The 57,671-nt window shown below is 70.2% G+C and carries 48 protein-coding genes and 1 pseudogene (1 of these 49 running past the window's edge); 25 read left to right on the forward strand and 24 right to left on the reverse strand.

Features of this window, described 5'->3' with window-relative positions:
• Positions 1 to 310 precede the first annotated feature (310 nt).
• Both ABZ477_RS08890 and ABZ477_RS08895 read right to left on the reverse strand, forming a co-directional pair.
• Positions 311 to 802 (reverse strand): GNAT family N-acetyltransferase, encoded by a 492-nt coding sequence (locus ABZ477_RS08890; RefSeq protein ID WP_360131104.1) that lies wholly within the window; start codon positions 800 to 802, stop codon positions 311 to 313.
• 44 nt (positions 803 to 846) lie between these two features.
• Positions 847 to 1,488: a GntR family transcriptional regulator gene (locus ABZ477_RS08895; RefSeq protein WP_360131107.1), complete on the reverse strand. Its 642-nt coding sequence runs from the start codon at positions 1,486 to 1,488 to the stop codon at positions 847 to 849.
• A 290-nt stretch (positions 1,489 to 1,778) separates the two neighbouring features.
• Here ABZ477_RS08895 and ABZ477_RS08900 point away from each other — a divergent pair, with 290 nt between their 5' ends.
• The gene (locus ABZ477_RS08900) at positions 1,779 to 1,985 is read left to right on the forward strand and encodes a cold-shock protein (protein WP_360131110.1); all 207 of its coding nucleotides are present in this window, start codon (positions 1,779 to 1,781) and stop codon (positions 1,983 to 1,985) included.
• An 89-nt stretch (positions 1,986 to 2,074) separates the two neighbouring features.
• On the opposite strand, the gene ABZ477_RS08905 is transcribed toward ABZ477_RS08900, so the two are convergent.
• The 6 genes from ABZ477_RS08905 to ABZ477_RS08930 all read right to left on the reverse strand — a co-directional run bounded on the left by ABZ477_RS08905 (position 2,075) and on the right by ABZ477_RS08930 (position 8,569).
• Positions 2,075 to 4,111 carry a DUF2156 domain-containing protein gene (locus ABZ477_RS08905; RefSeq protein ID WP_360131113.1) on the reverse strand — a complete coding sequence of 679 codons (2,037 nt, stop codon included), beginning with the start codon at positions 4,109 to 4,111 and terminating at the stop codon, positions 2,075 to 2,077.
• Positions 4,111 to 5,373, reverse strand: a complete 1,263-nt coding sequence (locus ABZ477_RS08910) for a hypothetical protein (protein ID WP_360131116.1) — start codon at positions 5,371 to 5,373, stop codon at positions 4,111 to 4,113. The genes ABZ477_RS08905 and ABZ477_RS08910 overlap by 1 nt, the downstream gene beginning before the upstream one ends.
• Positions 5,366 to 6,049 carry an HAD hydrolase-like protein gene (locus ABZ477_RS08915; protein ID WP_360131119.1) on the reverse strand — a complete coding sequence of 228 codons (684 nt, stop codon included), beginning with the start codon at positions 6,047 to 6,049 and terminating at the stop codon, positions 5,366 to 5,368. Before ABZ477_RS08915 ends, ABZ477_RS08910 begins: the two co-directional genes overlap by 8 nt.
• Before the next feature lie 51 nt (positions 6,050 to 6,100).
• A complete protein-coding gene (locus ABZ477_RS08920) occupies positions 6,101 to 6,376 on the reverse strand; it encodes a hypothetical protein (RefSeq protein WP_360131122.1) in 276 nt (91 codons plus the stop codon).
• A gap of 52 nt (positions 6,377 to 6,428) precedes the next feature.
• Entirely contained in the window at positions 6,429 to 7,145 is a 717-nt protein-coding gene (nucS, locus tag ABZ477_RS08925) for an endonuclease NucS (RefSeq protein ID WP_360131125.1), read from the reverse strand.
• Positions 7,146 to 7,339: 194 nt separating this feature from the next.
• Positions 7,340 to 8,569, reverse strand: coding sequence for an MFS transporter (locus ABZ477_RS08930; RefSeq protein WP_360131128.1), 1,230 nt, complete (start codon positions 8,567 to 8,569; stop codon positions 7,340 to 7,342).
• 61 nt (positions 8,570 to 8,630) lie between these two features.
• On the opposite strand from ABZ477_RS08930, the gene ABZ477_RS08935 reads away from it, so the two are divergent.
• From ABZ477_RS08935 to ABZ477_RS08970, 8 genes are all read left to right on the forward strand, one after another.
• Positions 8,631 to 9,677 (forward strand): LacI family DNA-binding transcriptional regulator, encoded by a 1,047-nt coding sequence (locus tag ABZ477_RS08935; RefSeq protein ID WP_360131131.1) that lies wholly within the window; start codon positions 8,631 to 8,633, stop codon positions 9,675 to 9,677.
• 104 nt (positions 9,678 to 9,781) lie between these two features.
• Complete coding sequence (locus ABZ477_RS08940) at positions 9,782 to 12,775, forward strand: Na+/H+ antiporter subunit A (RefSeq protein ID WP_360131134.1); 2,994 nt, start codon at positions 9,782 to 9,784, stop codon at positions 12,773 to 12,775.
• Positions 12,772 to 13,299 (forward strand): Na(+)/H(+) antiporter subunit C, encoded by a 528-nt coding sequence (locus ABZ477_RS08945; protein WP_360131137.1) that lies wholly within the window; start codon positions 12,772 to 12,774, stop codon positions 13,297 to 13,299. Before ABZ477_RS08940 ends, ABZ477_RS08945 begins: the two co-directional genes overlap by 4 nt.
• The gene (locus tag ABZ477_RS08950) at positions 13,296 to 14,852 is read left to right on the forward strand and encodes a Na+/H+ antiporter subunit D (RefSeq protein WP_360131139.1); all 1,557 of its coding nucleotides are present in this window, start codon (positions 13,296 to 13,298) and stop codon (positions 14,850 to 14,852) included. The genes ABZ477_RS08945 and ABZ477_RS08950 overlap by 4 nt, the downstream gene beginning before the upstream one ends.
• Positions 14,849 to 15,427 carry a Na+/H+ antiporter subunit E gene (locus ABZ477_RS08955; RefSeq protein WP_360131142.1) on the forward strand — a complete coding sequence of 193 codons (579 nt, stop codon included), beginning with the start codon at positions 14,849 to 14,851 and terminating at the stop codon, positions 15,425 to 15,427. Before ABZ477_RS08950 ends, ABZ477_RS08955 begins: the two co-directional genes overlap by 4 nt.
• Entirely contained in the window at positions 15,424 to 15,696 is a 273-nt protein-coding gene (locus ABZ477_RS08960; RefSeq protein ID WP_360131145.1) for a monovalent cation/H+ antiporter complex subunit F, read from the forward strand. The genes ABZ477_RS08955 and ABZ477_RS08960 overlap by 4 nt, the downstream gene beginning before the upstream one ends.
• A complete protein-coding gene (mnhG, locus tag ABZ477_RS08965) occupies positions 15,693 to 16,049 on the forward strand; it encodes a monovalent cation/H(+) antiporter subunit G (RefSeq protein WP_360131148.1) in 357 nt (118 codons plus the stop codon). The genes ABZ477_RS08960 and mnhG overlap by 4 nt, the downstream gene beginning before the upstream one ends.
• Positions 16,050 to 16,261: 212 nt before the next feature.
• A complete protein-coding gene (locus ABZ477_RS08970; RefSeq protein ID WP_360131151.1) occupies positions 16,262 to 17,203 on the forward strand; it encodes a hypothetical protein in 942 nt (313 codons plus the stop codon).
• Between the two features lie 109 nt (positions 17,204 to 17,312).
• Here the strand turns inward: ABZ477_RS08970 and ABZ477_RS08975 are convergent, their stop codons facing one another.
• Positions 17,313 to 19,925: a penicillin acylase family protein gene (locus tag ABZ477_RS08975; RefSeq protein ID WP_360131153.1), complete on the reverse strand. Its 2,613-nt coding sequence runs from the start codon at positions 19,923 to 19,925 to the stop codon at positions 17,313 to 17,315.
• A gap of 341 nt (positions 19,926 to 20,266) precedes the next feature.
• Here ABZ477_RS08975 and ABZ477_RS08980 point away from each other — a divergent pair, with 341 nt between their 5' ends.
• Positions 20,267 to 20,509, forward strand: coding sequence for a hypothetical protein (locus ABZ477_RS08980; protein WP_360131155.1), 243 nt, complete (start codon positions 20,267 to 20,269; stop codon positions 20,507 to 20,509).
• A gap of 79 nt (positions 20,510 to 20,588) precedes the next feature.
• Here ABZ477_RS08980 and argG read toward each other — a convergent pair whose 3' ends face one another.
• Positions 20,589 to 22,031 (reverse strand): argininosuccinate synthase, encoded by a 1,443-nt coding sequence (argG, locus tag ABZ477_RS08985; RefSeq protein WP_360131157.1) that lies wholly within the window; start codon positions 22,029 to 22,031, stop codon positions 20,589 to 20,591.
• Positions 22,032 to 22,210: 179 nt separating this feature from the next.
• Between argG and ABZ477_RS08990 the strand changes: the two genes are divergently transcribed.
• Positions 22,211 to 31,363 (forward strand): DUF5979 domain-containing protein, encoded by a 9,153-nt coding sequence (locus tag ABZ477_RS08990; protein WP_360131159.1) that lies wholly within the window; start codon positions 22,211 to 22,213, stop codon positions 31,361 to 31,363.
• Positions 31,364 to 31,521: 158 nt separating this feature from the next.
• Here the strand turns inward: ABZ477_RS08990 and ABZ477_RS08995 are convergent, their stop codons facing one another.
• The 4 genes and pseudogenes from ABZ477_RS08995 to ABZ477_RS09010 form a co-directional block, all read right to left on the reverse strand.
• Complete coding sequence (locus ABZ477_RS08995) at positions 31,522 to 32,256, reverse strand: Pr6Pr family membrane protein (protein WP_360131162.1); 735 nt, start codon at positions 32,254 to 32,256, stop codon at positions 31,522 to 31,524.
• A 217-nt stretch (positions 32,257 to 32,473) separates the two neighbouring features.
• Entirely contained in the window at positions 32,474 to 33,232 is a 759-nt protein-coding gene (locus ABZ477_RS09000; RefSeq protein WP_360131165.1) for a Pr6Pr family membrane protein, read from the reverse strand.
• A gap of 28 nt (positions 33,233 to 33,260) precedes the next feature.
• Positions 33,261 to 34,005 (reverse strand): annotated as a pseudogene (locus tag ABZ477_RS09005) (ABC transporter ATP-binding protein).
• Positions 34,002 to 34,793 (reverse strand): ABC transporter ATP-binding protein, encoded by a 792-nt coding sequence (locus tag ABZ477_RS09010; protein WP_360131970.1) that lies wholly within the window; start codon positions 34,791 to 34,793, stop codon positions 34,002 to 34,004. The pseudogene ABZ477_RS09005 and the gene ABZ477_RS09010 overlap by 4 nt, the downstream one beginning before the upstream one ends.
• A 144-nt stretch (positions 34,794 to 34,937) precedes the next feature.
• Between ABZ477_RS09010 and ABZ477_RS09015 the strand changes: the two genes are divergently transcribed.
• From ABZ477_RS09015 to ABZ477_RS09040, 6 genes are all read left to right on the forward strand, one after another.
• On the forward strand, positions 34,938 to 36,224 hold the full coding sequence (locus ABZ477_RS09015; RefSeq protein WP_360131168.1) for an adenylosuccinate synthase: 1,287 nt from the start codon (positions 34,938 to 34,940) through the stop codon (positions 36,222 to 36,224).
• A gap of 1 nt (position 36,225) precedes the next feature.
• Complete coding sequence (locus ABZ477_RS09020) at positions 36,226 to 37,395, forward strand: beta-propeller fold lactonase family protein (RefSeq protein WP_360131171.1); 1,170 nt, start codon at positions 36,226 to 36,228, stop codon at positions 37,393 to 37,395.
• 148 nt (positions 37,396 to 37,543) lie between these two features.
• Entirely contained in the window at positions 37,544 to 37,975 is a 432-nt protein-coding gene (locus ABZ477_RS09025; RefSeq protein ID WP_360131174.1) for a DUF6325 family protein, read from the forward strand.
• 2 nt (positions 37,976 to 37,977) lie between these two features.
• On the forward strand, positions 37,978 to 38,352 hold the full coding sequence (locus ABZ477_RS09030; protein WP_360131177.1) for an SHOCT domain-containing protein: 375 nt from the start codon (positions 37,978 to 37,980) through the stop codon (positions 38,350 to 38,352).
• A 119-nt stretch (positions 38,353 to 38,471) separates the two neighbouring features.
• Positions 38,472 to 38,864 carry an SHOCT domain-containing protein gene (locus ABZ477_RS09035; RefSeq protein ID WP_360131180.1) on the forward strand — a complete coding sequence of 131 codons (393 nt, stop codon included), beginning with the start codon at positions 38,472 to 38,474 and terminating at the stop codon, positions 38,862 to 38,864.
• Positions 38,865 to 39,073: 209 nt separating this feature from the next.
• Positions 39,074 to 41,620, forward strand: a complete 2,547-nt coding sequence (locus ABZ477_RS09040; protein ID WP_360131183.1) for a LuxR C-terminal-related transcriptional regulator — start codon at positions 39,074 to 39,076, stop codon at positions 41,618 to 41,620.
• A 9-nt stretch (positions 41,621 to 41,629) separates the two neighbouring features.
• Here ABZ477_RS09040 and ABZ477_RS09045 read toward each other — a convergent pair whose 3' ends face one another.
• Positions 41,630 to 42,802, reverse strand: a complete 1,173-nt coding sequence (locus tag ABZ477_RS09045) for an AI-2E family transporter (protein WP_360131186.1) — start codon at positions 42,800 to 42,802, stop codon at positions 41,630 to 41,632.
• Between the two features lie 64 nt (positions 42,803 to 42,866).
• On the opposite strand from ABZ477_RS09045, the gene ABZ477_RS09050 reads away from it, so the two are divergent.
• Positions 42,867 to 43,163 (forward strand): chorismate mutase, encoded by a 297-nt coding sequence (locus ABZ477_RS09050; RefSeq protein WP_360131189.1) that lies wholly within the window; start codon positions 42,867 to 42,869, stop codon positions 43,161 to 43,163.
• Between the two features lie 59 nt (positions 43,164 to 43,222).
• Here the strand turns inward: ABZ477_RS09050 and ABZ477_RS09055 are convergent, their stop codons facing one another.
• Genes ABZ477_RS09055 through ABZ477_RS09065 form a run of 3 tightly spaced genes read right to left on the reverse strand, consistent with a single transcriptional unit; the run spans position 43,223 to position 45,203 of the window.
• Positions 43,223 to 43,909, reverse strand: coding sequence for a hypothetical protein (locus ABZ477_RS09055; RefSeq protein ID WP_360131191.1), 687 nt, complete (start codon positions 43,907 to 43,909; stop codon positions 43,223 to 43,225).
• Complete coding sequence (locus ABZ477_RS09060; protein ID WP_360131194.1) at positions 43,906 to 44,823, reverse strand: ABC transporter ATP-binding protein; 918 nt, start codon at positions 44,821 to 44,823, stop codon at positions 43,906 to 43,908. The genes ABZ477_RS09055 and ABZ477_RS09060 overlap by 4 nt, the downstream gene beginning before the upstream one ends.
• On the reverse strand, positions 44,820 to 45,203 hold the full coding sequence (locus tag ABZ477_RS09065; protein WP_360131197.1) for a GntR family transcriptional regulator: 384 nt from the start codon (positions 45,201 to 45,203) through the stop codon (positions 44,820 to 44,822). The genes ABZ477_RS09060 and ABZ477_RS09065 overlap by 4 nt, the downstream gene beginning before the upstream one ends.
• Positions 45,204 to 45,331: 128 nt before the next feature.
• Between ABZ477_RS09065 and ABZ477_RS09070 the strand changes: the two genes are divergently transcribed.
• Both ABZ477_RS09070 and ABZ477_RS09075 read left to right on the forward strand, forming a co-directional pair.
• Complete coding sequence (locus ABZ477_RS09070) at positions 45,332 to 46,207, forward strand: patatin-like phospholipase family protein (protein ID WP_360131200.1); 876 nt, start codon at positions 45,332 to 45,334, stop codon at positions 46,205 to 46,207.
• On the forward strand, positions 46,204 to 47,286 hold the full coding sequence (locus tag ABZ477_RS09075) for a 1-acyl-sn-glycerol-3-phosphate acyltransferase (protein WP_360131203.1): 1,083 nt from the start codon (positions 46,204 to 46,206) through the stop codon (positions 47,284 to 47,286). The genes ABZ477_RS09070 and ABZ477_RS09075 overlap by 4 nt, the downstream gene beginning before the upstream one ends.
• On the opposite strand, the gene ABZ477_RS09080 is transcribed toward ABZ477_RS09075, so the two are convergent.
• The 4 genes from ABZ477_RS09080 to purL all read right to left on the reverse strand — a co-directional run bounded on the left by ABZ477_RS09080 (position 47,283) and on the right by purL (position 51,825).
• The gene (locus ABZ477_RS09080; RefSeq protein ID WP_360131206.1) at positions 47,283 to 48,209 is read right to left on the reverse strand and encodes a hypothetical protein; all 927 of its coding nucleotides are present in this window, start codon (positions 48,207 to 48,209) and stop codon (positions 47,283 to 47,285) included. The genes ABZ477_RS09075 and ABZ477_RS09080 overlap by 4 nt on opposite strands.
• 52 nt (positions 48,210 to 48,261) lie before the next feature.
• Positions 48,262 to 49,239, reverse strand: coding sequence for a TolC family protein (locus ABZ477_RS09085; RefSeq protein ID WP_360131208.1), 978 nt, complete (start codon positions 49,237 to 49,239; stop codon positions 48,262 to 48,264).
• A gap of 78 nt (positions 49,240 to 49,317) precedes the next feature.
• Positions 49,318 to 49,452, reverse strand: a complete 135-nt coding sequence (locus ABZ477_RS09090) for a hypothetical protein (protein WP_360131211.1) — start codon at positions 49,450 to 49,452, stop codon at positions 49,318 to 49,320.
• An 18-nt stretch (positions 49,453 to 49,470) separates the two neighbouring features.
• Entirely contained in the window at positions 49,471 to 51,825 is a 2,355-nt protein-coding gene (gene purL / locus ABZ477_RS09095) for a phosphoribosylformylglycinamidine synthase subunit PurL (RefSeq protein ID WP_360131214.1), read from the reverse strand.
• A 100-nt stretch (positions 51,826 to 51,925) separates the two neighbouring features.
• Between purL and ABZ477_RS09100 the strand changes: the two genes are divergently transcribed.
• The 5 genes from ABZ477_RS09100 to ABZ477_RS09120 all read left to right on the forward strand — a co-directional run bounded on the left by ABZ477_RS09100 (position 51,926) and on the right by ABZ477_RS09120 (position 55,970).
• Positions 51,926 to 52,303, forward strand: coding sequence for a metalloregulator ArsR/SmtB family transcription factor (locus ABZ477_RS09100; protein WP_360131217.1), 378 nt, complete (start codon positions 51,926 to 51,928; stop codon positions 52,301 to 52,303).
• 1 nt (position 52,304) lies between these two features.
• A complete protein-coding gene (locus ABZ477_RS09105) occupies positions 52,305 to 53,288 on the forward strand; it encodes an SRPBCC family protein (RefSeq protein ID WP_360131220.1) in 984 nt (327 codons plus the stop codon).
• Positions 53,289 to 53,346: 58 nt separating this feature from the next.
• Positions 53,347 to 53,901: a hypothetical protein gene (locus ABZ477_RS09110; RefSeq protein WP_360131223.1), complete on the forward strand. Its 555-nt coding sequence runs from the start codon at positions 53,347 to 53,349 to the stop codon at positions 53,899 to 53,901.
• A gap of 74 nt (positions 53,902 to 53,975) precedes the next feature.
• Positions 53,976 to 54,875, forward strand: coding sequence for a TerC family protein (locus ABZ477_RS09115; protein WP_360131226.1), 900 nt, complete (start codon positions 53,976 to 53,978; stop codon positions 54,873 to 54,875).
• An 18-nt stretch (positions 54,876 to 54,893) separates the two neighbouring features.
• Positions 54,894 to 55,970: a VanZ family protein gene (locus ABZ477_RS09120; RefSeq protein ID WP_360131228.1), complete on the forward strand. Its 1,077-nt coding sequence runs from the start codon at positions 54,894 to 54,896 to the stop codon at positions 55,968 to 55,970.
• A gap of 141 nt (positions 55,971 to 56,111) precedes the next feature.
• Here ABZ477_RS09120 and ABZ477_RS09125 read toward each other — a convergent pair whose 3' ends face one another.
• Complete coding sequence (locus tag ABZ477_RS09125; protein WP_360131231.1) at positions 56,112 to 56,792, reverse strand: response regulator; 681 nt, start codon at positions 56,790 to 56,792, stop codon at positions 56,112 to 56,114.
• Positions 56,789 to 57,671: the 3' end of an ATP-binding protein gene (locus tag ABZ477_RS09130; protein WP_360131234.1), read on the reverse strand. The gene runs 1,634 nt beyond the window's last position; only the last 883 of its 2,517 coding nucleotides appear in the window; its start codon lies beyond the right edge, outside the window — the gene reads right to left on this strand; the stop codon is at positions 56,789 to 56,791. The genes ABZ477_RS09125 and ABZ477_RS09130 overlap by 4 nt, the downstream gene beginning before the upstream one ends.

Consider the following 57,671-nt stretch of genomic DNA (forward strand, 5'->3'; position numbering starts at 1 on the left):
TCGCCGATGTCGCGACTCATCCGTCAACGATCACGCGCAAGATCCGCGCGATCAGCTGTCAACGATGTCGTGACGCCAGACACCCCCTCGCGCACGAAACGACGAACGGGCTCCCGGTTACGGGGGCCCGTTCGTCGTTTCACGCACGAGGGGCTGCTGCGAACCAAACCGGGGCGGGCCCCTGCCGCCGGAGGCTCCGCGCGCCGCGAAGCGGTGCGTGGAGTGGCGGCAGGGACAACGACCCCCTCGCGCACGCGCCCCGGAGGGGCGCCCCGTAAGCCGATCTCCGAAACTCGTCCGTCGTCAGGGGCTACGCGCCGTCGAGCGCGGGGAGGAGCGTCAGCAGCACTTCCTCGACCTCCCGCCGGACTCCCGGCGCGAACGACGTCGTGCGCGAGACCTCGGTGAAGCCGCACTTCTCGAGCACGGCGAGGGCGCGGGTGTTGCCGGCGGCGGTACGGGCGAAGAGCGGCCGGATCGGCTCGCGCGCGATGAGCAGGCGCAGGGCCGACGTCGCGACGCCGCGGGCCCACGCGTGGCGGGCGATCCAGAAGGTGACCTCGCGATCGCCGTCGACGGTGAACACGGCGGCGGTGCCCGCGAAGCCGCCGCGCTCTGTCACGACGAAGAGGGTGACAGCATCCGACCCCCGCTCGCGGGCGATCCACGCGTCGAAGGCGGCACGGTCGTCGGGATCGGATGCTGTGAACGCCGCCATCTCGACCGATTGCGGATCGCGCATCATCTCGAAGACGGCATCGAGGTCGTCGTCGTCCAGGTCGCGAAGCTCGATGTGGGCCACGCGCCCACCGTAGCGAGCGGTCGGAGCCGCCGGAACCCTCGCGGTCAGGCCAGGCTGTGCACGGCCCGCAGCGCGCCCTCGGCGGCGTCGCGGTCCCGCGCGGCGACGGCGTCACGGAACGCGAGGTATGCCTCGGTCCGCGCGATGGGGCATTCCATCAGCGGATGCCAGCCGCGAAGATTGCGGAGGATCGCGATCTCGGCTTCGTTCATGAGCCGGAGGAATGCGCGGTTGCGCGTCGCCTTGGTCATGGTCTCGAACAGATCGGCGCTGGACCGCACGATCCCCGCGTGGTCGTCGGCGCGGGACGCCTCGATGACGGCGTCGATGTGACCGAGCGCTTCGGCGAGTTCGTCGTCCGTGCAGCGTCCGAGAGCCGCGCGCACGACGTTGCCCATGGCGTACACCGCGAACTCGTGGGTCTCGGCGATGAGCTTCGCGTCGGGGATCGACACCCGCGTGTACCGGTTGGGCGCAACTTCCACGAGGCCCGTCCGCTCGAGTCGCTGAAGGGCCTCGCGCACGGGTGTCCGTGAGACACCGAGCCACTTCGCGAGCTCGTGGTCGCGAAGGTGTGCTCCGGGCTCGAGGTGTCCGTGCAGGATCGCGGCGCCGATGGCGCGGTACACCTCATCGCCGAGCACGGTGCCGTGCGGATCCACGGGCATGAGCGGGACGGTGGTCATGAGTGAGCACAAGTGTACGTCGATGTCCTTTCACCTCCTGTCGGGACCGATATATCGGTAAAGTGTCCGGTGTCACGCTTCGGCGTGGCCTATCCGGGGGGATCCGTCGGCGCCCGGGCCTTTGAGCTCAGCTCGGCCCGGGCGTTCGATGGCGCATGCCCCAGCCGTCCGGAATTCGTGCAACATTTGCGTCACCTTCCGAAATTGGGGTGGGGCGCGTCGCCCGCCTTCGATAGCGTTGGGCGGGTCGGCATGCTTCTGTGTCGGCGAAGAGCGAAGAACGGCAATTCATGGCAACGCAGGGCACCGTCAAGTGGTTCAACTCGGAGAAGGGGTTCGGCTTCATCGCGCCGGATGAGGGTGGCGCGGATGTCTTCGCGCACTACACCGCCATCCAGGCCGGCGGCTACCGCTCGCTGGAGGAGAACCAGCGCGTGGAGTTCGAGATCGCCCAGGGCCCCAAGGGCCTGCAGGCCGAGAACATCCGCCCCATCTGAGTCACGCACTCGAGCCGCCGTGCCGCATCCGCGGGACGGCGGCTTTTGCGGTGCCCGGGCGGCCGCGGATGCCGACGTGACGAGGGAGCTCAGTCGCGCTCGCCGCGGGCTAGCTCGAGCCCGGCGCTGGCGAACTGACGCAGCGTCGCGTCGGGCAGGAACGCACGGGTCAGCGCTGCGGCGATGCGCGTGAGGTCGGCCTCGTCGCGGAAGAGCAGGTACATCGTCTCGTACCGCGGGTGGAACTTCTCCTTGAAGCGGTGCAGCGACCGGAACCCGTAGACGGGCTCGAGGATCTCGGCGAGCCTGTCGGTCAGGTCGGCGATGGGACCGGCATCCTCCGGGTACTCGTGCGTGAGCGGCGCGCCCGACAGCGACAGGATCTCGGCGCCGTCCTCGGCGAAGTGCTTCGCGGACGAGCCGATGAGGAACTCCATGACGGGGCCGAATCCCCCGTCGCGACGTCGCATCAGGTCGAGCGTCCAGCCGCGCACGTGCCCGCCGCCGGCGTAGACGGGCAGCCACGACAGGAACCCGTCGACGTCGCCCTTCGGTGAGACCGCCAGGGCGAGGCGGACTTCCGGGTCCTGTGCCTCGTCGAGCGTCCCGAGCGTGAATCCCATCTCCGGCAGGCCCTTGTCTCCGACCCACATCTCGGAGATCGCGCGCAGCTGCTGCTGCACGCCCCACGGCTCGTCGCCGAGGCGCGTCATCCGGAAGGTGATCCCCTCCCGCTCCGCGCGGTTGAGCGCCGTGCGCACGGAGTTCCATCGCTTGCCCGTGAACTGCAGTCCGGGCAGGTCCACGATCGTGTCGCCTGCCACGACGATGCTGCGCCATCCGCTGGGCAGTGCGGCCTTGGTCGCCTCCCCCGCGCTGAAGAAGCACGGGATCAGACCCGCGCGCTCGGCGGCTCCGATGAACTCGCGGACGGAGGACGGCCGGGATGCTGTCGGCCCGAGCGGATCCGCGAGGGCGAGAGCGACACCCGAGCGCCGCTGGTACGCGATCAGGCCGTCGGCCGTGCGCGCATAGCTGTTGCCGTCCCACGTCGTCATCCACGACAGCGTGCCGCCGCCGCTCCGGCGGAGCTCCGCCTTGACGTCCTCGACCGACGGCGAGGGAGGGATGCCGAGCGCGGCCTTGCGCCGCGCGCGGAAGGCGCGGCGCACGAGGACGAGATAGACGAGGAAGAGCAGCCAGAGCGCCGACGTCGCCAGGGCGACGCTGACGTCGCCGATCGACTCCTGCAGCGATGCTCCGAGCGGACCCAGGAGCACGACGAGGTAGAGCACGGCGACACCGACGGAGAGCAGGGCGTACGCGAGGGTCCAGCCCCAGGCCCAACGCCGGCCGCGGCGCAGCCCGTTGGCGAAGAACAGGGCGACCGCCGCGTCGAGGGCCGCGTTGATCCACGGTCCGCCGGTCGCGGCCGTATGGCCGAAGAAGCCGTCGGTCGGCACGAGGATCGTGAGGAGCTCGATCGCGCCCAGGCACAGGGCGACGACGAAGGCGATGAGCCGCTGCTCGCGGAGCGTCGTGCGCTGGACGCGGAGCGAGCGGTCGACGACCAGGACGAGGAGAACCGCGAGCGCGTGCTCGAGATCGGCGAGCGTGCCCCAGAAGAGCAGGGCCACCGACACGAATCCCAGCAGCACGAGCCAGCCGCGCACCCGCCACGGCTGGACGAGCAGTCCGACGGCGGCGGCGATGCACGCCATCGTGCCGCCGGACGGACCGACATCCAGAGCCAGCGCCTGCGCGTCCGCCCACGCCCACGGCAGCTGAGACAGGACGAGGAGCAGGAGCGCCGAGCCGAAGACGGCGAAGAGCTGGCCGATCGTGAAGTAGGCGAGGGCGACCCGCGTGCCCCGGCGGAACTCGAGGTACGCCATGCCCGTGAAGCTCGCGATCGTGAAGACGTAGACCCAGGGCTGATCGACGAAGAACGTGCCCGTGACGGGCGTCCACCAGCGGCCTTCGCTCAGGGCGGGCAGCCCGTAGGCGACGACGCCGAATGCGGGGGTGTCCTCGAACGGACTCCACAGCCCCCGCCACACGACCCCGGCCACGAGCAGCGCCGCGACGAGCGCGAGCGTCCCGGGGATCCGCGTGACGACTCGCATCAGGGTGCCCCGCTCCGGCTGTAGTCGGCCAGAGCCTTGGCGTCCTCGGCTTCGCGCATTGCGCGGCGCGCGGCGTCCAGCGCCGCGACGGGATCCGGAGCCTGGCGCGCCTCGGCGAGCTCGCGCTGGGCGGAGAGCAGCCGGAGCCGCGCGGACGGGGCGGGAGCGTGGACGATGGCCGCCTCGGCCTGTGCGATCGCGCCGCGCGCCGCTGCAAGGGTGCCGGGCAAAGCCGTGCGGGCGCCGCGCAGCCGCTGCTGAGCCGTGCGGGCATCGCCGAGCGCGAGGTCGAGCCGGTCGCGCAGGCGCGCGATGCGGTCGACCGTGTGCGTGGGACGGCGCGCCGCGTCGGCCTGGAGGGCGTCCAGCTGAGCCGTGACCCCCTGGATCTCCGAGCTCAGCCGGGCGGCATCGGCCGGCTGGAGATGCTCGAGCGTCGCGATCGCCTGACGCAGCGCCGCGCGAGCGGATTCGAACTCGCCGGCGAGAGCCTGTGCCGCCTGTGTGACGAGGCGGTGCGTCTCCTCGAGCGTGCGCGCATCGGCCTCCGCGAGGCGCAGGCGCCGCTCCACCATCCCCAGGTCCGCCAGTGCGCTGCGGCTGGGGTCGGCGACCTCGCCGGCGGCGCGGGCCAGCAGGACCTCGGCCTCGTCCGCCTCGGACAGAGCGGACTGCGCTGCGCGCGCAGCATCCCTGAATTCCTCCGGGGCGTAGCGGGACTCCAGGTCCGCCACCAGACGGCGCGGGTCGCCCATCGACGCCCGCAGCTCCGCGAGCCGCCGCCGGGCCGCTTCGACCTGCTCGGCGGCGGAGACGTTGGCCTGCATCCACGCCGCGTGCTCGCCGCGAGCCCGCTGGATCGCCATGAGCGCCTCGCCGGCCTTGCGCTCGATGCGCGCCGAGGTCTTGCGGATGACGTCGGGGAGGACGCCGGGCTCACCTGCCGCGCGATACTCCTCGAAGGAGGCGTCGCGCACGTGCCCGGCCGTCAGGCGGGCGCGCCGGAGGGACGCGGGAGCACTCCCGCCGTAGAGGGCGCCCGACAGCTCGACCTCGAGCTCCAGCTCACCGACGGCATCGTCGAGCCGCACGAGCGCGGCGCCCGCCCGCTCGCGGTCGGCAAGGGCGGCGGCCCGCGCGCGGGGCGAACGGCGCACGCGGCGGACGATCCACGTCGTCACGACGACGATGAGTGCTGCGGAGCCGAACACCACGAGGGCCGGGACGACCCATCCCAGCACGTCGGTGATGATCTCAGGCATCGGCGCCGTCGAGGAGCAGGAGGGCCCTCAGCTGTCCGACGTCGTCGACCGCGGCCTGCGCGCCGTCCGCCTCGTGCGGCCAGCTGAATCCCCACCGCACGAAGATGACGGGGACGCCGTGCTCGGCGCCGCCCTCGACGTCGTGGTGGCGGTCGCCGACGAGGACGGGGCGGCTCGTGTCGACCCCTGCCGCGGCGAGGCGGCGCAGCGCCTCCGCGACGATGTCGGCTTTGGCGCTCAGGGTGCGCTCATCGAGCGTCGCGCCGACGATCGTGGTGAGGTGCGGCGCGAGGCCGAAGTGGTCCATGAGGGCGTCGACCTGGATCTCGGGCTTCGAGCTCGCCGTCGCCTGGGGAACGCCCTGCTCGGCGAGCTCGGCGATGAGCTCGCCGACGCCGGGGAAGAGCTTCGCGCCGGTCGTATAGCCGTCGGCCTTGCCCAGCGTCCGGTAGAAGGCGACGGCCTCCGCCGACTCCGCCGGCGTCATGCCGACGTTGACCTGGAACGAGTCGTACATGGGCGGCCCGATCCAGTGGACCAGCTCGGCGCGCGTGGGAGCCTTCTTGCCGAAGTGCTCGAGGGCGATCGTCAGCCGCCGCAGGATGCCTTCCGACGCATCCACGACGGTTCCGTCCACATCCCACAGGACGCAGGTCCACGGCGATCGCATCGGCATGCTTTCAGCCTAGGGGTGCCGTGCGGGGCGTCAGGGAGGGCCCGGATCCTGTCACTCCCCGCGGCGCAGGCGCTCGGCGATCCCGGCCAGCGACCCGCCCGGCGCGGTGTCGCCCCGCAGCGACGGCCGGGTCGCGGCCGGCTCGAGCAGGTCGAGGGCGTCGGCCACGGCAGCGCGCGTGCGGCGATCCGCATCCGCGGCCGCGTCGGCCTTCGCACGGCTGGTCATCGAGATGCGCAGCGCGGCGAAGGCGATGAACGCGCCCGCCACGGCGGCCAGCGCGCCGAACCCCGCGAAGATCGTGTTGAGGACGTCCAGGACCGTCATCCCGGCATCGTAGCCGCGACCGCGGGCGACGGGGGTGACAGCATCCGCCTCGTCAGAAGAGGGTCGGGATGCCGCTCTCGACGCCCTTCATGGCGTCGTAGTCGAGCACGACGGTGTCGATGCCGCGGTCGCCCGCGAGCGTCTTGGCCTGCGGGGCGATGCTCTGCGCGGCGAGCACGCCGCGGACGGGCGCGAGGTGAGGATCGCGGTTGAGCAGCTCGAGGTAGCGCGTGAGCTGCTCGACGGCGTCGATGCCCGCGCGGCGCTTGACCTCGACGGCGACGTGGCGCACGGCGCCGGACGCGAGCTCGACCTCGACTCTGCGCAGCATGAGGTCGACGGGCCCGATCGCGGTCGGGAACTCCCGCCGGACGAGCGCGAGGTCGTCGCCGATGACGTCGACCTGCTCGGCGAGGAGGCGCTGCAGGTCCGCCTCGACACCGTCCTTCACGAGACCGGGATCGATCCCGAGCTCGTGCGATGAATCGTGGATCACCTCGTGGATGCGCACGAGCAGCGCGTCACCGGTCTTGGCGTGCGTGACCCGCCACAGCTCGACGATCCCGGCGCCGGTCGCCTCGGCATCCGGCTCCTCCACCGTCAGGGTGCAGGGCGGGCTCATCCAGTTCAGAGGCTTGTACGACCCGCCGTCGGAGTGCACGAGGAGGCTCCCGTCGCCCTTGTGGACGAGGAGGCGCGTCGCGAGCGGGAGATGAGCCGTGAGGCGTCCCGTGTAGTCGACGGAGCAGCGGGCGATGACCAGGCGCACCCGAAGAGCCTAGCCCGGTCCGCCGGGCGCGGCGTGCTCGCCGAACCCACCCGATTTCCCCGAACCCACCCGCTTCCGTCGACATGTACGGGTGGGTTCGGCGCAAACGCGTGGGTTCGGCGGGCTGGGGTGGTGGGGTGGGTTCGGCGGGCTGGGTGGGTTCGGCGGGCCGGGTGGCGGAGGGCGCGTGTGCGTCAGTGCGCCGACTGGTGCCCCGCGCCGACCTTCGAGCCCGCGATGGGCTTGGCCGCGCCCGAGGCGAGGCCCGAGAGCGCGATGAGGCCGACGAGGATCCACAGGGTCGGGAGCAGCCCGATCTCGTGGCTGATCCAGCCCAGGATCGGCGGGCCGCACAGGAACGCGATGTAGCCGATCGTCGCGGCGGCGCTGACGGATGCCGCGGCCTTGGCGGCATCGTCGGCGGCGGCCGACATGCCCAGCGGGAAGCCGAGGGAGGCGCCCATGCCCCACAGTGCGACGCCGACGAGGGCGAAGGGGACCGACGGGGCGAGGATGAACAGGACGAGCCCAGTGACGGCGGTGACGGCGAGGATGCGCAGCGTCCAGACGCGGCCGAAGCGGTCGACGAGCGGGCCGCCGAGAGCGCGGACCACGGTCATGGCGACGGAGAACACCGTGAGCGCGATCGCGCCCTGCGCCTCGGTGCCGCCGTGGCCGTCGACGACCGCGAGCGGCAGCCAGTCGTTGGCACCGCCCTCCGCGAACGCCATGCCGAGCATGATGGCGCCGATCGCGTAGGTGCGGGGGTCGCGCCAGACCGCCACGGCGGCCGCGAAGCGCTCGCGGCGGCTCGGGACGTCGGCCACGTCGTCGTTCGCCTCGCGGACCGGGACGAACACGACCGCGACGGCACCGCCGGCCACGACGACGGCGCCCACGATCCAGAGGTGGGGGGCCACACCCACGCCCCACGCCGTCATCGCGACGCCGACGGCCGCGCCAGCGACGGTGCCGAGGGAGAAGAACGCGTGGAAGAGGGGCATGATCGTCTTGCCCGTCGCCTGCTCGACGGCGGCGCCCTCGACGTTCATCATGACGTCGGTCGAGCCCATGCCGAGGCCCATGAAGGCGAGTCCGACCGCGGTCAGGGCGAACGACGTCGCCGTCTGGGCGCCGAGTCCGACGAGGACGATTCCGGCCGCGAAGATCCCGAGGCCGACGAGCAGGCCGCGCCGCGCGCCCCAGCGGGCGAGGATGACGTTCGCGAGCGAGAGGCCGATGATCGAGGCGGCACCCGAGGCGAAGAGGAGCAGGCCCACCTCGAAGTCGTTGATGCCGAGGTTCGACTTGACCGAGGGCACGCGCGACGCCCACGTCGCGAAGCCGAGGCCCGTCGCGAAGAAGATCGCGAAGACGGCCGAGCGCCAGGCGACGATCTGACGACGAGAGAGCGCGGTGTCCATCGGGACAGGGTATCGAATCGATTCGACGCAAAGCAAACCGGCGGGGTACGATCGAGGCGGAATGAGCATTCGCCGCGCCACCATCGCTGACGTCGCCCGTGAGGCGGGCGTCTCGCCGTCGACCGCCTCGGTCGTCTTCAGCGGCAAGACACCCGTATCGGATGCGACGCGCCGCCGAGTCCTCGATGCCGCGGAGGCGCTGGGCTACACGGGCCCCGACCCGCTCGCGGCCTCCCTGCGCCGAGGCCGATCCGGGATCGTCGGCGTCGTGTTCGAGGAGCACCTCGGCCGCGCGTTCCAGGATCCCGTGAAGATCCTCATGATGGACGGCCTCACCGAGAGCGTCGCAGGCATGGGCGCGGGGCTGCTCCTCCTGCGCGACCAGGGCGACGAGCCCGGCGCTCCGTCCCTCACGACGGCACCCGTCGACGCCGCCGTCCTCGTCGGCTGCAGCGGCATCCTGCGTGAGTCGCTGGATGTCGTGCGGGCACGCGGCATCCCCGTCGTCGTCATCGAGGGCGACGCGGGCGACGGGATCCCACGCGTCGGGCTCGACAACCGCGATGCACAGCGCCAGGCCGCGAACCACGTCCGGTCGCTCGGCCACGAGCGGGTCGCGCTCGTCACGCTTCCCGTCCGCAGCGGCTGGCCCGGCGGCTGGATCGACTCGGACGCCCGGATCACCGTCGACGTCACGCGCGATCGCCTCCAGGGCGCTCGGGACGTGTATCCGGATGCTCCGGCCTACGCCGCGGCAGGCAGCTTCATCGACGAGGGGCTCGCCGCGGGCCGTGTGATCTTCGCCGATCCCGCTTCGCGCCCCACGGCCGTCCTCGCCCAGAGCGACCTGCTCGCGGCGGGAGTCGTCCGGGCGGCGGAGGAGGCCGGACTCCGCGTCCCCGAGGACGTCAGCGTCACGGGCTTCGACGGGATCGTCGTGGACGGCCTGGCGCCCTACGAGCTCACGACGATCGTGCAGCCGACCGTCGACAAGGGGCGCGCGGCGGGGCAGGCGGTCGTCGCGATGCTGCGGGGCGAGGCCGCGGCATCCATCAGCTTCACGTGCGAATTCCGTGCCGGGAATACGACGGCGCCGCCTCGTGGGTGACGCCCCGCGGCCGCCCGCCTGAGGACCAGGTGACGGGCGCCGATAGACTGGACCGGACCCCGAACGACGCCCCGTAGGCTGCGACCCCCTGAGGAGGCCGCGCAATGCTCATCCTCCTCGGCGCGTTCGCGGTGATGCCGATCCTGGTGCCGTGGCTCGTCGGACGGATCGGCGCACGCGCCTTCTTCGTCACGGCACTCCTGCCCCTCGCGGCGTTCGCACAGGCTGCGATCCAGACACCCGCCGTCATGGCCGGTGAGATCCCGTACGAGACGTATGCCTGGATCCCCGCTCTCGGCATCGACCTGTCGATGCGGATGGACACGCTGGGGTGGGTCATGGCGCTCATCGTCACGGGCGTGGGCGCGCTCGTCATGCTCTACTGCCGCTGGTACTTCCGCCCCTCGGCAGGCTCGGGGACCGGAAAGACAGGCTCGGGGACCGGAAAGACAGGCTCGGGGACGCCCGACGGCGTCTGCCAGTTCGCCGCCGTGCTGCTGGCGTTCGCGGGCGCGATGTACGGGCTCGTGCTGACGGACGACATCGTCGTGCTCGTCATGTTCTGGGAGGTCACGAGCGTCCTGTCGTACCTCCTGATCGGGTATTACCACCGCCGCGGCGCGAGCCGCCGGGCCGCGCTGCAGGCTCTCCTGGTCACGACGCTCGGCGGCCTCGTCATGCTCATCGGCGTCGTGCTCATGGTCGTGGAGGCGGGCACGTCGAGCCTGTCCGCAATCCTCGCCGAGGCGCCGACCGGGCCTGTCGTCGACGCGGCGCTCATCCTCATCCTCGTCGGAGCGCTGAGCAAGTCGGCGATCTTCCCGTTCCACTTCTGGCTTCCCGGCGCGATGGCCGCACCGACGCCCGTCAGCGCGTACCTGCACGCGGCGGCGATGGTCAAGGCCGGCATCTACCTCATCGCGCGCCTCGCGCCCGTGTTCGCGGTGGCACCGACCTGGCGGCCGATCGTCGTGTCCCTCGGCGTCTTCACGATGCTCCTCGGCGGATGGCAGGCCCTGCGCGAGACCGACCTCAAGCGCATCCTCGCGTTCGGGACAGTGAGCCAGCTCGGGCTCCTCGCCGTCGTCCTCGGGTTCGGGACTCAAGACGCCGCGCTCGCAGGCCTTGCATTGCTCATCGGGCATGCGCTCTTCAAGTCGAGCCTGTTCCTCGTCGTCGGCGTCATCGACCGGCAGCTGTCGACGCGCGACATCCGGGAGCTGAGCGGCGTGGCCCGCCAGGCGCCCGTGCTCACCGTGTTCTCGGGCATCGCCGTCGCGTCGATGATCGGCATCATCCCGACGATCGGGTTCGTCGCCAAGGAGGGCGCCCTGACGGCCCTCCTCTACGAGGCGACGCACGGATCGGTGTGGGGCATCGTGGCATTCTCGGGGGTCGTGCTGGGCTCGGTGCTCACCGCTGCATACGGCCTGCGGTTCCTGTGGGGCGCATTCGCGACGAAACGGGATGCTGTCGGCTCGCGCCTGCCCGACACGGAATGGCCCGATCCGCCCATCGGGTTCCTCAGCGCACCCGTCGTCCTGTCGGGGCTCACGGTCGTCGCGGGTATCGCAGCCTCGTGGCTCGACGAGGCGCTCGCACCCTATGCCGAGACGGCTCCCGCCTCGACGCCCGGCGTGCCCGCCCCCGAGCACGCCGCGCACCTCGCGCTGTGGCATGGGTTCGAGCCCGCGCTGTGGATCTCGCTCCTCACGATCGCGGCGGGCGTCGGGGTCTTCGCCTACACCCGTCGCGCGGCGATCGACCGCATCCTCCCCTTCGGCGCGGGCGAGATCTACAACGCGACGCTCCGCGGCGTCGCCCGGCTGTCGGTCTTCACGACGAGCCTCACGCAGCGCGGATCGCTGCCCGTCTACGTCGGCACGATCTTCCTCGTGTTCGTCGCGGCCGAGGGGACGGTCCTGATCGCGGGAGACGAATGGCGAGCCGAGTTCGAGGCCTATCAGACGCCCGCGCAGCTCCTCGTCGCGCCGCTCATGATCGTCGCGGGCGTCATCGCGACTCGTGCCCGGAAGCGCTACACGGGCGTGGTCCTCGTCTCGGTCACGGGCCTCGGCATGGTGGTGCTCTTCGCGACGAGCGGCGCCCCGGACCTCGCGCTGACGCAGATCCTCGTCGAGACCGTCACGCTCGTCGCCTTCGCCCTCGTGCTGCGCAGGATTCCGTCGCGGCTCGGAGAGCACAACGCATCGGTCGCTCCCATCGCGCGAGCCGTCCTGGGCATCGCCGTGGGCCTCACGATGGCCGTCGTCGCCCTCGTCGCGACAGGAGCCCGCACCGACCCCTCGATCGCGACTCAGTGGACCGAGCTCGCGTACGAGCTCGGGCACGGGAAGAACGTCGTCAACGTCGCCCTCGTGGACCTGCGCGGCTGGGACACGATGGGTGAGCTGTCCGTGCTGATCGTCGCGGCGACGGGTGTGGCATCCCTCGTCTTCGTGACGCATCGCGCCGACACCCTCTCGTCGCTCACAGCTCCGCTGCCGCGCGTCGCGTCGCGGACCCGCCGCCCACTCGTCGAGACGGAGGACGGTGTGCGGCCGCAGACGGCCGACCTCAGCCACCGCCCGCGGGCATGGCTGGTCGGCGGGCAGCGCGTGCGACCCGAGAACCGTTCGATCATGCTCGAGGTGATCGTCCGCATCCTCTTCCACACGATCATCGTCGTGTCGCTCTTCGTGCTCTTCGCAGGCCACAACCTGCCAGGCGGCGGATTCGCGGGCGGGCTCGTCGCCGGAATGGCGCTCGTCATGAGGTACGTCGCCGGCGGCCGGTACGAGCTCGGCGCCGCGGCTCCGACGGATGCCGGACGGCTGCTGGGCGTCGGCATGACGATCGCCGTCTCGTGCGCGATCGTCCCGCTCCTGTTCGGCGCCCCGCCGCTGAAGAGCGCCTTCGTCGAGGTCGAACTCGAGGCCATCGGGCACATCGAGTTCGTCACGTCGACGATCTTCGACATCGGCGTCTACCTCGTCGTGATCGGGCTCGTCCTGGACGTCCTGCGCAGCCTCGGCGCCGAGGTGGACCGCCAGACCCAGGAGCTGCGCTCGGCGCGCGCGGGAGCGGGTGCCGCGTGAACGTCTCGCTGATCCTCATCGTCATCATGGCCGTGCTCTTCGCGTGCGGCGTGTACGCGATGCTCGAGCGCAGCCTCACGCGCGTGCTCATCGGATTCCTCCTCCTCGGCAATGCCGCGAACCTCCTGCTGCTCGTCGTCATGGGGCAGCCGGGAGTCGCACCCTTCTACGGCGCCGAGGGGACAGCATCCGATCCTCTTCCCCAGGCGCTCACGCTCACCGCGATCGTCATCACGTTCGCGGTGTCGGCGTTCCTCCTCGCGCTCATCTACCGCTCGTGGCAGCTGGGCCAGGCCGACACCTTCACCGACGACGAGGCCGACCTCGCGGTGCGGGAGCGGCGCATCGAGGTCGAGGAGACGATGGACGACGAGGCGGAGTACATCCCGGACGAGGCGACGACTGACTTCGTGGGGGTCGACACGGCGCCCATCACGGTGCTCGGCAGCCGCGACGTCCCGGGGATCGTCGATGACGCACCGACCGATCGCCCCCCGCGGCGCGACGGGGGTGACGGCCCGTGAGCGCGCTCGTCCCGCTCCTGGCGACGCTCCCCCTGCTCGGTGCGGCGCTCGCGCTCATCGCCGGCCGCCATCGGCGCATCCAGGTCGGCGTGTCGATCACGACGCTGAGCCTCGTCCTGGTCATCGCGGCCGTCCTGCTGTACGTCGTCGACACGGGCGGACAGCCCCTCGCCGTCTCGGTGGGCGGATGGCCCGTCCCGTTCGGGATCGTGCTCTACGTCGACCGGCTGTCGGCACTGCTCGTCGTCGTCTCGAGCATCGTGCTGCTCGCGGTCCTGCTCTTCTCGGTCGGACAGGGCGCGGCCGACGGCGACGACGAGACGCCAGTCTCCATATTCCATCCGTCGTATCTGATCCTCGCGGCGGGCATCTTCACGGCGTTCATCGCGGGCGACCTGTTCAACCTGTACGTCGGGTTCGAGATCCTGCTCGTCGCGTCGTACGTCCTCATCACGCTCGGATCGACGGAGTCCCGCATCCGCACGGGCGTCGTCTACATCGTCGTCTCGCTCGTGTCGTCGATCCTCTTCCTCGCCTCGATCGCGATGATCTACGGCGCGCTCGGCACGGTGAACATGGCGCAGATCTCGGAGCGGATGACGCAGCTCCCGCCCGACACGCAGCTCATGCTGCATCTCATGCTGCTGTTGGCATTCAGCATCAAGGCCGCGGTCTTCCCGCTGTCGTTCTGGCTCCCGGACTCGTACCCGACGGCGCCGGCACCCGTCACAGCGGTCTTCGCGGGCCTGCTCACCAAGGTCGGCGTCTACGCGCTCATCCGCACCGAGACGCAGCTCTTCTCCGAGAGCGACGTCAACATGCTCCTCATGATCGTGGCGCTCGCGACGATGATCGTCGGCGTGCTCGGCGCGGTCGCGCAGGCCGAGCTCAAGCGCATCCTGTCGTTCACGCTCGTGAGCCACATCGGGTACATGGTCTTCGGGCTCGCGATCGCGACGCCCGCCGCGATCGGGGCGACCATCTACTACATGGTCCACCACATCGTCGTGCAGACGACGCTTTTCCTCGCGGTGGGCCTCGTCGAGCGCCGCGCCGGGAGCACGTCCATCCTGCGGGTCACGGGGCTCATGCGAGCGGCCCCCGTCATCGCGATCCTTTACTTCATCCCGGCCGTCAACCTCGGCGGCCTGCCGCCCTTCTCGGGGTTCATCGGCAAGTTCGCGCTCTTCGACGCGGCGGCCCAGGTCGGCACTCCCGTCATGATCGTGCTCATCGTGGGCGGTGTCGTCACGAGCCTCCTGACGCTGTACGCCCTCATGCGCGCGTGGAACCTCTCCTTCTGGCGCGAAGAGGAGGACTCGGCCGAGACCGAGTCGCGCATCTCGTATCTCGGTGCGGCACCCGCGGCGGCGATCCAGACCGAGCGCCGCGTCATCCCGCGCATCATGACGGCCGCGACCGCCGGCATGGTCGCCGTGACCGTCGCGCTCACGATCTTCGCCGGTCCGCTCTACGACGTGTGCGCCCGCATCGGCGATGCTCTGCTCGAGCCCGTGAGCCTGTCGCAGCTGCAGGAGGAGGTGGCGCAATGAGCCCCGACTCCCGCACCCGGACGCGCCGGATCTTCCTCCAGGCCTGGAGGCAGCTGCCCTTCTTCATCTGGCTCGTCGCGCTGTGGATGCTCCTGTGGGGCCAGTTCACGGTCGTCTCGGCAGTGACCGGGATCGCCGCCGCGATCCTCGTGACACGGGTGTTCCGCCTGCCTCCCGTGGAGCTGTCCGGACGCGTCAACCTGTGGTGGGGGCTCGTGTTCGTGCTCGAGTTCTTCGTCGCCCTGGTCCTGGGCTCGCTCACGGTCGCGTGGCAGGTGCTGGACTTCCGCCGCCAGCCCGGTGCCGCGATCATCGCGGTGCACCTCCGGATCGACGACGACCTGATCATGACGCACACGGCGGTGACGGCATCCCTCATCCCCGGTTCTCTCATCATCGACGCCGATCGCGATCGCCGGATCCTCTACCTGCACGTCATCGGCGTGCGCGACGACCGGGATGTCGAGCGCCAGCGTGCGAGCGTGCTGCACTGGGAGGAGCGCATCGTGCGCGCGGTCGGCTCTCGCAAGCAGGTCGAGCGCGTCGATGCGGCCAAGGCGGGAGGGACCCCGTGAACAGCATCCTGATCGGGATCATCGCCGTCGTCTTCGCGGTCTCGGCCCTCGTCACGCTGTGGCGCATCGTCGTCGGCCCCTCGATCCTCGACCGCGCGGTCGCCGCCGACGTCCTCCTGACCCTCGTCATGTGCGCGCTGGGCGCCGAGATGGCGATCAACCACCACACGCGGACGCTCCCCGTCCTGCTCATCATCGCGGCGGTCGGCGTGTTCGGCTCGATCTCGATCGCCCGCTGGGTCGCCCGAAGGGACGGTGACAGCTCATGACCGACGTCTTCGACATCATCGCGCTCGTGCTCATCGCGGTCGGCGCGCTGCTGTGCCTGAGCGCTGCGATCGGGCTCGTGCGCTTCCGCGACGTGCCCACGCGGCTTCACGCCGCGACGAAGCCGCAGGTGCTCGGCATGATCCTCATCTGCCTCGCGATCGCCCTCTCGCTGCGGTCGTGGCCCGTCGTGGCCTTCCTCGTGCCGGTCGTGCTCATCCAGCTCGCGACGGCGCCCCTCTCGGCCCACATGGTCGGCCGCCAGGCCTACCGCAACGGCACGATCGCCCGCCGCTCGCTGTACGTCGACGAGCTCGCCGACTCGCGCGAGACCCCGCCCGCCGCGGGCGGCTGATCCCGGCATCCGTCCCTGACCCGCTCCCGCGGGAGCCACCGGACCCGGCCGAGATCGCCCGAACTGCGGGCCGTCGAGCGGTCGCGCCGTCGTTTGCGCATTCTCGATGCCTCCTGGGCGCCCTCCCCTCCACAGTGCGTTCCAATCGGGAGGCTTGCCGGGATCGGATGCTGTCGGTCCGCGTGCGCCGAAACACGAGGCACCGTCGCCGGATGATGTCGATTCCTCCGTGGATGCACGGCGTGGCCTTCACGATCGAACAGGGCAGACAGGCCGGGCTGAGCTATGCCCACATGCGCCGGGCCGCATTCGACCGGCCGTTCCACGGGGTGCGGGTGATCGGCACGGCCGGACGCACTGACGGCGGGCTGGTCGATCGCTGCGCCGACCTTCGGATCGCGCTGCCGGCGGCCGCCGTGTTCACCCACGCGACCGCCGCTCGGCTGTGGGGATTGCCGCTCCCCGGTCACCTCAGCGACGAGCTGCATGTGATGGTTCCGCGTGGGACACCGGTGCGCCGGCCCGGGGTCATCGGGTGGACGCGTGCGGATGACCTCGTCAACGCGACCCTGGTCCATGGACTCCCTGTGATGTCGCCGGCCGACACGTGGGTTTCGATCGCGACGATGACGGCCGAGCGCGGCGGTCGGATCACGCGCGAGTGGCTCGTCGCGATCGCCGACTTCATCGTGTCGGGTCGACGGACGAGGTGGGGTCGCGAACCTGCGCTCGCGACCGTCGGAGAACTCATCGAGGCCGTCGGAAGGCATGGCTCCCGCCGCGGGACGGCCTCACTCGCATGGGCGCTGGCACGCGTGCGGTCGCCGGTCGATTCTCCGCCCGAAACCCTGGTGCGCCTCGGCCTCGTGGCTGCCCGGCTGCCCGAGCCGCAAGTGCAGCCGACGATCCCGACGGCGGCGGGCGACCGGCATCCCGATCTCGCGTACGTCGCGGAGCGCGTTCTCATCGAGTACCTCGGTGAGGTCCATCGCCTGGACCCTCGCACGTGGCGCGCTGACCTCACACGGGTGCAGCTCTTCGAAGACGCGGGCTATCGGGTGATCCTGGCGGGCGCCGACCAGCTCTCGGCGAGCGGCCTAGCGGAGCTCGGCGCCTGCGTGCGCAGAGCGCTCCGAGCCGCTCGCCCAGCCTGACCGGGCCGAGATTGCGTGAACTACGCCTCCGCGAAGGTATCGCGGTCGTTCGCGCAATCTCGGCAGGTTCTCGACGAATTCCGAGCCGAGACCGCCCGGCCCGACAGGGTCAGGATGCCGGGACCAGCGTCAGCGTGTCGGTCGTCGCGTCGTCGACGGCGTCGGGCGTGAAGGCCCAGGGCGTGACCTCGATGCGCTGCCAGGTCTCGGTCTGATCGGTGTAGTTCGGGTGGAAGGCGTGGCCGCTGGCGCCCGTCAGGTGGTTCCAGCCCGACGCGTCGAAGTCGGAGAGGTCGACGATCATGCGCATGGACGGCACGGTCACCGTCTGGAAGCCCTCGCCGAGGGTCCAGCCGGTCGCATCGACGACGGAGCTGCCGCCTCCGACGGAGTACGGTCCGCGGTTGAAGAGCCACTCGATCGGCGCGATGCCCGACTCGCCGAACGTCCCGTTCGTGAGGGACAGGGCGTGCAGCGAGCCCCAGTTCCAGCGCTCGGGGCGGTCGCCCTGGAGCTTCGCGAGCCGCTTGTAGGCTCCTTCGGCCGTGCGCGCGAGCATCTCCTCCTGCCCCGAGACGTCCAGGCCCGGGTTCTGCCACCACTCGGATTCCGGATCCTCGAGCAGGCGGTCGACGACGAGGAAGAGCCGACCCTGGCCGCTGAGCGGCGCGGCCGCCTCGCGTCCGCGCACGAACAGGTTCTGGACGAGCTCGTCCCACAGGACGTTCGCATACGCGGCGGCGGCGGAATCCGCCGAATTCTGCGCGTCCCACGTCTTGAGCAGTTCGATCGCGGCATCCACGTCGTCCTCACCCGTCGTGAAGCCGTCGTAGACCGCGGCGAGCCGGATGCCCATCCAGAACTGCTCGTCGCCCTGGATGTCGAGCATGTCCTGAGCGGTCAGGGGGCTCTTCGCGGCCTTGCGCTCGATGAGTTCGACGATCCGGGCCGCACGCCACCCGTAGTCCCAGTCGTTCGTCAGGAGATACGGATAGTCCCGGTCGACGATCGCGTTGTTCGCCGTCACGATGTAGCCCTCGTCCGGATTGAACGAGACGGGAAGCTCCTCGAAGGGGATGTACCCCTGCCAGTCGTAGGTCGAGTCCCAGCCCGGTTGGGGCATCGAGCCGTCGCCGGCACCGCGGATCGGGAGGCGGCCCGGCGTCTGGTAGCCGATGTTGCCCTCGACGTCCGCGAAGATCAGGTTCTGCGCCGGGACGTCGAAGAGCTCGGCTGCCGCACGGAAGCCTGCGAAGTCCTGTGCGACGTTCATCGCGAAGATGGCGGATGCTGTCGTCCCCGGCTGCAGCGCCGTCCACTGCAGGCTCACGGCGTACTCGCCCGTGGGCGGGTCCGCCGGCTCGACGACGACCCGCTCGGTGCCCGTGAACGGCTCGCCGGCGATCGAGGTGAAGTCCGGAGTGAGGCCCGAGACGATCGGCCCGTGGACGGTCGAGCGGATCTCCAGCTCGACGGGGTCGCCTCCCGCGACCTCGATCGTCTCGGTGCGGACGTCCAGCGGTGTCAGCTCCCCATCGCGCCAGTACTCGTCGCCCTCGACCTTCTCGAGGTACAGGTCGGTGACGTCCGTCGTGAGGTTCGTGAAGCCCCACGCGATGCGCTCGTTGTGGCCGATCACGACGCCCGGCATGCCGGAGAAGCCGAAGCCCGAGACGTCGAAGGGGCACGACTCATCGACCGTCGCGCACCGCAGCCCGATCTGGTGCCACACGCTCGGCATATCGGCGCCGAGGTGCGGGTCGTTCGCGAGGAGCGGCATCCCGGATTCCGTCAGCTCGCCCGAGACGACCCAGGAGTTGGAGCCCACGCCCTCGCCGACTCCGCCCACGAGCGCCGACACGGCCTCGATAACCCCCTCCACCTCGGTCCACTCGACGGAGGCCGTGACCGGCGCGGCAGCAGCATCCGCCCCCGCCGTCATGCCGGCCGGCTGCACCGCGTCGTCGACCGGCGTGATCTGCGGGACGATGACGGGGTTGCGGTCGTACGGGTAGGCGGGGTACAGCTCGGCGATCTGGTCCGACGTGAAGTCGGGGGCCATGAGCGCGCGCTCCGTCTCGGTCTCGATGTTGCCGCGGAGGTCCCAGGCCATCGCCTTGAGCCACGCGACCGAGTCGGCGGGCGTCCAGGGCTCGATCTCGTAGTCCGGGTTCTGCAGGCCCAGGACGGCATACTCGAGCGAGACGGCAGAGCCTTCGTGATCGGCCAGGTAGGCGTTCACGCCGTCGGCGTACGCGTCGTAGTAGCTGCGCGCCGCCTCGTCGAGCTCCTCGACCTCCTGCTCGGCGATCTCGTGCCACCCGAGCGTCCGCAGGAAGCTGTCCGTCGCGACCTGCGACTCGCCGAAGAGCTCGGCGACGCGGCCCGCCGTCACATGGCGGCGGAAGTCCATCTCCCAGAAGCGGTCCTGCGCGTGCACGTACCCCTGCGCGTAGAAGAGGTCGTGGGTCGTCTCGGCGGTGATGACGGGGATGCCGAGCGCGTCGCGCTGGACCGTGACCTCGTCGTCGAGCCCCGCGAGCGCGATCTCGCCGGACACCTGCGGGAACGAGCGCTGGATCGTCCAGACGCCGGCGCCGACCGCGATGAGCGCGAGGACGACGATCCCCGCGACGATGCCGTAGGCGATCAACCCGATCGTGCGTCCGCGGGAGCGCTGGGGCGTCGAGACAGGGGTCGGACCCGTCGGGGTCTTCAGCATTGAAGGGTTCCTTCGGCGTGAGGCATACCGGGACCGCGTCTCACGCGCAACGGTCCCGAGTGCCGCGTGTTCGGGTCGCGGGCACCGTCTGGCATCGTAACGCGCGGCTCGGCGATGCCTCGACCCGGAGGGGCCTGTGAGCCCGCATCCCGCGCCGTCGAGACCGCCAGGGTGTCTTGTGGGGTGCATCGAGGGCGTGGTAGACCAGGCGTGACAACTGGGGGGTCATCATGATGCATGCATCAAACAGTCGGCGGCGTGTCTTCGCTGGGGCTTCGGCAGTCGCGTTCGCCATCGCATTGACCGTCGGAGCGGCAGCTCCGGCACTGGCCACGAGTCCGGTGGACGGAGACCATCGGGTGCCGTACTGCCACGCGACGCACTCCGCGAAGAACCCGTACGTCTACATCGAGACGGACAAGTACGCGGTCGTCAGGGCGCACGAGAAGCACCAGGATCTCGAGGACGTCTACCCGGGCTTCTGGTACGACGACCACGGTGTGGAGACGTGGTTCGAGGGGCGCGGAGATCCCGCATTCGCCCAGAACGGCTGCGAAGGCGGCAGCGGCGGCGGCATCGGCTGAGCGCCCTCCTCGGCGCCGCTCAGTCGGCGCCGAGGTCGGATGCCGCGGCCGCTGGGTGCGAGTACGGCCGAGAGCTGTCTCAGTCGGTGCCCAGGTCGAACGCCGCGGCCTCGGTGACAGCATCCGTCGCGTCGGCGAGAGCCTCTTCGTCGGAGTCCAGCGGCTCAGCCGACTCGATGATGCCGGCGGACTCGCCTGCGGCCACGCGCCCCACGAGCGCGCCCGTGGGGCCGCCGATGAGGCCGAGGCCCGCGTACTGCTCCAGGCGCGCCCGCGAGTCGGCGATGTCGAGGTTGCGCATCGTGAGCTGGCCGATGCGGTCGGTCGGACCGAACGCGGCGTCGCCGACGCGCTCCATCGACAGCTTGTCCGGAGAGTACGACATCCCGGCGGCCTTCGTGTCGAGGATCGTCCAGTCGTCGCCGCGGCGCAGCCGCAGCGTCACCGAGCCCGTGATCGTCGACCCGACCCACTTCTGGATGGACTCGCGCAGCATGAGCGACTGCGGCTCGAGCCAGCGTCCCTCGTACATGAGGCGGCCGAGGCGGCGACCCTGCTCGTGGTACGTCGCGAGGGTGTCCTCGTTCAGGATGCTGTTCACCAGGCGCTCGTACGCGATGAAGAGCAGCGCCATGCCGGGCGCCTCGTAGATGCCGCGCGACTTCGCCTCGATGATGCGGTTCTCGATCTGGTCGCTCATGCCCAGGCCGTGGCGGCCGCCGATGCGGTTGGCCTCGAAGACGAGCTGGACGGGATCGATGAACTCCTGGCCGTTGAGGGCGACGGGCCTGCCGCCGTCGAAGGACACCGTGACGTCCTCGAAGGCGATCTCGACCGACGGGTCCCAGAACGGCACGCCCATGATGGGCTCGACGGTCTCGAGCGAGACGTCGAGGTGCTCGAGGGTCTTGGCCTCGTGCGTCGCGCCCCAGATGTTCGCGTCGGTCGAGTACGCCTTCTCGGCGCTGTCGCGGTAGGGGAAGCCGTGCGCGACGAGCCACTCGCTCATCTCCTTGCGGCCGCCGAGCTCCGTGACGAAGTCGGCGTCGAGCCACGGCTTGTAGATGCGCAGCGCCGGGTTGGCGAGCAGGCCGTAGCGGTAGAACCGCTCGATGTCGTTGCCCTTGTACGTCGACCCGTCGCCCCAGATGTCGACGCCGTCCTCCTTCATGGCGCGGACGAGCAGCGTGCCCGTCACGGCGCGACCGAGAGGCGTCGTGTTGAAGTACGTCTTGCCGCCCGAGCGGATGTGGAACGCGCCGCACGCGAGGGCGACGAAGCCCTCCTCGACGAGGGCCGTCTTGCAGTCCACGAGGCGTGCGACCTCGGCGCCGTACTCGAGCGCGCGGCCCGGGATGGCCTCGATGTCGTCCTCGTCGGGCTGGCCGAGGTCGCCCGTGTAGGTGCAGGGCACGGCGCCCTTGTCGCGCATCCAGGCGACCGCGACGGAGGTGTCCAGACCCCCCGAGAAGGCGATGCCGACGCGCTCGCCGATGGGCAGGGACTGGAGGACCTTCGACATGGATTCCAGCCTACCGATCCCGGCATCCGCGTCCTCGCGCGGGAGGCGAGCGATGTCGGGGACTCTTCTGCTCGCGCCGCACCAGTCACTCCCGTCGCGTCGGCACCACCCGCCACACCTAGATATCCGTCCGACCGTCCCCCTAGGCTGGCGGGGCACGCGTACCGGGGGGTCGTTCCATGCACCAGGGCCGAAGGCGTCTGTCCGCCGCGTTCACTGCGCTCGTCCTCGCTGCTGCGACAGTGCTCGCCGGGGCAGCGCCGGCGGCCGTCGCGGCCGACGGCGACGTCCTGGTCCAGAAGACCGCGAGCGTGCAGACGGTCTCGCCCGGAGAGACGTTCAGCTACACGATCGCCGTCTCGTGCACGACGATCCTCCAGGGCTGCACGAACGCCATCCTCGACGACTCCGTGCCGTCCGAGTTCACGGTGCTCGGCGCGACGATCGGCCCCGGGCTGCAAGGCGACGTCAGCGTCGACGGTCAGGATGTCCACGTCGACTTCACGATGCCCATCGTCGGCGGCACGACCGGGATCCCCGCGGGCACTTCGGGCATCGTGACGATCCAGGTCCAGGCCCGCGACGACCTCCCCTACGAAGCCAACGGCATCCCGGTCCCCAACACCGCGACGACGGATGCCGACACCCAGCAGTCGGGTCCGCTCGACAGCACGGCCGAGGTCACGCCCGTGATCCCGCTGGACCTGGCGACGACGGTGGACAAGACACTCGACCCGCCGAGCGCCGTCGCAGACCCGGGAACGCCGGTGACGGCGACCATCACCGCGACGAACAGCTCCAACGCGAACGTCGATCAGATCGTGATCACCGATCCGGTCGATCCGACCGTCACGCCCAACCCATTCACGACACTGCCGTTCACCGGCATCCAGTCCGTGTCGTACCCGGCGGGCGCCGAGACCGCGCAGGTGCTGGTGTGGGATGGCGCGCAATGGGTCCCGGGTACGCCGGTTACCCCTCCCACCATCCCCCAGCCGCCCGCGGGCGTGCCGGACGATCAGGTGCTCGGCGTGCAGATCGTGTTCACGAGCACGACCGACCCCGGGATCGAGCAAGGAGCCACGGCCGGCGCGGTGATCGGCATGGAGCACGGGCCGGATGTGCAAGACAGCCCCGACAACGTCACCGTGACGAACTCCACGGAGAGCGAGGTGTCGCTCGACGGAACGATCGCGACCGATGACGATGCGGCGACCCATCAGATCATCGCCGAGGATGTCCAGGTCTCGGCCGGCAAGTCCTTCAACCCGACGCAGGTGCCCGCCGGCGGGACATCGGTGGCGACGCTCACCGCAGGCAACCAGAGCGCCTTCTCCCTTCCCGAGCTCACGATCACCGAGCCCAGTCTCACGGGCGACGACCCCTTCGCCGACGGCTTCGACGAGTCTCTGCAGTTCACGGGGTTCACGGGGGCCGTGCAGTATCCCGCGGGCGCGACAGCAGCCACCGTCACCTACTACTACGACGACGGCACGAGCGAGACCCTGCCCTTCGCGAACGGCACCACGCCGCCAGCGCCCAGCGGCACCGTCGTGCGCTTCCAGATCACGTTCACCGGTGACATCGCGCCCTCAGCGCAGACCAGCATCCCGTTCGGCGTGGCGACAGATCCCGATCAGGTCGGGTTCCCCGCGACGATTCCGAATGAGATCACCGTCGAGGGCACGGGGCCGATCGGCGGAAGCGGCACCGCGACGGCGGATGCGGATCTCTCCGTCTTCGAGCGACACCTCGAGATCATCACCGGCAAGTCGATCTACCCCGACTCGATCGTCGACCGGCCGGGCGAATGGGCGCTCGTGACGCTGTCCGGGACGATCGCCGACTTCCCGCGCTCGACGACGAACGCGGATCAGGTCGTCATCCAGGACCCGCAGGCCGTGCCCTATGACGTCGACGGCACGTTCTGGGATGAGTTCGACGCGACTGAGATCACCCAGACCGCGGTGCCCGCCAACGCGACCCTGTCGATCAACTACTGGGACGGCACGCAGTGGGTGCCGCTGCCCGGCGCACAGGACATCCAGGGCCCGACGACGCCACCGCAGTTCTCGATGGACATCCCCGCGGATCTGCAGGACGACATCCTCGGCCTCCAATTCGTCTACACGGCGCAGGACGGCGAGACCTTCCCGCCGGGAACGAGCTTCGAGCCTCACTTCACGGTCGAGAAGCGCGCGACGGAGCGCGATCCCGCCACGCAGACGGAAGCTCCGGATGCCGTGCCGAACTGCGCGTCGAGCTCGGGTTCGAGCCCCGAGGTGGCATCGACGCCCACACCGGATTCGACGGCCTGCGACGACCTGCCGCTCATCCCGACCGACGGCGGCGGAGGAGGCGGCGGACCCGATGTGATGGACAAGTCCATCGAGCCCAACGTCATCACGTCGCGCTCGCAGCAGCAGGCCACGATCACGCTCGACTGGTCGACGGGCGGCTTCTCGAGCGTCGATTCCATGACGATCCAGGACGAGGCGATCCCGCCATTGAGCACACCCGCCTCGATCGCGACGTCGTTCTACGACGCCTTCGACGTCGTGGCGGTGCCCGCCATCTCGTCGGCGATGGATCCGCTCCTCCTCTTCGACCAGGTCGCAGCCGTCCAGCTCTGGGACGGGACGACATGGCGTGACCTGGCGAACGACCCGTGTCCAGCCGCCTGCGACGGCGCATTCCCCGGGGTGACGCTCACGACGGCCGACCGCGACGACGCCCTCGGCATCCGCCTGGTCTTCGTCGAGAGCCCGACGCGTGCCACGACGTCCGTGGGAGACCCCACCGCGCCGCCGGTGGGCAGCGGCGTCGCGCGGTCGAGCGGCAACGACCGACAGGTGCTGCTCACGGTGGAGCTGCGCGACACCCGGCGGTCGGACGGTGCCCCGGCGATGGGAACCCTCGACTACAACATCGCGGACAACGACCCGGCGGTCGGGACGGTGCTCGACACGGCCTCCGCGGTCGGAGTGGACGGCACCGACACGGTGCTGAACTCGCAGGACTCCGACACGATCGCGATCATCGACGTCCCGCTGAACGTCACGCTCGGCAAGACGTGGTCGAACAGTCCGTTCGGAGTGCCGCCCGACGGCACGCCGCAGTCGAGCTTCCCGACGGGGCGTGTGACGCTCGTCGGAACGAACCAGACCGCGGCCAAGGTCGACACGATGACGATCCAGGACCCGGCGCCTGGAGCGGCCGAGAACCCGTTCACCTTCTTCAACCTCATCGGGTTCCTCGACATCACGATCCCCCCTGGCGCCGATCCCACGCAGACCGTCGTCACCCTCAGCCGCGACACGGACGACGACGGGATTGCCGACGGGTCGACGACGCACACCGTGACGGGCGCGCTCGCCCTGACCGAGCCCGAGCTGGCGGACGTCGTCGGCGTCCTCATCGAACACCACGGGCGGATAAACCCGGGCGCGGCGAGCACCGTCACGATGGACCTTCGGCTGCGCGAGTTCGTCCGTGGCACCCCGGGTGTGCGCGTCGATCAGGATGACAGCCCGGTGGACAATCAAGCCGTCGCGTCCATCGACGACGCCGGCGGTGGAGCAGCCGGGAACGTCACGAGCGACACGGACACCGCGAGCGTCGACCTCACGGAGCTGGACCTGACCGTCGACGCGACGAAGTCCTTCTCGCCGAACACGCAGGTGGAGCCGGACGACTCCCCGGTCCTGATGACCCTGACGGGGCAGCCGACCGGTTCGTCACGCACGTATGCGATGCGGATCGAGGATTCGGCGCCCACGTTCTGGAACGCCTTCGACTTCGTCGGGGTCGATCCCTCGTACACCCTGACGGCGCCGATCAACCTCATGCGGATGTCGATCTTCACGGGCGGCACGTTCACCGAGGTGGGCGGCACCGTGGTGGTCACGGGTGGGGCGTGGCAGGTCGGACCGTTCCAGACGCTCGCCCAGTTCGAGGCGAACCCGTTCCCGTTCCCGGGAGTCGACCCGGCCGACGTGCAGGGCATCCGATTCGGGTTCATGGACGACGACGACGGCGACGGCATCGACGGCGCCCAGTGGGAGAACCCCACGACCCCGCTGCAGAGCGTGCCCGTGCTCGTGCAGCGCCGTGTCGACCTGCGCACCGGCGGCGCCGTGCCCAGCGATCGACCCGATCTGACGCCCGCTCCAGGAGAAGCGGCTCCCGGCGAGTTCAGCAACCAGCAGACGACGACGATCTGCCCGTTCCTCAGCTGCGACATCGAGGACCCCGACACCCAGCCGATCGCGCAGGACAGCGCGACCGCCCAGATGTTCTTCCAGCACGCCACCTCTGCCGTCGAGATCACCAAGAGCCCCACGCAGGGGAGCGCATTCGGCCCTGCCGAGGTCATCCCCTACCAGATCACGGTCACCAATACGGGCGAATGGCCCATCGAGAATCCTGTCATCACCGATGATCCGCTGCAGGACGGCCAGCTCAGGGTCGATCCCTTCGATGACGCGGGCGACGGGACGTTCCGATTCGACCTGTCGGGCGCGGCCGCGCCCTCACCGCCGAACGGGCTCCCGATGCCGGAGGACGTCGGAAACGTGACCATCGATCCGGCCGGCGGGCAGTTCGTGTTCACCTTCCCGGCGGGCACCGTGCTCGAGGTCGGTCAGAGCTACACGATCTCCATCGACCTCATGTTCACGGTCGGCCTCCCGGGAGGCACGAACGTCGGCAATGAGGCGACGGTCTCAGGCGATCGGCCCTTCGATGCCTGCAACGACGTCGAAGGTGCAGTGGACGAGTGCACCGCCGGGACCGAAGTCACTGTCCTCGCGGCAGGTGCGGTGCGCTCGGGCAAGGGCGTCCGCGTGCTCGACCCCGAGCTCGGATCCTTCGACGTCCTCACGGGCGATGAGGACTGCGCGCCCAATGTTCCCCCGATCGCCGACCCCGACGATGAGGGATTCGCGTGGGTGACCTGCGTTCCGCGGTCCAAGCCCGGCGGTGAGGTCGACTGGCGGATGGCGATCGTCAACACGGGCAACATCCCGATGGATCGCCTCGTTATGATCGATCGGCTTCCCGTCCCCGGAGACACGGGCGTGATCAGCGGCCTGGATCGCGAGTCAGAATGGCAGCCGATCTTCAACGGCGGCGTCGAGCTCGTCCAGTCGCCCGCCGGGGCGACGATGAGCTACCAGGTGACGACGGGCGATGTGTGCAGCGATGACCTCGACACGACCATGACGCCGACCTGCCCTCCCGGGTCGTGGGTCGATCCTGCGACGGTCGCCGACCTCTCGACGATCACGGGACTGAAGGTCGTCATCGACCTCGCGCCCGGATTCGAGCTGATGCCGGGCGATGGCGCGCTCCTGGACTATCGGACGATCACGCCGCCTGTGCCGCCCGACCTCGACAATCCGGACACGATCGCCTGGAACACCGTCGCGACGGGCGCGCACCTCACGCAGATCCAGAGCAACGGGTCGTTCGACTCGTCCCCGATCGAGGGCAGCAAGACCGGGGTGGCGCTCGCGACGGGATCCATCCAGGTCCAGAAGACCGTCAGCGGCAATGCCGCCGAATTCGCGCCGGCGACGTTCGATGTCCGGCTCCTCTGCGTATCGGCGGTCGGCACGCCCGTCCAGCAGCTCCTGCCGCCGATCGACCTGACCCTGACCGCGGATGAGATCCAGACCGTCGAGCCGCTCCCCTGGGGCGCGGAGTGCGAACTCATCGAGGGCGACAACGGACAGATCGGCGCCTCCGGAAGCGGCGGAGTCGTGGTGAGTGAAGAGCCCTTCGACACCGTGACTCTCGACAACGTCTACGGATTGGCCGGCCTGCGGATCACGAAGGCGGTGCAGTCGGATGCCGTCGACGCCGAAGGTCAGCCCATCGAGTTCGGACCTTTCGAGGTGGCCGTCGACTGCACCTTCCTGGGCGAGCCGGTGTGGGCCGACGGCTACGACGCGACTCCCATGGTGATCGAGGTCGAACCCGGTGTGCCGGTAGAGCTCACCGGGTTCCCTGCGAACACGGTCTGCAACGTCTCGGAGACCGACACGGGCGGTGCGGACGATGTCGTGCTGACCGGGACGACGGCTACCGACGTCATCCCTCCGAACCCCGACGGATCGGTGACGATCACCCTCGGTGCCGACGACGGTGAGATCTTCAACGCCGTGGCGGTGACGAACACCTTCGACGTCGGCTCGATCGCGCTCACGAAGGTGATCACCCCCGTGGACACCCCCTTCGCCGACCCCCCGTACATCGTGCACGTCACCTGCACGTTCGAAGGCATCACCACTTGGGACGGCGACCTGGTCTTCGCGGCGGCGGCGGACGATCCGACGACCGCCGACGACGAGACCGACCTCGTCGCACAGGTGGACGACATCGTCGCGGGGTCTTCGTGCGAGTTCGAAGAGACAGTCGAGGGATCCGCCACCACCGTCGCGATCGACCCGAACCCCGTGACCGTGGGAAGCGGCGAGATCGCGTCCGTCACCGTGACGAACACCTTCGAAGAAGGCAGCGTCACGGTCGTCAAGGAGTTCGTCGGCGACGACCTGACGTGGGCGGCCGACAGTTACGAGGTCACGATCGTGTGTCTCGACCTGTCGACGGGGTTCATCATCACGGACATCCCCGGTGGAATGACGCGCACCCTGACCGAGGCGAATGGATGGTCCGCGACCTACGACCCGCTGCCGGCCGGCGCGCTGTGCCTGATGGGCGAGACCATGACCGGAGGGGCGAACTCGTCGCAGATCCTCGATGAGAACGGCGACCCCGTGACGTTCTGGCTGGTGGAGGGTGACGACGCGCGGCAGTTCACGGTCGAGAACACCTACTCGGTGGGGTCGCTCACCGTGGAGAAGTCGCTCGAGGGCGAGCCCGCGGCGAGCCTGAGCCCGGCGACCGAGGACAGCTACGAGGTGAGCCTGTCGTGCACGTATGTCGTCGATGGCGAGGTCGTCGATGTGTCGCCGATTCCCGGCGGTGCCACGCGCACGATCACCGGTGCGGGCTCCGTGACCTACGAGTCGCTCCCGACCGGTGCCGAGTGCACGGTGGCCGAGACCGACCCCGGCTTCGCGTCGGACCACACGATCAGCCCGGACCAGCCGGTGATCATCGGCGACGACACCGCCCCGGTCGTCGTCGAGGTCGAGAACATCTTCGTGAACGGCTCGGTCTCCGTGGTGAAGACGGTCGACGCGCCCGACGGCTTCCCTGTGCCGGACGAGTTCACCGCGACGGTGTCGTGCACGTGGCAGGGCGCAGAGGTGCCGCTCGTCGACGGCGGCGTGGTGACGCTCGTGCCCGGTGCAGATCCGATCGTCATCCTCGACGTTCCGGTCGGCTCGATCTGCACCGTAGCCGAGGACGACCAAGGACAGACGGATGCTGTCGTGACGCCGGAGACCGTCACCGTCGCGGCCGAGGACCAGACCTTCGCCTTCTCGATCGAGAACGTGTACGAGTGGGCGTCCCTCGAGATCGGCAAGCTCGTCGAGTCGGACTCCGCCTTCATCCCCACGCAGTTCGAGTTCCACGTCGTCTGCACGTTCGAAGGGGAGACGGTCGTCGACTCGACGTTCGCGCTCGACGCGGGACAGACGGAGACGATCACCGAGATCCCTGCACGGTCGGAGTGCACGATCACCGAGACCGATGCGCATCAGGCCGACGACACGATCATCGCGGTCGACGTGCCCGGAGGCGAGGGTGAACTCGCCCCCCAGATCGACGAAGAGGCGCGCACGGTCGTGATTCCGGAGTTGCCCGCGGGCAGCGACACGATCGCCACCGTCACGTACACGAACCTGTTCGACACCTCGGCGCTGGTGCTCCGCAAGGAGTTCGCGGGTGCCGGAGCCGAGCAGTTCGGCGTCGACGAGACCTTCGTCTTCGACTACAGCTGCACGTTCGACGGCCAGGTGGTGCTGGAAGGACAGGTCGACCTCAACGCAGACAACGGATGGCAGACCGCCGTCACCGAAGTGGTGGCCGGATCTCTGTGCACAGTCAGCGAGGTCGACCTCAACGGGGCCGATGCGGTGGTGATCACCCCCAACGACGGCGTCGACACGGCGACCGGTGTCATCGAGGTTCCCGCCCAGGGCGGCGTCGTGACGATCACCGCGACGAATTGGTACCTCACCGGCTCGCTCGAGGTCACCAAGACGTTCGCCGGCGCCGGCGCCGAGAAGTTCGGCACCGCGAGCTTCCTGCTCCGCCTCGTGTGCGAACGAGACGGCGAGACCGTGGAGATCCCGGGGACAGGGCTCCGGACTGTGAACGCGGGCGACCCCATCGCGCTGTGGGAGAACCTGCCCACCGGATCGACGTGCACGCTCACGGAAGTCACCGACGGCGGGGCGAACTCCACGGCGATCTACGACGCGGACGGCAACCTGATCGCGGCCGACGCCGGCGAGGGCTACACGTTCACGGTCGAGACGGATCCGACGATCCTGAGTGTGGACGACCAGCCGCAGCCAGGCCTGGTCGTCGAGAACACCTTCAACTTCGCCCAGGTCTCGGTCACCAAGACGGTCGAATCGCTCGGTGTCGACATCGACGGCGACCCGATCGAGTACGGACCGTTCGAGGTCGAGCTGGCGTGCGACTGGCGGGGCGACGCCGTTGCGGCCGCCGAGCCGATGACGCAGACGATCGCCGACGGGGAGACGTTCACGTGGACGGAGCTTCCCGAGGGCGCGGAGTGCACCATTACGGAGACGAACACGATGGATGCCCCGGTCACGACGGTCGCGGTCACCCAGGGCGGCGCTACAGGCGATGCAACAGAAGGAACGATCGCCGAGCTCGAACCGCTACCCGACGTGGACGCCGCGGATCAGACGTCGGTGGCGTTCGTGAACGAGTACCCCGACCCGCCGGTGAGGGTGTCGAAAGTCGTCGAGGGCGACGCGCCCGATCCCGGCCGCTTGTACACGTTCCACGTGCGCTGCGTCCTCATCGACGCTTCGCACCCGGCCCCGGGACTCCTCCTGCGCGACGGCACGATCCAGGTGGGCACAGAAGCCGCCTACGTGGCGACACTCCTGCCGACGGGCGCGGAATGCACGATCACCGAGGTGGACACCGGCGGCGCGGACGACACGACGATCATGATCGACGGCGTCCCGGTCTCGGGAACGACTGCCGTCGCAGTGCTCGGAACCGTCTCCATGGAGATCGTGGTGACGAACGACTTCGGGCTTGCGCCGACGGGGCTCGATGCCGCATCCCTGTGGGGAGCCGCGATGCTGGCGGCCTTCATGATCGGGGGCGGGGTCGTGCTCGTCATCCTCCGGCGCCGGCACCGGGCGGGCTGACCGAGGTCGCGGGTGCGGACAGGGCCCGGTGACCGCCTCTTACCCCAGCGCGATGTGAACGAGAGGATGCCGCGGCCCGAGTGAGCCGCGGCATCCGGACAGAATTCGGGGGCGAGGTGACGCAGCCACGCGTCCCCTCACCCCCGGATCCATCCGGCTCAGGCCGGCAGCGCCCCTGCTGCCGCAGCCGCTGTGTGCCTCGCCGCACGCCGCTCGCGGTAGCGACCGATCGCGACGATCCCTGCGCCGATGGCGAGGAAGCCCGCGAAGATCGCGCCGAGGTAGATCGCGACCGAGCCGTATCCGCCCGCACCGTGCGGGTCGAGGAACGGGTACGGGTACCACCACGGCGTGGACCCGTCGGGGTTCGCGACGAGCTCTCCGCGCACCATCGTGTATCCCAGCCACGTGAGCGGGTAGCCCACGATGACTGCGAGCGACCACCACGGCAGACCGCGCCGGCGCGGCGCGAGCAGCAGGTCGCACACGAAGTAGATCGGCATGACGACGTGCAGGACGTCGATCGCGTATGAGTCGAGCAGCGCGATGCCGGCGGAGTCCCCCAGCGCGATCTCACTGGGCAGACCGCGCAGCAGGATGTTGTAGACGAGGCCGAGAAGGATGACGGGGCCTGCCACCGCCGCCAGCCCGAGAGCGATCGCCAGCGGCTCGCGGGAGGTCCCCGGGTGCCGCTCCGACCATGAGGCAGCCGTCACGAGGACCACGACGCTCAAGAGCGACGAGACGATCGTGAAGAGGCTGAAATAGTTCGCCAGCACGTCCCCCAAGACCTGCCCTTCACGGGCGGCACGATCGACGTTGACGATGAACCCGGCGACTACTCCCGAGAGAGCTGTGATCGCCGCCGCGATCCTGATCCATATCCAGTACATGAGACGACCCTTCGTATTTGTGTATGCGGTTGTGTCGTCTCCCCCGGGAACAGGTGTAGTGACCCGGGGTCCTGAATCGTGAAAATCCGTACCCCGGAGCGCAGAAGGAAGGGGCGCGGTCAGCGGTTTTTGTACCCGGGGGACAAAGTGTCCCCCAAAGAGCGGACAGAAAGGTCCGGAACGGGTTTTCCCCTGGTCGGAGGCCCGAGAAGCGGACTCAACCGCCCACGACGACGGGCGCGGCGACGGCGGCGCGAGCGGTCCCGCGGCGCCGGCCGACCCACACGACGAGCGTCGCGGCGATCGCGATCACCACGGCGATGCCGACGACGTAGAGGGCGACCGTCGCATACCCGTCGTCGAAGTTGTTCGGGTTGAGGAACGGGTACGGGTACCAGAACGGCTGGCCCGTGTTGGGATTCGTCGTGAGCGGCCCGCGGAGGAGCGTGTAGACGACCCACGCGATGGGCAGCACGAGGATCTCGGCGACCGCACGCCACCTCAGCGCGTGACGCCGCGGGCCGAGGAAGAGGTCGGCGAGCAGGAAGAGCGGACCGACGACGTGCAGGATCTCGTTGGACCACGGCACCGTCGTCCCCTGCGGGAGCGGGATGCCGCGCAGCAGCAGGTTGTAGACGACGCCCGTGACGATCATGTAGGTCGTGGCGCACGCGAGCGCGACGGCGAGCGAGCGCGGCTCGGGGGTTTCAGCCGGGCCGGCCGGCCCCGAGGCGGAGACGGTGCCCCTCGTCCAGAACCAGACGACCGCCCACGCGAGGACGACGGCCGACAGCACGTTCGACAGGATCGTGAAGAAGCTGAAGAAGTTCACGACCGTCGTGACGACGTCGCCGCGGACGGCCAGCATCCCGCCGATCGTGCGGACGGCCTGCGCGATGACCGCGGCGGCGATGAGGACGGATGCCGCGGCCCGCACGAGCGTCCACGTCCGTGCCCAGCCCGGGGTGCGCGTCATGCGCACACCCTATCGGCGGCGCCGCGCCTCAGCGCGGGAGGCGCGGCACCGAGCTCACGAGCGACTGCGCGTACTCGGTCGCGGGCGCCGTGAGGAGCGTGCGGGTCGGACCGGACTCGACGACGCGCCCCGATCGCAGCACGACCGTCCGCGCGCACACCGCCGCGACGGCGCCCAGGTCGTGCGAGACCATGACGAGCGCGAGGCCGTGGTCCCGGCGCAGCTGCGCGAGGAGGTCGATCACCTGCACGCGCGTCGTCACGTCCAGGGCGCTGACCGGCTCGTCGGCCAGGAGGAGGCGCGGCCGCGACACGATCGCGCGCGCGATCGCGATCCGCTGGCGCTGGCCGCCGGAGAATTCGTGCGGGTAGCGGAGGAGCGCGTCGGCGTCGAGGTTGACGGATGCGAGTGCGGCCGCCACGCGGGTCCGTGCCTCCGCGCCCTTCGCGATGCCGAGCGACCGGAGCGGCTCGCCGACGATGCGGTCGATCCGCTGCCGCGGGTCGAGCGAGGAGTACGGGTCCTGGAACACGGGCTGCACGGCCGCCCGGAAGCGGCGCAGGACTGCGCGGTCCCGCAGGTTCAGTGGAGCGCCGTCGAAGCGCACCTCTCCTGTCCGCGCCCAGGAGGAGCCGGAGGATCGTGGACTTGCCGGCGCCGGACTCGCCGACGAGGCCCAGGCTCTCGCCGTCGCCGATCGACAGCGAGACGTCCTCCAGCACGGTCTGGGCGCCGTAGGAGTACCCCGCCGAAGTCAGCTCGAGGATGCTCACGACGGACCTCCCTCACCCGGGGCGACAGCATCCAGTGCCGCATCCAGAGCGCGTGCGCTCTCGACCAGCGACGTCGTGTACGGATGCTGCGGCTCGCGGACGATGCGCATGACGGGGCCCTCCTCGACCACGGCGCCGCCCTGCATGACGACGATCCGCTCGACCATGCGAGAGACGACGGCGAGGTCGTGGCTGATGAACAGGAGTGCCATGCCGCGCTCCCGCACGAGCCGCTCCATGAGGCCCAGCACGCCGTCCTGCACCGTGACGTCGAGCGCCGTCGTGGGCTCGTCGGCGATGAGCAGGCGCGGCTGCGCCGCCAGCGCGATGGCGATCGCGACGCGCTGGCGCTGACCGCCGGACAGCTCGAACGGGAAGGAGCGCGCGACGCGCTCGTCCGGGAGCGCGACCTCGGCCAGTGCGCGGGCGACGGCCTCGCGCAGCCCGGCGCCGCGCAGGCCGAGGTGGCGGCGCAGGGGCTCGGCGATCTGGCGCCCGACCCGCATGAGCGGGTCGAGGGCCGTCAGGGGCTCCTGGAACACGATCTCGGCGACGGGTCCGCGCAGGGAACGCAGGGCCGCATCCGGCCGGCCCACGATCTCGTGTCCGTCGAGCCGGACCGAGCCGGATGCCGTCAGCGTGTCGGGGAGGAGGTCGAGCGCCGCGAGGGACGTCAGCGACTTGCCCGAGCCGGACTCGCCGATGATGCCGACGCGGTCGCCCGCGTCGAGGGTGAACGAGACGTCGCGGACGAGCGCCCGCGCAAGCGGTGGGGGGATCGACGCAATCGAGCGTCATTCAAGGCAATGCTGAACACACGCTCGGTATTCCGCCGCTCCTGCAGCCGGCGCTCGCCGGGAGTGGCGTGGGCCTCTCGATAGACTGGTCGGGCCCGTCCCGCGCACACGGCGCAGCAACTCCCAGGGGGTCTCATGCCAGGCATCGTCATCGTCGGAGTCCAGTGGGGAGACGAGGGCAAGGGCAAGGCGACCGATCTGCTCGGCGAGCGCACCGACTGGGTCGTCAAGTTCAACGGCGGCAACAACGCGGGCCACACCGTCGTGATCGGCGACGAGAAGTACGCGCTGCACCTGCTGCCGTCCGGCATCCTCTCCCCCGGCGTCAATCCCGTCATCGGCAACGGCGTCGTCATCGACCTCGAGGTGCTCTTCTACGAGCTCGAGGCGCTGCACGCGCGCGGACTGGACACGTCGCGCCTGCGGATCAGCGCCAACGCGCACATCATCACGCAGTACCACCGCGTACTGGACCGTGTGACGGAGCGCTTCCTCGGCAAGCGCCAGATCGGCACGACGGGGCGCGGCATCGGCCCTGCGTACGCCGACAAGATCAATCGCGTCGGGATCCGCGTGCAGGACCTCTTCGACGAGAACATCCTGCGGCAGAAGGTCGAGGGCGCCCTCGACCAGAAGAACCACCTGCTGCTCAAGGTCTACAACCGGCGTGCGATCGCGGCGGATGCCGTCGTGGAGGACCTCCTCTCGTACGTCGACCGGCTGCGGCCCATGGTCGCCGACACGGGCCTGCTGCTGAACCAGGCCCTGGATGCGGGCGACGTCGTCGTGTTCGAGGGCGGTCAGGCCACGATGCTCGACGTCGACCACGGCACGTACCCGTTCGTGACCTCCTCGTCCGCGACGGCGGGCGGCGCGTCGACGGGCTCGGGAGTCGGGCCCAACCGCCTGGACCGCATCGTCGGCATCGCGAAGGCGTACACGACCCGCGTCGGCTCGGGTCCGTTCCCGACCGAGCTCTTCGACGACCAGGGCGAGTGGCTCCGCTCGCGCGGATTCGAGTTCGGCACGACGACGGGCCGGCCCCGCCGCGTCGGCTGGTACGACGCTCCCATCACGCGCTATGCGACGCGGATCAACGGCATCACCGACATCGTCCTTACCAAGCTCGACATCCTGACGGGCCTCGACCAGATCCCCGTGTGCGTCGCGTACGACGTCGACGGCGAGCGGTTCGACGAGATCCCTGTCAACCAGTCCGACTTCCACCACGCGAAGCCGATCCTGGAGTACTTCGCGGGCTGGAAGGACGACATCTCGACGGCGCGCACCTTCGACGACCTGCCTCGCGAGGCGCAGGAGTATGTGCTCGCCCTCGAGGCGATGAGCGGCACCCGCATCTCGGTGATCGGCGTGGGGGCCGCCCGCGACGAGGTCGTCGTGCGCCACGACCTCGTCGACTGACGTGAGGTTCTGGCTCGGCGGGTACTCCGCCGACATGGACGGCGCCGCGACCGGGATCGGCGTGCTGCTCGCGGGTGCGGCCGACGACGCTCTCGCCGGCGGACCCCTCGGATTCGCAGGGGATGCTGTCGCCTCCGGCGGCTCGCCGTCCTGGCTCACCGCGCACCCCTCGCTCGACGTCGTGTACGCCGCGCTCGAGGGCGCCGGCACGGCGCAGGCGTTCCGCCGCACGGGCGAGGCATCCTTCGCTCCCCTCGGCGCGCCCGTCGAGGCGGGCGAAGCCGTGTGCCACATCGCCGTCGCTCCCGACGGCTCCTCGCTCGTGGCGAGCTGCTGGCGTGACGGCCGCGTCGTGCGGATGTCGCTGGATGCCGCGGGCCGGCCTTCCGCGCCTGTGATCGCTGCCGCCGCTTCGGATCCGCACGGGGCGGGCCCGGCGCCGGCCGAGGCGCCGGACCTGGATCTCGCGGCTGCGGCGCGCGCCCTGCGCGAGGCCGCGGGCGAGGAGTACGCGCACCTCGTGCCCGATCACGAAGAGCCCGCCGCGACGCCGGAGGCATCGGGCGCCCGTCCCTCCCATGCGCATCAGGCGGTGTTCCTCCCCGGCGGTCTCGTCGCGACGACCGACATGGGACTGGACCTCGTGAGGTTCTGGCGGGTCCGAGGCTCTGGACTGGCGCTCGTGCAGGAGGTCGTGCTTCCCAAGGGCTCGGGTCCACGGCACACCGTGTGGCACCCGAGCGGACATCTATACGTCGTGACCGAGCTCTCGCACGAGGTCTTCGTCCTCGCACCGGATCCGGCGGCACCGACGACGTGGCGGCTCGTGGGCGGGACGCACCTGGGCGCCGGCATCCTCCCCGACGACACGGCGGCCGAGCTCGCGCCGTCGCGCGACGGCGGACTGCTGTACGCAGGCGTGCGCGGGAGCGACACGATCGCGGTCGTGCGTGTGCGCGGCGCGGGCGAGACCCTCCAGCCCCTCGCGCTCGTCGAGGCGGGGGTGCACTGGCCACGTCACCACGTCGTCGTGCGTGACACGCTGCTGGTCGCAGGGCAGCTCGCCGACGAGGTCGTCTCGCTGGGGATCGACCTGCGCACGGGTGTGCCGGGACGGGTGCGGCACCGTACGGCGGCGCCGTCGCCGACCTGCCTGCTGCCCGTCCGCTGACCTCCCCCGCCGCGGGTGATCCGTCGCCGCGGAGCCCTACCCGCCGCGCACCCGCCGGACTAGCTTGAGACCGACGCTGGGGGGCCCATCCCGCCGTGCACGACGCGACGCTCCGCAGCCTCGACCCGTGACTTCAGAAGGGAAGACAATGGCTGATTTCCGTTACGGACCTGTCGAGCTGTTCCTGCTCGGCCTCGAGGGCGAGAAGCCCGATCCGGCATTCATCTCGTCGCTCGTCGAGCTCGTCGAGGGGGGCATCGTCCGTGTGCTGGACTTCGTGCTCGTCTCGAAGTCCGAGGACGGCGAGGTCTCGATCGTCGAGATCGAGGAGGACTCCGACGACTACGGTGCGCTCGACCTCGTGCTGAGCGGCATCACAGGCGACGAGGACATCGACGCCCTCGGCGAGCTGGTCCCCGCCGGAGGCTCGGCCGCCGTCGTCGCGATCGAGCTCGTCTACGCCCGGAAGCTCGCGGAGAGCCTCGCGGCCAGCGGCGGCGTCGTGCTCTCGTCCGAGCGCATCCCCGCCCCCATCGTCAACGCACTCGTCGACGCCATCGAAGAGAACGAAGGAGAGTAGCCATGATCCGCAGAGTGGGACGCCCCGGCCTCGTCGGCCTCGCCGCGCGCACCGCCGTCGTCGCGGGTACCGCGACCGCCGTCAACAACGGCATGAACAACCGCCAGCAGCGCAAGGCGCAGGAGGAGTGGGAGCAGCAGCAGTACCAGGCGGCCCAGCAGCAGGCGGCGATGAACGCCGCGGCTCAGCAGGCGGTCGCGCAGCAGATGGCCGCTGCCGCTCCTCCGCCGCCCGCTCCGGCTCCGGCTCCGGCCGCCGCGGCGCCCTCGGGTGAGGTCGACATCGTGGCGTCCCTGCAGAAGCTGTCGGCGCTGCGGGATGCCGGCGCCCTCAGCGACGCCGAATTCGAGGCGGCGAAGGCCCGGCTCCTCTCCTGACCTGATCACGGGCGTCGCCCGATCATCTGAAAGGGGTGATCGGGCGGCCCCGCCGGTCGGTCAGGGGGGAGACTGAAACCAATCGACCCCGACACTCGTCTTTCATCGGAGGAAACCAAATGTTCGACGGCGGCTTCTGGAACCTCGTGCTGTGGTTCTTCTGGATCTTCGCATTCGTCGCGTACCTGTTCGTGCTCATCACGATCTTCAGCGACCTGTTCCGCGACCACAAGCTGAGCGGCTGGTGGAAGGCGGTGTGGGTGATCTTCCTGATCTTCCTGCCCTTCCTCACGGCGCTGATCTACCTCATCGCCCGCGGCTCGGGCATGCAGGAGCGCGGTCTGGCCGAGGCCAAGCGCCAGCAGGAGGCCACCAACGCCTACATCCAGTCGGTCGCGGGGGCTTCGGCATCGAGCCCGGCCGACGAGATCGCGAAGGCGGCCGAGTTGCTCAAGGCCGGTACCATCACGCAGGCGGAGTACGACGCGCTGAAGGCTCGCGCCCTGGCCTGACCCGCTTCACCAACGGCACCCCTCGAATCGCGAGGGGTGCCGTTGCGCGTTACACGAAGGTGACCCGGGTGTGCCGGACCAGTCACAGCGGAGAGGTACAATCCCGAAAGCGATCCCCGCAGTCACTCGTACCGTGTGAATCACTGCGTGGCCGCACCGGTTCAGAGGTCTCGCCCCCTCGGCGCCGGCAGCAGGCAGGAGGAGGGCGCATGACATTGCCGCCGTCCGCGCTGTCGCCAGTCGTCTGGAGCAGGCACAACCCGCCGCTCCGCCAGCCCGCGACGCTGCAGCGTCCCGGGCTCGTGCAGCTCATCGACGACGTCATCGCGCAGCATCCCGTCACCGTCGTCACCGCCCCGAGCGGCTTCGGCAAGACGACCATCATGAGTTCGTGGGCCGAGACCTCGCCGCGACTCGTCGCGTGGCTCGCGATCGATCCGCTCGACGCAGGCTCCGTCGACGAGGGCATCGTCGCGGCACTCGAGTCGGTCCTGCCGCCCGACAGCGTCCCCGGGGTGGACTCGTACGGCATGGCACCCGTCGCGGGATCGCTCGACCTGCGCCGCCGTCTCGAGGCAGCGCTGTCCGGTGTGTCGGAGCCCTTCGTAATCATCATCGACGACGCGCAGCGCGCGCTGGAGAGTCTCGAGTCGGGCCTCCTCTCCGCCCTCATCGCGCGCACTCCCCCGGCTCTGCGGCTCGTCCTCATCGGCACGACGGCCCTCGAGGCGCGGATCCCCCGCTTCATCCTGAGCAACCCCGACGCCGTCGTCGGCGCCGAGGTGCTCGCCTTCGACGAGGCGGAGGTCGTCGAGCTCGCGCGCGAGATGACGAGCGCCGCCGATGCACTGGCCGTGCACGCCGACACAGCGGGGTGGCCGATCGCCGTGCGGCTCGCCCTCCTGAGCGGAACGACCCGCGCGCGCGGAGCGGTCCGCACCGGCGGGCTCATGCGCGAATACGTCAGGGACGTCATCCTCTCGGCCCTCGAACCCGAGCTTGCGCGGTTCGTCGTCGACGCGACAGTGTGCGGCGAGCTGACGCCGCGGCTCGCGGGGGCGCTCACGGGACGCACCGATGCGGCGCGGCTGCTCGAGGAATGCCGTCGCCTCGGGCTCTTCCTCGATCGGCACGACGGCCCACGCGGTGTCGAATACCGCTGGCATGCGCTCTTCGCGCGGCACTGTCGCGAGCTCCTCGCCGAGGAGGACCCCGCACGTCTGGAGAGCATGCGTCGCCACGCCGGGATGCTGCTCGCCGAAGCGCGCCCGCTCGACGCAGTCGGACACCTGCTCGAGGTGGGTGATGCGGAAGCCGCGGCGCAGGTGATCCTCGACGCGTGGGTGCGGCTCGTCATGGGGAGCGCTGCGGCCACCCTCGACCGCGCCTGCCTGTCGCTTCCTCCCGCCCTCATGGACAGCCCCTCCATCCAGCTCGTGCGTGCGTGCGCGCGCGAGGTGCTCGGCGAGCACGTCGCGGCACGCGAGCTATTCGAACGGGCTGCGACGAGCGCCTCCAGCGACGCGAACGCACAGCGGACGCTCGAACTCGCACGGCTCTTCTTCCTCGACGACCGCTCGCGCCTGCGCGCCATCCTGTCCGCCGCACGAGCGCAGCTCGTCGAGGGCGAGGCGTCGGCGAGCGAGCGGGCCGCCATCACATTCCTCATCGGGTGGACCGAGCTCGTCCAGCGCGCTCACCCCGAGCAGGTCGTCGAGACGCTCGAGGCGGCCGTGCGGAAGGCGGAGGCCGTCGACGATCGCGCGCTGGCCCGTCGCGCCCGCGAGTGCCTCGCCTACGCACTCGCGTGGGCCGGCGAGTTCCGCACCGCGCGGCCGCTCCTCGTCTCGCTCGCCGACGAGGACCCGGAGGAGTCGTCCTGGGTCGCGTACATCGGCGGCAGCGGCGGAGTCGCGGCCGGTGTCGTCGCATTCTGGGCGCACGATCTTCCGCGCGCCGAGCAGGAGTTCCGCCGGGTCATCGCGTTCGGCGGGGGCCGACGGGCGTTCTCCGATCTCGCGCGCATCCTCCTGGCGGCGGCCGCGGCAGCGACCGGAGACCCGAGGCAGTGCCGCCGGGCGGCGCTCGAGCTGCAGTTCCTCCCGCGAACGGAGACGCAGGGCATCGCGTGGCCTCGCTACCGGCAGCTCGCCGTCGCACTCCTGGAGGAAGGTGTCGGCCACCGCGACCGCGCACTGCAGCTCGCCCGCGGGCTGGCGGATGAGACCACGATGCCGCTGCTCGCCGTCCTCGTCGCCGGCATCCTGCGCCGTGCGGGCGCCTATGGTGAGGCGCTCCAGTTCCTGCGCAAACTCACGCCGTATGCCGCCGTGTCGTACATCCGGGTCGCGACCCTCACGACGAGTGCCCTCGCCCAGTGGAGCGCCGGGCGCGCGGATGCCGCGCACGAGCTATGCGAAGAGGCGCTCACGCTCGCCGAGCCCGAGGGGATCCGCCTGCTGTTCTCGGAGCAGGATGCCGAGCTGCGCGAGCTGCTCGGCGCGCATGTCGCATGGGGCACGCGCTACGAGGAGTTCGTGCTCTCGTGTCTGCGGCCGGGCGCGTCAGGCTCGGGCATCGGTGCCCTGTCGGAGCGAGAGCGCGACGTCTTCGAGCAGCTGCGGACGACGCTGACGACCGTCGAGATAGCGGAGCGTCTCGGAGTGTCGGTCAACACCGTAAAGACGCACCAGCGCTCGATCTACCGCAAGCTGGGTGTCACCTCGCGCCGCGAGGCGCTGCGCCAATACACCTGAGGCACTCCGTCAGCGGGGTGCGACGACTTTCGCGTCCTGGCGCGGGATGAAGACCCGCTTGATGATCAGCAGGATCGAAGCCGTGATGGGAATCGCCACCAGCGCGCCGAGCAGGCCCATGAGCGTGCCGCCGACCATCGCCCCGATCACGACGAGGGCACCGGGGACCGAGATGGTCTTGTTCATCACCTTCGGTGTCAGGAAGTATGCCTCGATCTGCATGTAGATGAGGTACACGATCGCGAAGATGAGGGCTGCGGTCGGATCGGTGAAGAGCGCGATCGTCGTCGCGAAGATCCAGTAGCAGACCGAGCCGATCAGCGGGATCAGCGTGATGCAGAACGCCGCGAGGGCCATGAGACCCGGATACGGCAGGTTCAGGAAGAAGTGCAGGAGGAACGCGACGACGGAGTTGCAGAACGCGAGGATGACCATGCCCGTCAGGTAGCCGCCGATCGACCCGGTGATCTCCTCCGTCATCCCGCGGACGGTCTTGCGGCCGTAGGCCGGCGTCATCTGGGCGAGCGTGTCCTTCATGACGGGCAGTCCCGCGAGGAAGTAGAGGCTCAGGACGATGACGATGATCCCTCCCGAGATCGCCGTCGCGATGCCGACGCCGACCTTCAGCACGCCGCTGCCGATCGCCGCGAGATTCGCGGGATTGGTGATGAAGTCCTCGAGCTGCTCGAGGATCGTGCCGACCTGCGCGCCGAAGGTGTCCTGCAGCCACGCGTAGAAGTCCGATGCCTGGAAGTTGTCGATGAGGCTGGGAATGCTCGCGATGAAGGCGCTGAGGTTGGAGAACAGAGCCGGCAGCACCGCCGAGAGGAAGACGATTAGGAGTATGGCGAAAACAGAATAGACCGTGACGATGGCCCAGGTCCGTGACATCAGGCGCCGCGACAGCCTGTGCACCACGGGATCGAGCGCGAGGGCGACGAAGAGCGCCAGGACGATGTAGATCACGATCGTCGAGAGGTTCATGAATGCCACGCCGAGCGCGAGGGCGACGAGGCCGCCGATCGTGAGCGTCAAGCCGGTCGCGAAGGGGCGCCCGACGTTCGTCCAGATCTCGCGTCGAGGCTGATCGACGATCACGTCGGGAACGGCGACATCCTGCGCGGAGTTCGCCGGAACGGCCGCGGCCGAGGCGGGCTGCGATGGGGCGAGGTCGTCGGTCATGGCCACACTCTAGGCCCCGGGTGCGTCGGATCGGGGGCGGGTCGCCGCGATAGGGTGAGGTCCCATGACCCCTGAAGACCCGGCCCAGTCGCTCCAGCGCCTGCGCAGCAGCATCGACAACATCGACGCGGCTCTCGTCTTCATGCTCGCGGAGCGCTTCCGCTGTACGAAGCAGGTCGGTGTCCTGAAGGCCGAGCACGGCATGCCCGCGTCGGATCCCGCGCGTGAGGAGCAGCAGCTCGCGCGGCTGCGGGCACTCGCGACGGATGCCGATCTCGACCCCGAGTTCGCCGAGAAGTGGTTCAACTTCGTCGTGGCCGAGGTGATCCGCCACCACACCGCCGCCGCCGACGCGCAGTAGCCCCCTCACACGACCGAAGCCCCGGCCCGAGGGGCCGAGGCATCCGTCCCCACGACGGGTCAGGGCACCGCGCGTCGCAGCGTCAAGTAGGCGATGCCGGCGAGGACGACGGCTGCCACGGCCGCCCAGGCGGTGAGGCCGACGGCGCCCGCTGTCGTGATCCACCGGCCGACCTGCTCCCACGCGTCGAGCTGACCGACGAGCCAGAGCAGTCCCACGAAGAGCAGGCCGATGCCGACGAGGACGATCGTGAGGATCGTGCCGCCGAAGCGCCGGTAGATCGTCGCGGACCAGAACCCGACGATGAACAGGAGCATCGCCATGACGGAGTAGAAGAAGGCGGCGCCGAGGGGGCCGGCCTCCCAGATCCAGGGGAAGTAGAAGAACCAGCCGTTCATCCCCCAGCCGTTGGTCGCGAGCTCGATGTAGCCGCCGACGATGAACAGCGCGGTCAGCGTGAGCGCCGCACCCGCCGCCGTGAGCAGCGTGCCGAGGTAGAACTCGCGCCGCGTGATGCTCATGGCCTGCGAGAACGGGAACGTGAGGCTGAGTGCCTGGATGCCGACCGCAAGCAGGTACCAGAGCGGTGCCTGCGCGCCGCCGCCGTACTTCGGGGCGTCGGTCGGGATCATGGCGTACACGAGCAGCGAGAGCGCGAAGCTGCCGCCGAGGATGATGAGCGGCATCCAGACGAAGGTCTGGCGGTTGACCAGCTGCATCCGGACGACGTTGACGGTGCGGTTCATCGGAGGGCTCCTTCCTGGGCGGCGGCCCGTTCGTCCGACGCGTGCTGGGTGGTGCGGACGATGAGCTGCTGCAGCGAGACGGGGGCGACGTCGAGACCCGCCGCGGCGAGTTCGCGGTGGTCCTCGGGGCTCAGCGCGCCGAGCACCGTGACCGACGACACGTGGCCGAGGCTCTCGCGGTGGATGACCTCGCGGCCGCGGACGAAGGCTTCGACGGCAGCCGTGTCGCCCACGACGTTCGCGGCACGGTCGCGGACAGCATCCGTCTCCTCGTCCATGATGATGCGGCCCCGATCGATCACGAGCACGCGCTCGATGAGGTTCGCGACCTCGTCGATGAGGTGACTCGAGAGGATGACGGTGCGCGGATGCTCGGTGTAGTCGGCGAGCAGCCGGTCATAGAAGATCTGTCGCGCGACGGCGTCGAGGCCGAGGTACGGCTCGTCGAAGAACGTGATCTCGGCCCGTGACGCGATGCCGATGATGACGCCGACGGCCGAGAGCTGGCCGCGGGAGAGCTTCTTGATGCGCTTGCCCATGGGCAGCTGGAAGTCCACGATGAGCCGGTCGGCGAGCTCCTGGTCCCAGTTCGGGAAGAACAGCCTGGCGGTTGCGAACGCGTGCCCGGGGCGGGCGTCGTCGGGGTACTTCTGGCTCTCGCGCACGAAGCACATGCGCCGCAGGACTCGGGCGTTCTCGTACGGGTGCTCGCCGAAGACGCGGACCTCGCCGCTCGTGGCGAAGTTCTGCGCCGTGAGGATCGACATGACTGTCGTCTTGCCGGCGCCGTTGCGTCCGAGCAGGCCGTAGATGCGGTCCTTCTCGATCGTGAAGCTCACGTCGTCGACGGCGAGCGTGTCGCGGTACCGCTTCGTGAGACGCTCGACCTCGATGACGGTGGCGGGGGTGGTCATGATGTCCTTCCTTCGATGGCGGGCGCGGCGGCGCGCGCACGGACGAGATCTGCGAGCTCGTCGGGACCGAGTCCGAGTTTGCGGGCCTCTGCGACGAGGGGTCCGACGAAGCGGTCGGCGAACGCGGAGCGCCGCTCGGCGAGGAGGCGATCGCGGGCGCCCGGCGCGACGAACATGCCGATCCCCCGGCGCTTGTAGAGCACGCCCTTGTCGACGAGCATCGCGACTCCCTTCGCCGCCGTCGCCGGATTGATGCGATAGAACGCCGCGAGCTCGTTGGTGGAGGGCGCCTGGCTCTCCTCAGCGAGCGCGCCCTCGACGATCGAGTCCTCGACGCTCTCTGCGATCTGCAGGAAGAGCGCCCGGCCTTCTTCGATCACTCTGACTCCGCTTGGTCGGTTACTTACTTGACTACGTAACCATGCAACAGAAATCGGATGCTGTCAAGATCTGCGTTCGAAGGCCCGGGGAGCGCGATAGGTTCACAGGGAGCAAAGGGGGCACCGCGATGCGAGAAGGCGCCGCGACGGGGCAGACCGCCTTCGTGCTGGGTGGGGGAGGCGTGCGCGGTGCCGTCGAGATCGGCATGGTGCGGGCCCTGTTCGAGGCCGGCATCCGTCCCGACCTCATCGTGGGGACCTCCATCGGCGCGATCAACGGCGCACTGATCGCGAACGATCCGACCCTCGGCGTCATCGACACGCTCCTGCACGCGTGGACCTCTCCGGAGGCCAACGCCGTGTACGGAGACTCGCTCATCGTGCAGCTGAGCCGGCTCGTCAAGACGAAGACGCATCTCAACTCACCCGCGCCGCTGCAGCGGCTCCTGGAGGCGGGACTGGGAGAAGCATCCCGATTCGAAGACCTCGAGGTGCGCCTGCAGGTCGTCGCGGCCAGCATCGAGCGCGCCGCCGAGCACGTGTTCGACTCCGGGCCGCTCATCCCTGCGATCCTCGCGTCGGCGTCGGTCCCAGGGCTCTTCCCCGCGACGCGCATCGGCGACGAGCACTTCATCGACGGCGGCATCGTCAACTCGATCCCGATCGAGCAGGCGGTGGACGCCGGAGCGACCCGCATCTTCGTCCTGCAGGTGGGGCGCGTCGAGACGGCCCTCGAACCGCCGACCACCGCCGTCGAGACGGCCCGGGTCGCGTTCGAGATCGCGCGACGCCACCGGTTCGCGCGGGACGTCGCGACGCTCCCCGATGCCGTCGACCTCTTCGTGCTGCCCAGCGGCGGTTCGCTCCACGGCGACGACTCGATGCGCGCGTACCGCAAGCTCGACACCGTGCGCCTGCGCATCGATCAGGCGTACGAGGCGAGCCGGGACTTCCTGTTCGAGCGGGGGATGCCGCCACTCGCGGCGGAGAGGCCGTCATCGTGAAGCTGCCCCCCGTGTGGGTGCGGCGCGTCATCATCGCGCCGCTCGTGATCGTGATCTCGCTCGTCATGGTCGTCACCATCCCGCTGTGGCTGCTCGGGGCGATCGGCCTGACCTCGCTCGTCCCCGGCCGCTTCCGCCTGCCGCGTGTGCTCTGGCTCGTGACGGTGTATCTGCTGTGGGACGCCGCGCTGCTCGTCGTCATGTTCGCGCTGTGGGTCGCGTCGGGCTTCGGCTGGAGGATCAAATCCCCGGCGTTCCGCCGCGCGCACTACCGGCTCGGTGCCCGCGGGCTCGAGATCCTCTTCCAGATCTTCGGCACCGTGCTGCGGCTCACGATCGCGCGCCGGGGCAGCGACGATCCGGATCCGGATGCCGCGGCCGCCGCCTTCGACGCGCTCTTCTCGCCCGGCACACCGCTCGTCGTCGCGAGCCGGCACGCGGGCCCCGGCGACTCGTTCATCATCGTCAACACGCTGCTCAACGACGTCGACCGGATGCCGCGGATCGTGCTGAAGTACACGATGCAGTGGGATCCGGCCGTCGACGTGCTGCTCAACCGCATCCCGACGCGCTTCATCGTGCCGTCCGGCTTCGGCAAGAAGCACGCCGGCGGAGGGCATTCGGTCGAGGACAGCTTGCGCGACCTCGCGTCGGGCATGGGCCCCGAGGACGCCTTCGTCATCTTCCCCGAGGGCGGCAACATGACCTCGACCCGGCGCCGCAGCCGCATCGAGCGCCTCCGCGCGTCGGGACGGGACGCCCTCGCGGACCGCGCCGAGGCGATGATCCACGTCATGGCGCCGCAGCCCGGAGGCATGCATGCGGCGCTCGCGGCATCCGTCGACGCCGACGTCGTCTTCATCGCGCACACGGGCCTTGACCGGCTCGTCACGATGGCCGACATCTGGCGTGAGCTGCCGATGGACAAGGGCATCACGATGCGCGCGTGGCGCGTTGCGCGCGCGGACATCCCCGAGGACCGCGACGCCCAGGCCGAGTGGCTCTTCGGCTGGTTCGAGCGCATCGACGCGTGGATCACGGAGCACGCCGAGCCCGAGGCGGCCTCCCCGGCGGGTTAGGGGCGCGGCTTGGGGTGGACGATCCGGCCGGGCGCCGTGTCGGACGTGCGCGACGGCACGGGCCAGGTCTGGCGCGGGGCAGAGGCGGGCGCTCGCACCGGCTGCGGCGCGCCGGCCGCCGGGGGAGCGGCTGCGTCGGGCCCGGCGGAAGGCGCCGAGGCGGGCTGCGGGCCGGTCGTGAGCTCGAGCGCGACCTGCTTCTCGAGCACGACGATGGCCTCGTCCGACAGCGAGATGAGACCGTCGAGCTCCTCCCGCACCCGCTTGTACGCGAGCTGACGCTCGGCCGGAGTCGCGGCCTGGTCGATCGCGACCGTCAGCAGCTGCTTGGCGGTGTCGAGGCGCTTGCGCTCGACATCCGTGAAGCCGGAGTCCTTGATGCGCCGCGCATCGCGCTCGGCGACCTCGAACGCGACCTCGTAGTCGGTGACAGCATCCCGGTACTCGGCGAACTGCGCCTTGGTGAGCTTGGCCTTCGGGGAGGCGGGACGCAGGCCGTCGGCGAACTTCTTCGCACGCAGGAACGCCGCCGTGAGGGGCTGCCGGCCATCGCTCATGGCCGGGAAGGCGATGAGCTTCGCGACGTCGAGCTCGTACTCGAGCCAGCGGGCCGTGACGGCGTCGTGCGCCGCGAAGAGGCGCTCGAGCTGGCTCGCGGAGGAGGGAACCGCCGGCTCGCGATGCGGCACGGGCATCGGCGTGGTGGCGGGCTGCGTCACGGGGCCCGTGAGCGGATACGTCGCGCGGCCTCGCGCGGCCGCCTGCGCGGCCTTCAGCTCGGCCTTGGCGTGCAGCACTTCGAGGCGCCGCCGATGACGGTGGCGCGCAGCACGCTCCCAGGCGCTCCCGATCGACGCCAGCACCCCGAAGAGCGGGAACGCCAGCCACCAGAAGTTCCCGAGGAACTCGAAAAGCGGCTCCACCCTGTCATGGTAGCCGCGTCACCGCTCGATGAGACCGGCTCCAGGCAAGCGATCAGGATGCCGGGCGCTGAGCGCCCCGCGCAGGCACGGGCCACACGGCCCGGACCGGCTCCGGTGCGGGTGCCGATGGCGCGGGCGAAGGCGAAGGTGCGGGGCGGGATGCCCCGGGGCCGGGCTCGTCGCGGCGGTCCTCGTCGGCTCCTACGGTCGGACGGACGCCGAACCGGGCGGCCAGCGCGGCCGCGCTCTCGCTCGCGCGCGCGATCGCCTCGGTGGAGCGGGCGAGGAACTCCTGCGCCGCGTCGGACCACTGCGCGACGGGATCGGCCCGCGGCTCGGGCGGAGCCATGCCGCTCGCTCGCGCCTGACGCCAGGCCTCGCGCTCGGCGGCCTCGAACGTGCGCGCGAGGTGCTCGACGGCGTTGCGGTACTCGGCGAACTGCACGGGGGTGATGCGCGCCGTCGCGGAGCCGGGGCGAAGGCGCTGCGCCTCGGCGCGGGCGACGAAGTGCGCCGCCGTCTCGGGCACGCGCGCATCGCTCATGACGGGGAACATGATGACGCGGGCGGGGTCGGTCTCGTACTCCATCCAGCGCGCCGTGAGCGAATCGTGCAGAGCCGTGACGCGGGCGAGCGGGCGATGCGCCGGGTCAGACGTCGCGGCGAGGCCCGCGCGGGCCGTGCTCACGCGGGCGCGGCGCACGCGCAGGTCCGCCGCCGCGGCGCGCGTCGCACGCTCGGCCGACTGCAGACCGTGCCGTGCGGCGGCGACGTCGTGCGCCCCTCCGCGACCGGCGGCGCGCTCGGCCTGCGCGAGCGAGAGCTGCGCGCGGGCGAGCTTCAGGGCGCTGCGCGCGGCACGCGCCCGAGTGCGCGCGTCGGCGAGCTCGAGCCGGGCGGCGTCGTACTCGAGCCGGCGCGCGTCGACGGCACGCTGATGCTTCAGTCCGAGCATCGCGAACACCCCCGCTCCGGCCGCGACCGGCGCGATCCACCACACTTCTGCGATCGTCGCCCAGAGCGGATCCACGCCGTCATGTTAGTCCCGCATCGAGGGGGACGGGCTGGGGATCCGCCGAATCATCGGCTGGACAGCATCCGGATGCTGTCAGCCGAACAGGAGCGCGAGCACCGTCGCGCCGCCGCCGACGAGGATGAGGCTCGCGATGACGACCCAGGCGACCACCTTCACGCGCTTCTGCCGTGCGTCGTTCAGGCCTGAGTAGTCGTCGTCCTGCGCCATGGGCTCAGTCTAGGGCGGTCACAGACGCGTGCCGGTCGGCTCGGCCACGATGGGACCGAACGCCGCAGGCAGCGTCGCGCCGGACAGAGCGCGCAGCTCGGCGAGCGGCACGGTGAACAGGTTCTGGACCTCGAGCGCGGGCTCATCCCCATCGCCGGGGGCGTCGGTGACGCCGATGCGCAGGACGGGGTAGCCCCGGCCCTCGCACAGCCCGCGGAACTTCACGTCGTCCTCGCGCGGCACCGTCACGATGACGCGGCCCGTGGACTCCGAGAACAGGGCGGTCGCAGCATCCACTCCGTCGCGCTCCATGAGCTCGTCGAGCCACACGCGTGCGCCGATGCCGAAGCGCATGACGCCCTCGGCGAGGGCCTGCGCGAGGCCGCCCGACGACAGGTCGTGCGCGCTCGAGACGAGCGACTGCAGCGAGGCCGCGTGCAGCAGCTCGGCGAGGCGCTTCTCGGCGCCGAGGTCGACGGCCGGCGGACGCCCGCCGAGGTGGCCGTGCACCGTGCCGGCCCATGCCGAGCCGCTCAGCTCGGGCGCCGTGACGCCCAGGAGGTAGACGTTCTCGCCCTCGTCCTGCCAGCCGGACGGGATGCGGCGCGCGACGTCGTCGATGATCCCGAGGACGCCCACGACGGGGGTCGGGAAGATCGGGACGTCGCCGGTCTGGTTGTAGAACGACACGTTGCCGCCTGTGACGGGGATGCCGAGCTCGAGGCATCCGTCCGACAGACCCTCGACCGCCTGCGAGAACTGCCACATGACCTCGGGGTTCTCGGGGCTGCCGAAGTTGAGGCAGTCCGTGACGGCGGTCGGGATCGCGCCCGTGACGGCGACGTTGCGGTACGCCTCGGCGAGGGCGAGCTTGGCGCCCTCGTAGGGGTCGAGCTGGCAGAAGCGGCCGTTGCAGTCCGTGGCGATCGCGAAGCCGAGGCCCGAGTGCTCGTCGACGCGGACCATGCCGGAGTCGTCGGGGAACGAGAGGGCCGTGTTGCCCATGACATAGCGGTCGTACTGGTTGGTGACCCAGTCGACGTCGGCGAGGTTGGGGCTTGCGACGAGCTGTGTGAACTGCGCGCGCAGCGTGTCGGGGTCGCTGGCGCGGGGCAGGGCCGAGGCGGAGTCGTCGCGCAGGGCGTCGATCCACGTCGGGTACGCGACGGGGCGCTCGTAGACGGGACCGTCGACCGCGACGGTGCTCGGGTCCACGTCGACGATCTGCTCGCCGTGCCAGAAGATCTGCAGGCGCCCGTCGCCGGTCACCTCCCCGAGGACCGAGGTCTCGACATCCCACTTCGTCGTCACGGCGAGGAAGGCCTCGAGCTTCTCGGGCGCCACGATCGCCATCATGCGCTCCTGGCTCTCGCTCATGAGGATCTCCTCCGGCGTGAGCGAGGGGTCGCGCAGCAGGACCTTCTCGAGGTCGACGCGCATGCCCGAGCCGCCGTTGGCGGCGAGCTCGCTCGTCGCGCACGAGATGCCGGCCGCGCCGAGGTCCTGGATGGCCTCGACGAGCTCGCCCTGGTACAGCTCGAGGCAGCACTCGATGAGCACCTTCTCGGCGAAGGGGTCGCCGACCTGGACCGCCGGGCGCTTCGTGGGGCCGCCCTCGGAGAACGTGTCGGAGGCGAGGATCGAGGCGCCGCCGATGCCGTCGCCGCCCGTGCGGGCGCCGAAGAGCACGACCTTGTTGCCGGCGCCCGAGGCGTTGGCGAGCTTGAGGTCCTCGTGGCGGAGGACGCCGACCGCGAGCGCGTTGACGAGCGGGTTGCCCTGGTAGACGGCGTCGAAGACCGTCTCGCCGCCGATGTTGGGCAGGCCCAGGCAGTTGCCGTAGAACGAGATGCCGCTCACGACGCCGTGGACCACCCGGGCGGTGTCGGGGTCGTCGATGGCGCCGAAGCGCAGCTGGTCCATGACGGCGACGGGGCGCGCGCCCATCGAGATGATGTCGCGGACGATGCCGCCCACGCCCGTCGCGGCGCCCTGGAAGGGCTCGATGTAGCTCGGGTGGTTGTGCGACTCGACCTTGAAGGTGACCGCCCAGCCCTCGCCGATGTCGACGACGCCGGCGTTCTGGCCCATGCCGACCATGAGGCGCGTCTTCATCTCGTCCGAGACCTTCTGGCCGAACTGGCGCAGGTAGATCTTCGACGACTTGTACGAGCAGTGCTCGCTCCACATCACCGAGTACATCGCCAGCTCGCCGGACGTGGGGCGGCGGCCGAGGATGCTCTTGATCTGGTCGTACTCGTCGGGCTTGAGACCGAGCGCCGCATACGGCTGCTCCTTCTCAGGAGTGGAGGCGGCGTTCTCGACGGTGTCGGCGACAGGGCGCACCGAGGTGGACGAAGTGGGGATGGTCATGCGGCTGAGCTCCAGGAATCGCGGGCGCCGGACCGTCCCAGTCTAGTTGGGGCCGCGGAGGGGTTGACGGATGCTGGAGCCCGGGCTAATGTACAACCAAATGGTTGTACAAATGGAGCTCGAAGACGATGAGGTCGACCGGATCTTCCACGCGCTCGCCGCGGCGACGCGGCGCGACATCCTGCGTCGCACGATCGAGCGCGAGCAGTCGGTCTCGACACTCGCGCGCGACTACGACATGTCGTTCGCCGCGGTGCAGAAGCACGTCGCGGTGCTCGAGGCCGCCGGTCTCGTCGTCAAGCGGGCAGAGGGGCGCGAGCGCCTCGTCCGGGCGGATCCGGCCATGATCGCCCGGGCCCGCGCGCTGCTGGACCGCTTCGAGGCCCTCTGGCGCGCCCGCGTCGACCGCCTCGACGTGCTCCTCGCCGAAGACCCCGCCGGCTCTGCACAGCCACCGACCACCGAAGAAGGAGACTGAAATGCCCGTCACCGACGTCACCACCGACGCCGAAGCGCTCACCATGACGCTCACGGCCGACTTCGCCGCTCCCGTCGAGCGGCTCTGGAAGGCCTTCACCGACCCGAGCCAGCTGGAGCGCTTCTGGGGCCCGCCGGGATGGCCGGCATCCTTCCCGTCGTTCGACTTCGAGGTCGGCGGGCACGCGAAGTACTACATGACCAGCCCCCAGGGCGAGAGGTCCCACGGGTCGTGGGAGTTCCTCGAGATCAACGCCCCGCGCGGGTTCACGGTGCTCGACAACTTCGCGAACGAGGACGGCGCGCCGCTGGACGGGATGCCCGTCATGCGGGTCGTCTTCGCGTTCGAGCCGACCGACACCGGCTCGCGCCTGGTCAACACGTCGTACTTCGCGTCGGCCGAGGCGCTCGAGCAGGTCGTGGCCTTCGGCGCGGTCGAGGGCTCGACGATGGCCATCAACCAGCTCGACCGCGTCCTGCAGAGCCTCCGCGACTACGCGTCGGGCAAGGGCACGCAGACCGAGGTCATCGACGACACGCACGTCCGCATCACGCGGCTCGTCGAGGGTCCGCGCGACCTCGTGTGGCGTGCGCACCAGGAGCCCGAGCTCATGAAGCAGTGGCTGCTCGGACCTGACGGCTGGCGCATGTCGGTGTGCGAGGTCGACCCGTCCGTCGGCGGCCGGTACCGCTACGCGTGGGAGCCCGTCGACGGAGCTCCGGGTGAGGCCTTCGGCTTCGACGGAGAGACGCTGCTGTCCGAGGCGCCGCGGCGGGCGGTCACGACCGAGCACATGACGGGGACGGAGTTCCCGTCGACGCTCAACGACCTGAGCCTCGAGGAGGAGGACGGCGCGACGCTCATCACGCTCCTCATCGAGTACCCCGACAAGGAGACCCGCGACATGGTGCTCGCCACCGGCATGACCGACGGCATGGAGGCCAGCTACGCGCGTCTCGAGGGAGTCCTCGAGAAGGTCGGCTGACCCGCGGGAGCCCCGGACCGGCGCGGTCCGGGGCTCGGTGCCTCGGTAGAGTGCCGCCATGGTCGATGTCGGGTACCCGCGCGACCTCGCGCTGATCGCGGCGATCTTCGGTCTCGCGGCCTTCGTCTGGGCGGGTTGGGCGCAGGAGCATCCGCCGCGTGGTGCGGTGTGGCGCGTCGTGCTCGGAGCGCTGGGTCTCGCCGGACTCGCGCTCGCGGCCGTGGGCATCGTCCTCACGGTGCACCTGTGGGGGACGCCCACGGCGATCGAGCCCGGCACACCGGAGTTCTTCCTGTATGTCGTCGTGTTCTGGGTCGAGTTCATCGGTGCGGGGATCGTCGCGTTCTTCGTGATCCGCGCCGGGATGTCGGACTTCATCGCCCCCATCGTGCTCGGAGTCGTCGGCATCCACTTCTTCGCCCTCGCCCCCGTCTTCCACCAGCCGTTCCTGTTCCTGCCGGCGGTGCTGCTGACCGCGGCGGCCCTCGCGGCCGCGTTCATCCCCTCGGACGACGTCGCCCGCAGCTTCTGGTGCGGACTGCTCGGCGCGCCGGTCTTCCTCGCGGTCGGTGCGTGGGCGGCCATCGCCGCAGGACAGACGCTGCCGGGGTGATTCCTCGCCCGTCACGGGCGGTTCGGATCCGACCCCTCCATGGGCTCGGACGACATCGCCCCTAGCATGGCGCTGTGGACTTCAGCATCGCCTTCACTCCTGAGAACATCGCGATCTTCCTGACGCTCTTCGTCCTCGAGATCGTGCTCGGCGTCGACAACGTCATCTTCATCTCTGTCCTGGCCTCCAAGCTCCCCAAGGAGCAGCAGGCGCGGGCGCGCAACCTCGGGCTCACGCTCGCGATGATCATCCGCGTCATCCTGGTGTTCTTCGCCGGGTGGATCATCACGCTGACCGAGCCCGTCTTCACGATCCTGGGGATCGCCTTCTCGTGGAAGGACATGATCCTCATAGCGGGCGGTCTCTTCCTGATCTACAAGGCCGTCACCGAGATCCACCACAAGCTCGAGGGCGTCGAGGAGGATCACGACGGCCAGGCTCCGAAGACCATCACGTTCGGCTCGGTCATCGCGCAGATCCTGCTGCTGGACATCGTCTTCTCGCTCGACTCCGTCATCACGGCGGTCGGGATGACGTCGAACATGGCGATCATCGTCTCGGTCGTCATCCTGTCGTTCGGCATCATGCTCTTCGCATCGCGCTTCATCTTCGCGTTCGTCAACAAGCACCCCACCGTGAAGATGCTGGCACTTTCGTTCCTCATGCTGATCGGGGCCTTCCTCGTCGCCGAGGGCTTCCACGTCAAGGTCGACAAGGCGATCATCTACGGCTCGATGGCGTTCGCGGTCCTCGTCGAGGTGCTCAACCTCACGTACGCGCGCAACAAGGCCCGGCGCGAGCAGAAGAAGCGCGTCACGGTCCAGCTGCGCCCGAGCTACCCCGACATCGACGAGTCGGTCGCGGTCGGCGCGGCCCTGTCGAAGTCGCCCGGCGCGGGCGCCGTGGGACTCTCGGCCAAGCCCGTCGAGGGCGAGGTCGACCCGGGCTCCGAGGATCGCGCCGGCCTCGGCTGACGTCGTGAGGCGGCGGCAGTGAAGCAGCAAGTGCTCCTCGCGGTCCTCGCGGTGAGCCTGGGCGTCGCTGTCGCCTTCCTCGTGTTCGTGCCGTACGTCGCGATCGCGCACCGCCGTCACGGACGGCTCGGCGCAGCCCGGATCCTGGTGCCGTTCGCGATGCTCGTCTACGGCATGTCGATCTGGATCTACACGCTCGCCCCGTTCCCCGAACCGGGCGCGATCGACTGCGCCGGCCTTCAACTGGATCCGCTGCAGTTCGTGCGCGACCTTCGGGGCGCGAGCGCGCCCGGCCACGCGCTCGCCGACCCCGCCGTCATGCAGCTGTTCCTCAACGTCGTGCTGTTCCTCCCGCTCGGCGTCTTCGTGCGGGTCATGTGGAACCGCGGGGTCGTGGTCTCGCTCGTGGCCGGCCTCGCGCTGTCGCTGCTCATCGAACTGACGCAGCTGACGGGCGTGTGGGGGATCTACCCGTGCGCGTACCGCGTGTTCGACGTCGACGACCTCCTCACCAACACGATCGGCGCCGTGCTCGGCTCGCTCCTCTCACTCGCACTGCCCCGCGCGTGGCGCGTGGGGCGCGCCGACCCGGCGGACGCCCGCGCGCCGCAGCCCGTCACGAAGTGGCGGCGCGCCCTCGGAATGGTGTGCGACTGGGTCTCGGTGTACCTCCTCGGGCTCACGATCGCACTCCCGGTCTCGGCCATCGTCTACGTCACGGGCGGGAGGGAGGCGCTCGTCGCATCGAACGGGCTGCTCGACGCGTGCTCCACCTTGGGAGCCCTCGCCGTGACCGGATCGGTCGCCATCGCGACGGGCCGCACGATCGGCGACCACGCGATGCAGCTCGCCTACCGGGGCACGACACTCCCGCCGTTCTGGGCGGGCGTCGTCCGCTTCTTCGCCGGCATCGGCGGCTACCAGGTGCTCACGGCGCCGACGGAGGGAGCGAACCCCGTCTCGATGGTGTTCGTGCTCGCCTCGATCGTGCTCGCGCTCGCGACGGCGAAGGGACGCGGCCTGCCCGGGATCGCGAGCCGGCAGGTGCCGACGGACGTGCGGGAGGCTCGTGAGCCCTCGTCTGCGAGCCGCTAGGGAGGAGTCGTCCCCGACGGGAGGCGCTGCGCGCAGCATCCTCCCTCCGATACGGGACGAAGCCTCCCGAAGCAGCCCCCGATCAGGACGAATCGGGATGCTGTCGCTCCGGCCCGTGCGCGCGGCCCACGAACCAGCGCGTCAGGCGGGGTCGAGGACGAGGCGGTAGCCCATGCCGGACTCCGTCAGGAGGTGCGCGGGGCGCGCGGGGTCGGGCTCGAGCTTCTTGCGCAGCTGCGACATGTAGAGCCGCAGGTAGCCGGTGTCGGCGACCTGGTCGGTGCCCCAGATGTCCTTCAGCAGCGTCTGGCGCGTCACGAGCGAGCCCGCGTTGCGGGCGAGGAACTCCAGCATCCGCCATTCGGTCGGCGTGAGGTGGACGCGCGAGCCGTCGCGCGTGACCGACTTCGTCGTGAGGTCGATCGTGACGTCCGCGAACGAGACGATCGGCTCGCCCGTCGCGGGGCCGGCGCGCCGGGTCAGGGCGCGCAGCCGCGCGAGGAGCTCGTCGATCTGGAACGGCTTCGTGACGTAGTCGTCGGCGCCCGCATCGAGCGCCTCGACCTTGTCGGCCGATCCGGTGCGTCCCGACACGACGACGATCGGCACCGTCGTCCAGCCGCGGAGCGCCTCGATGACGGCGACGCCGTCGAGCCGCGGCATCCCGAGGTCCAGCAGGACGATGTCGGGATGCGTCTGCGCCGCGAGGGCGATCGCGGCGGCGCCGTCGGGCGCGGCGACGACCTCGTAGCCGTGGGCTCCGAGTGTGATGCGCAGGGCGCGGACGAGCTGCGGATCGTCGTCGGCGATCAGGATCTTCACGAGGCGGCCTCCCGGGCGGCGACGTCGGCGACCGGCAGCTCGACGACCATCGTGAGGCCACCGCCGGGGGTGTCCTCCGGGGTGAGCGTGCCGCCCATGCCCTCGGCGAACCCGCGCGAGAGCGCGAGCCCGAGGCCGAGCCCCGTCGTGTTGTCGGTGTCGCCGAGGCGCTGGAACGGCGAGAAGATGTCGTCCTGGCGGTCCGGCTCGATGCCTGAGCCGTGGTCCACGATGCGGATCTGGGCGCGCCGGCCGAGGCGGCTCGTCGCGACCCGCACGCGGGATCCGGGCGAGGTGTAGCGCACGGCGTTGGCCAGGACGTTGACGACGACCCGCTGCAGCAGCACGGGGTCGGCGAGGAGCAGGGGCAGGTCGGGGTCGAGCGCGAGCTCGACGGCGTCGGGTCCGAGCCCGAGCTCGTCGACGGCCGCGAGCACGGTTCCGGCGGAGTCGACGGGTGAGAGCGAGACGGCCAGGACGCCCGCCTCGACGCGGCTCACGTCGAGGAGGTCGGTCACGAGGGCGGAGAGCGTCGCAAGGCTCTCGTCCGCGGTCGCGAGGAGCTCCGCGCGGTCGCTGTCGCTCAGGCTCGGGCCGGCGGCGCGCAGTCCGCCGATCGCGGCGACGGCGGCGGCGAGCGGGCGGCGCAGGTCGTGGCTGACGGCGGAGAGCAGGGCGCTGCGCACCTGATCCGTCTCGGCCAGGATGCCGGCCGCACGCGCCGTCTCGGTCAGGTCGGTGTGCTCGAGCGCCGCGCCGAGCTGCGTCACGATGATGTCGAGGAGGCGGCGGGCCGAGGCATCCAGTTCGCCTCCGTGCAGCTCGAGCGTCGCGCGCGGCGCCGCGGGGTCGCCGACGGGGAGGGCGACCATGCGCTGG

Origin of the sequence: Microbacterium sp. NPDC019599, assembly GCF_040632175.1 — a bacterium.
Classification (GTDB): domain Bacteria; phylum Actinomycetota; class Actinomycetes; order Actinomycetales; family Microbacteriaceae; genus Microbacterium.

What these genes read in the sequence shown, in the direction of transcription:
- ABZ477_RS08895 (WP_360131107.1), bottom strand. Translation starts at nt 1,488, where the DNA reads ATGACCACCGTCCCGCTCATGCCCGTGGATCCGCACGGCACCGTGCTC.
- ABZ477_RS08900 (WP_360131110.1), top strand. Translation starts at nt 1,779, where the DNA reads ATGGCAACGCAGGGCACCGTCAAGTGGTTCAACTCGGAGAAGGGGTTC.
- ABZ477_RS08905 (WP_360131113.1), bottom strand. Translation starts at nt 4,111, where the DNA reads ATGCGAGTCGTCACGCGGATCCCCGGGACGCTCGCGCTCGTCGCGGCG.
- ABZ477_RS08910 (WP_360131116.1), bottom strand. Translation starts at nt 5,373, where the DNA reads ATGCCTGAGATCATCACCGACGTGCTGGGATGGGTCGTCCCGGCCCTC.
- ABZ477_RS08915 (WP_360131119.1), bottom strand. Translation starts at nt 6,049, where the DNA reads ATGCCGATGCGATCGCCGTGGACCTGCGTCCTGTGGGATGTGGACGGA.
- ABZ477_RS08920 (WP_360131122.1), bottom strand. Translation starts at nt 6,376, where the DNA reads ATGACGGTCCTGGACGTCCTCAACACGATCTTCGCGGGGTTCGGCGCG.
- ABZ477_RS08930 (WP_360131128.1), bottom strand. Translation starts at nt 8,569, where the DNA reads ATGGACACCGCGCTCTCTCGTCGTCAGATCGTCGCCTGGCGCTCGGCC.
- ABZ477_RS08935 (WP_360131131.1), top strand. Translation starts at nt 8,631, where the DNA reads ATGAGCATTCGCCGCGCCACCATCGCTGACGTCGCCCGTGAGGCGGGC.
- ABZ477_RS08940 (WP_360131134.1), top strand. Translation starts at nt 9,782, where the DNA reads ATGCTCATCCTCCTCGGCGCGTTCGCGGTGATGCCGATCCTGGTGCCG.
- ABZ477_RS08955 (WP_360131142.1), top strand. Translation starts at nt 14,849, where the DNA reads ATGAGCCCCGACTCCCGCACCCGGACGCGCCGGATCTTCCTCCAGGCC.
- mnhG (WP_360131148.1), top strand. Translation starts at nt 15,693, where the DNA reads ATGACCGACGTCTTCGACATCATCGCGCTCGTGCTCATCGCGGTCGGC.
- ABZ477_RS08970 (WP_360131151.1), top strand. Translation starts at nt 16,262, where the DNA reads ATGATGTCGATTCCTCCGTGGATGCACGGCGTGGCCTTCACGATCGAA.
- ABZ477_RS08975 (WP_360131153.1), bottom strand. Translation starts at nt 19,925, where the DNA reads ATGCTGAAGACCCCGACGGGTCCGACCCCTGTCTCGACGCCCCAGCGC.
- argG (WP_360131157.1), bottom strand. Translation starts at nt 22,031, where the DNA reads ATGTCGAAGGTCCTCCAGTCCCTGCCCATCGGCGAGCGCGTCGGCATC.
- ABZ477_RS08990 (WP_360131159.1), top strand. Translation starts at nt 22,211, where the DNA reads ATGCACCAGGGCCGAAGGCGTCTGTCCGCCGCGTTCACTGCGCTCGTC.
- ABZ477_RS08995 (WP_360131162.1), bottom strand. Translation starts at nt 32,256, where the DNA reads ATGTACTGGATATGGATCAGGATCGCGGCGGCGATCACAGCTCTCTCG.
- ABZ477_RS09000 (WP_360131165.1), bottom strand. Translation starts at nt 33,232, where the DNA reads ATGACGCGCACCCCGGGCTGGGCACGGACGTGGACGCTCGTGCGGGCC.
- ABZ477_RS09015 (WP_360131168.1), top strand. Translation starts at nt 34,938, where the DNA reads ATGCCAGGCATCGTCATCGTCGGAGTCCAGTGGGGAGACGAGGGCAAG.
- ABZ477_RS09025 (WP_360131174.1), top strand. Translation starts at nt 37,544, where the DNA reads ATGGCTGATTTCCGTTACGGACCTGTCGAGCTGTTCCTGCTCGGCCTC.
- ABZ477_RS09030 (WP_360131177.1), top strand. Translation starts at nt 37,978, where the DNA reads ATGATCCGCAGAGTGGGACGCCCCGGCCTCGTCGGCCTCGCCGCGCGC.
- ABZ477_RS09035 (WP_360131180.1), top strand. Translation starts at nt 38,472, where the DNA reads ATGTTCGACGGCGGCTTCTGGAACCTCGTGCTGTGGTTCTTCTGGATC.
- ABZ477_RS09040 (WP_360131183.1), top strand. Translation starts at nt 39,074, where the DNA reads ATGACATTGCCGCCGTCCGCGCTGTCGCCAGTCGTCTGGAGCAGGCAC.
- ABZ477_RS09045 (WP_360131186.1), bottom strand. Translation starts at nt 42,802, where the DNA reads ATGACCGACGACCTCGCCCCATCGCAGCCCGCCTCGGCCGCGGCCGTT.
- ABZ477_RS09050 (WP_360131189.1), top strand. Translation starts at nt 42,867, where the DNA reads ATGACCCCTGAAGACCCGGCCCAGTCGCTCCAGCGCCTGCGCAGCAGC.
- ABZ477_RS09055 (WP_360131191.1), bottom strand. Translation starts at nt 43,909, where the DNA reads ATGAACCGCACCGTCAACGTCGTCCGGATGCAGCTGGTCAACCGCCAG.
- ABZ477_RS09060 (WP_360131194.1), bottom strand. Translation starts at nt 44,823, where the DNA reads ATGACCACCCCCGCCACCGTCATCGAGGTCGAGCGTCTCACGAAGCGG.
- ABZ477_RS09070 (WP_360131200.1), top strand. Translation starts at nt 45,332, where the DNA reads ATGCGAGAAGGCGCCGCGACGGGGCAGACCGCCTTCGTGCTGGGTGGG.
- ABZ477_RS09090 (WP_360131211.1), bottom strand. Translation starts at nt 49,452, where the DNA reads ATGGCGCAGGACGACGACTACTCAGGCCTGAACGACGCACGGCAGAAG.
- purL (WP_360131214.1), bottom strand. Translation starts at nt 51,825, where the DNA reads ATGACCATCCCCACTTCGTCCACCTCGGTGCGCCCTGTCGCCGACACC.
- ABZ477_RS09100 (WP_360131217.1), top strand. Translation starts at nt 51,926, where the DNA reads ATGGTTGTACAAATGGAGCTCGAAGACGATGAGGTCGACCGGATCTTC.
- ABZ477_RS09105 (WP_360131220.1), top strand. Translation starts at nt 52,305, where the DNA reads ATGCCCGTCACCGACGTCACCACCGACGCCGAAGCGCTCACCATGACG.
- ABZ477_RS09110 (WP_360131223.1), top strand. Translation starts at nt 53,347, where the DNA reads ATGGTCGATGTCGGGTACCCGCGCGACCTCGCGCTGATCGCGGCGATC.